General features: G+C 61.5%; 49 protein-coding genes (2 of these 49 only partly in view). 11 read left to right on the top strand and 38 right to left on the bottom strand.

Going from position 1 to position 57,671, the window contains the following annotated elements:
* From sake_RS01510 to sake_RS01445, 14 genes are all read right to left on the bottom strand, one after another.
* Positions 1 to 1,442, bottom strand: partial view of a hypothetical protein gene (locus sake_RS01510; protein ID WP_178945308.1) — the 5' portion only. 169 nt of this gene lie to the left of the window's left edge; the window shows 1,442 of its 1,611 coding nt (coding positions 1-1,442); it begins with the start codon at positions 1,440 to 1,442; its stop codon lies beyond the left edge, outside the window.
* A gap of 55 nt (positions 1,443 to 1,497) precedes the next feature.
* Complete coding sequence (locus sake_RS01505; RefSeq protein WP_178945307.1) at positions 1,498 to 2,343, bottom strand: hypothetical protein; 846 nt, start codon at positions 2,341 to 2,343, stop codon at positions 1,498 to 1,500.
* Between the two features lie 245 nt (positions 2,344 to 2,588).
* The gene (locus sake_RS01500) at positions 2,589 to 3,473 is read right to left on the bottom strand and encodes a hypothetical protein (protein WP_178945306.1); all 885 of its coding nucleotides are present in this window, start codon (positions 3,471 to 3,473) and stop codon (positions 2,589 to 2,591) included.
* Positions 3,470 to 4,876, bottom strand: coding sequence for a lipopolysaccharide biosynthesis protein (locus sake_RS01495; RefSeq protein ID WP_178945305.1), 1,407 nt, complete (start codon positions 4,874 to 4,876; stop codon positions 3,470 to 3,472). Before sake_RS01495 ends, sake_RS01500 begins: the two co-directional genes overlap by 4 nt.
* A gap of 19 nt (positions 4,877 to 4,895) precedes the next feature.
* Positions 4,896 to 6,476, bottom strand: coding sequence for a polysaccharide biosynthesis tyrosine autokinase (locus sake_RS01490; RefSeq protein WP_129358523.1), 1,581 nt, complete (start codon positions 6,474 to 6,476; stop codon positions 4,896 to 4,898).
* Positions 6,477 to 6,526: 50 nt separating this feature from the next.
* A complete protein-coding gene (locus sake_RS01485; protein ID WP_129358522.1) occupies positions 6,527 to 7,246 on the bottom strand; it encodes a hypothetical protein in 720 nt (239 codons plus the stop codon).
* 41 nt (positions 7,247 to 7,287) lie between these two features.
* Positions 7,288 to 8,646 (bottom strand): hypothetical protein, encoded by a 1,359-nt coding sequence (locus tag sake_RS01480; RefSeq protein WP_129358521.1) that lies wholly within the window; start codon positions 8,644 to 8,646, stop codon positions 7,288 to 7,290.
* Positions 8,647 to 9,747 (bottom strand): glycosyltransferase, encoded by a 1,101-nt coding sequence (locus sake_RS01475; RefSeq protein ID WP_243155748.1) that lies wholly within the window; start codon positions 9,745 to 9,747, stop codon positions 8,647 to 8,649.
* Positions 9,748 to 9,884: 137 nt separating this feature from the next.
* The gene (locus sake_RS01470) at positions 9,885 to 10,490 is read right to left on the bottom strand and encodes a DapH/DapD/GlmU-related protein (protein ID WP_178945303.1); all 606 of its coding nucleotides are present in this window, start codon (positions 10,488 to 10,490) and stop codon (positions 9,885 to 9,887) included.
* Positions 10,487 to 12,166, bottom strand: coding sequence for a GMC oxidoreductase (locus sake_RS01465; protein WP_243155719.1), 1,680 nt, complete (start codon positions 12,164 to 12,166; stop codon positions 10,487 to 10,489). Before sake_RS01465 ends, sake_RS01470 begins: the two co-directional genes overlap by 4 nt.
* On the bottom strand, positions 12,163 to 13,056 hold the full coding sequence (locus sake_RS01460) for an aldo/keto reductase (protein ID WP_165000926.1): 894 nt from the start codon (positions 13,054 to 13,056) through the stop codon (positions 12,163 to 12,165). The genes sake_RS01465 and sake_RS01460 overlap by 4 nt, the downstream gene beginning before the upstream one ends.
* Complete coding sequence (locus sake_RS01455) at positions 13,046 to 14,305, bottom strand: glycosyltransferase (RefSeq protein ID WP_165000925.1); 1,260 nt, start codon at positions 14,303 to 14,305, stop codon at positions 13,046 to 13,048. Before sake_RS01455 ends, sake_RS01460 begins: the two co-directional genes overlap by 11 nt.
* Entirely contained in the window at positions 14,295 to 15,347 is a 1,053-nt protein-coding gene (locus sake_RS01450; protein ID WP_178945302.1) for a glycosyltransferase family 4 protein, read from the bottom strand. The genes sake_RS01455 and sake_RS01450 overlap by 11 nt, the downstream gene beginning before the upstream one ends.
* 2 nt (positions 15,348 to 15,349) lie before the next feature.
* Positions 15,350 to 16,567: a glycosyltransferase family 4 protein gene (locus tag sake_RS01445; protein WP_243155718.1), complete on the bottom strand. Its 1,218-nt coding sequence runs from the start codon at positions 16,565 to 16,567 to the stop codon at positions 15,350 to 15,352.
* Between the two features lie 619 nt (positions 16,568 to 17,186).
* Between sake_RS01445 and sake_RS01440 the strand changes: the two genes are divergently transcribed.
* From sake_RS01440 to sake_RS01420, 5 genes are all read left to right on the top strand, one after another.
* Positions 17,187 to 18,395, top strand: a complete 1,209-nt coding sequence (locus tag sake_RS01440; protein WP_178945300.1) for a Gfo/Idh/MocA family protein — start codon at positions 17,187 to 17,189, stop codon at positions 18,393 to 18,395.
* 1 nt (position 18,396) lies between these two features.
* Positions 18,397 to 19,434 (top strand): Gfo/Idh/MocA family oxidoreductase, encoded by a 1,038-nt coding sequence (locus sake_RS01435; RefSeq protein ID WP_178945299.1) that lies wholly within the window; start codon positions 18,397 to 18,399, stop codon positions 19,432 to 19,434.
* A gap of 96 nt (positions 19,435 to 19,530) precedes the next feature.
* The gene (locus sake_RS01430) at positions 19,531 to 19,905 is read left to right on the top strand and encodes an ester cyclase (protein ID WP_197964446.1); all 375 of its coding nucleotides are present in this window, start codon (positions 19,531 to 19,533) and stop codon (positions 19,903 to 19,905) included.
* Positions 19,906 to 20,340: 435 nt separating this feature from the next.
* Entirely contained in the window at positions 20,341 to 20,907 is a 567-nt protein-coding gene (locus tag sake_RS01425; RefSeq protein WP_178945298.1) for an NADPH-dependent FMN reductase, read from the top strand.
* Positions 20,908 to 21,210: 303 nt separating this feature from the next.
* Complete coding sequence (locus tag sake_RS01420) at positions 21,211 to 22,560, top strand: YjiH family protein (RefSeq protein WP_243155717.1); 1,350 nt, start codon at positions 21,211 to 21,213, stop codon at positions 22,558 to 22,560.
* 129 nt (positions 22,561 to 22,689) lie between these two features.
* Here the strand turns inward: sake_RS01420 and ald are convergent, their stop codons facing one another.
* The 8 genes from ald to sake_RS01380 are packed head-to-tail and all read right to left on the bottom strand — an operon-like array spanning position 22,690 to position 32,626.
* A complete protein-coding gene (gene ald, locus sake_RS01415; protein ID WP_129358511.1) occupies positions 22,690 to 23,817 on the bottom strand; it encodes an alanine dehydrogenase in 1,128 nt (375 codons plus the stop codon).
* Between the two features lie 31 nt (positions 23,818 to 23,848).
* Positions 23,849 to 25,330, bottom strand: a complete 1,482-nt coding sequence (locus tag sake_RS01410) for an NAD-dependent succinate-semialdehyde dehydrogenase (RefSeq protein WP_197964445.1) — start codon at positions 25,328 to 25,330, stop codon at positions 23,849 to 23,851.
* Positions 25,327 to 26,631 (bottom strand): aspartate aminotransferase family protein, encoded by a 1,305-nt coding sequence (locus tag sake_RS01405; protein ID WP_178945297.1) that lies wholly within the window; start codon positions 26,629 to 26,631, stop codon positions 25,327 to 25,329. The genes sake_RS01410 and sake_RS01405 overlap by 4 nt, the downstream gene beginning before the upstream one ends.
* Before the next feature lie 30 nt (positions 26,632 to 26,661).
* On the bottom strand, positions 26,662 to 27,417 hold the full coding sequence (locus tag sake_RS01400; protein ID WP_178945296.1) for an SDR family NAD(P)-dependent oxidoreductase: 756 nt from the start codon (positions 27,415 to 27,417) through the stop codon (positions 26,662 to 26,664).
* On the bottom strand, positions 27,414 to 28,892 hold the full coding sequence (locus sake_RS01395; RefSeq protein ID WP_178945295.1) for an MFS transporter: 1,479 nt from the start codon (positions 28,890 to 28,892) through the stop codon (positions 27,414 to 27,416). Before sake_RS01395 ends, sake_RS01400 begins: the two co-directional genes overlap by 4 nt.
* A gap of 55 nt (positions 28,893 to 28,947) precedes the next feature.
* The gene (locus sake_RS01390) at positions 28,948 to 30,180 is read right to left on the bottom strand and encodes a M20 family metallopeptidase (protein WP_238147515.1); all 1,233 of its coding nucleotides are present in this window, start codon (positions 30,178 to 30,180) and stop codon (positions 28,948 to 28,950) included.
* The gene (locus tag sake_RS01385) at positions 30,177 to 31,409 is read right to left on the bottom strand and encodes a PLP-dependent aminotransferase family protein (protein ID WP_129358508.1); all 1,233 of its coding nucleotides are present in this window, start codon (positions 31,407 to 31,409) and stop codon (positions 30,177 to 30,179) included. Before sake_RS01385 ends, sake_RS01390 begins: the two co-directional genes overlap by 4 nt.
* Positions 31,406 to 32,626, bottom strand: coding sequence for a M24 family metallopeptidase (locus sake_RS01380; RefSeq protein ID WP_207718910.1), 1,221 nt, complete (start codon positions 32,624 to 32,626; stop codon positions 31,406 to 31,408). Before sake_RS01380 ends, sake_RS01385 begins: the two co-directional genes overlap by 4 nt.
* 148 nt (positions 32,627 to 32,774) lie before the next feature.
* On the opposite strand from sake_RS01380, the gene sake_RS01375 reads away from it, so the two are divergent.
* The gene (locus tag sake_RS01375) at positions 32,775 to 33,674 is read left to right on the top strand and encodes a LysR family transcriptional regulator (protein ID WP_129358506.1); all 900 of its coding nucleotides are present in this window, start codon (positions 32,775 to 32,777) and stop codon (positions 33,672 to 33,674) included.
* An 8-nt stretch (positions 33,675 to 33,682) separates the two neighbouring features.
* Here the strand turns inward: sake_RS01375 and sake_RS01370 are convergent, their stop codons facing one another.
* From sake_RS01370 to iolC, 10 genes are all read right to left on the bottom strand, one after another.
* Positions 33,683 to 34,975 carry an MFS transporter gene (locus sake_RS01370; protein WP_256394846.1) on the bottom strand — a complete coding sequence of 431 codons (1,293 nt, stop codon included), beginning with the start codon at positions 34,973 to 34,975 and terminating at the stop codon, positions 33,683 to 33,685.
* On the bottom strand, positions 34,941 to 36,071 hold the full coding sequence (locus sake_RS01365; RefSeq protein WP_197964444.1) for a zinc-binding dehydrogenase: 1,131 nt from the start codon (positions 36,069 to 36,071) through the stop codon (positions 34,941 to 34,943). The genes sake_RS01370 and sake_RS01365 overlap by 35 nt, the downstream gene beginning before the upstream one ends.
* A gap of 130 nt (positions 36,072 to 36,201) precedes the next feature.
* Positions 36,202 to 37,647 carry a sugar porter family MFS transporter gene (locus tag sake_RS01360; protein WP_129358504.1) on the bottom strand — a complete coding sequence of 482 codons (1,446 nt, stop codon included), beginning with the start codon at positions 37,645 to 37,647 and terminating at the stop codon, positions 36,202 to 36,204.
* 80 nt (positions 37,648 to 37,727) lie between these two features.
* Entirely contained in the window at positions 37,728 to 38,606 is an 879-nt protein-coding gene (locus sake_RS01355; protein WP_129358503.1) for a sugar phosphate isomerase/epimerase family protein, read from the bottom strand.
* Between the two features lie 217 nt (positions 38,607 to 38,823).
* The gene (locus tag sake_RS01350; RefSeq protein ID WP_178945293.1) at positions 38,824 to 39,801 is read right to left on the bottom strand and encodes a Gfo/Idh/MocA family protein; all 978 of its coding nucleotides are present in this window, start codon (positions 39,799 to 39,801) and stop codon (positions 38,824 to 38,826) included.
* A gap of 44 nt (positions 39,802 to 39,845) precedes the next feature.
* Positions 39,846 to 40,772, bottom strand: a complete 927-nt coding sequence (locus tag sake_RS01345; RefSeq protein WP_129358501.1) for a sugar phosphate isomerase/epimerase — start codon at positions 40,770 to 40,772, stop codon at positions 39,846 to 39,848.
* 147 nt (positions 40,773 to 40,919) lie between these two features.
* The gene (locus tag sake_RS01340; RefSeq protein WP_129358500.1) at positions 40,920 to 42,425 is read right to left on the bottom strand and encodes a CoA-acylating methylmalonate-semialdehyde dehydrogenase; all 1,506 of its coding nucleotides are present in this window, start codon (positions 42,423 to 42,425) and stop codon (positions 40,920 to 40,922) included.
* A gap of 65 nt (positions 42,426 to 42,490) precedes the next feature.
* Positions 42,491 to 44,407, bottom strand: coding sequence for a 3D-(3,5/4)-trihydroxycyclohexane-1,2-dione acylhydrolase (decyclizing) (gene iolD, locus sake_RS01335; RefSeq protein ID WP_371811965.1), 1,917 nt, complete (start codon positions 44,405 to 44,407; stop codon positions 42,491 to 42,493).
* Positions 44,408 to 44,443: 36 nt separating this feature from the next.
* Complete coding sequence (locus sake_RS01330) at positions 44,444 to 45,397, bottom strand: deoxyribose-phosphate aldolase (protein WP_243155716.1); 954 nt, start codon at positions 45,395 to 45,397, stop codon at positions 44,444 to 44,446.
* The gene (gene iolC, locus sake_RS01325) at positions 45,394 to 46,368 is read right to left on the bottom strand and encodes a 5-dehydro-2-deoxygluconokinase (RefSeq protein WP_129358499.1); all 975 of its coding nucleotides are present in this window, start codon (positions 46,366 to 46,368) and stop codon (positions 45,394 to 45,396) included. The genes sake_RS01330 and iolC overlap by 4 nt, the downstream gene beginning before the upstream one ends.
* A gap of 260 nt (positions 46,369 to 46,628) precedes the next feature.
* On the opposite strand from iolC, the gene sake_RS01320 reads away from it, so the two are divergent.
* Positions 46,629 to 47,642, top strand: coding sequence for a sugar phosphate isomerase/epimerase (locus sake_RS01320; protein ID WP_178945291.1), 1,014 nt, complete (start codon positions 46,629 to 46,631; stop codon positions 47,640 to 47,642).
* Positions 47,643 to 47,715: 73 nt separating this feature from the next.
* Here sake_RS01320 and sake_RS01315 read toward each other — a convergent pair whose 3' ends face one another.
* From sake_RS01315 to sake_RS01305, 3 genes are all read right to left on the bottom strand, one after another.
* Positions 47,716 to 48,453 carry an SDR family oxidoreductase gene (locus sake_RS01315; protein ID WP_178945290.1) on the bottom strand — a complete coding sequence of 246 codons (738 nt, stop codon included), beginning with the start codon at positions 48,451 to 48,453 and terminating at the stop codon, positions 47,716 to 47,718.
* A 122-nt stretch (positions 48,454 to 48,575) separates the two neighbouring features.
* Entirely contained in the window at positions 48,576 to 48,941 is a 366-nt protein-coding gene (locus sake_RS01310; protein ID WP_178945289.1) for a substrate-binding domain-containing protein, read from the bottom strand.
* A 39-nt stretch (positions 48,942 to 48,980) separates the two neighbouring features.
* Positions 48,981 to 49,976, bottom strand: a complete 996-nt coding sequence (locus tag sake_RS01305) for an aldo/keto reductase (RefSeq protein ID WP_178945288.1) — start codon at positions 49,974 to 49,976, stop codon at positions 48,981 to 48,983.
* A gap of 425 nt (positions 49,977 to 50,401) precedes the next feature.
* Between sake_RS01305 and sake_RS01300 the strand changes: the two genes are divergently transcribed.
* On the top strand, positions 50,402 to 51,868 hold the full coding sequence (locus sake_RS01300) for an NCS2 family permease (RefSeq protein WP_129358494.1): 1,467 nt from the start codon (positions 50,402 to 50,404) through the stop codon (positions 51,866 to 51,868).
* Between the two features lie 277 nt (positions 51,869 to 52,145).
* A complete protein-coding gene (locus sake_RS01295; RefSeq protein WP_129358493.1) occupies positions 52,146 to 52,568 on the top strand; it encodes a YchJ family protein in 423 nt (140 codons plus the stop codon).
* A 59-nt stretch (positions 52,569 to 52,627) separates the two neighbouring features.
* Here sake_RS01295 and sake_RS01290 read toward each other — a convergent pair whose 3' ends face one another.
* Positions 52,628 to 53,257 (bottom strand): TetR/AcrR family transcriptional regulator, encoded by a 630-nt coding sequence (locus tag sake_RS01290; protein WP_178945287.1) that lies wholly within the window; start codon positions 53,255 to 53,257, stop codon positions 52,628 to 52,630.
* Between the two features lie 78 nt (positions 53,258 to 53,335).
* Between sake_RS01290 and sake_RS01285 the strand changes: the two genes are divergently transcribed.
* Positions 53,336 to 54,439, top strand: a complete 1,104-nt coding sequence (locus tag sake_RS01285; protein WP_178945286.1) for an ABC transporter permease — start codon at positions 53,336 to 53,338, stop codon at positions 54,437 to 54,439.
* A gap of 15 nt (positions 54,440 to 54,454) precedes the next feature.
* Complete coding sequence (locus tag sake_RS01280) at positions 54,455 to 55,648, top strand: ABC transporter permease (protein WP_129358490.1); 1,194 nt, start codon at positions 54,455 to 54,457, stop codon at positions 55,646 to 55,648.
* A 51-nt stretch (positions 55,649 to 55,699) separates the two neighbouring features.
* Here sake_RS01280 and sake_RS01275 read toward each other — a convergent pair whose 3' ends face one another.
* Positions 55,700 to 56,578, bottom strand: a complete 879-nt coding sequence (locus sake_RS01275; RefSeq protein ID WP_129358489.1) for a spermidine synthase — start codon at positions 56,576 to 56,578, stop codon at positions 55,700 to 55,702.
* Between the two features lie 311 nt (positions 56,579 to 56,889).
* On the bottom strand, positions 56,890 to 57,671 hold the 3' end of the coding sequence (locus sake_RS01270) for an acetoacetate--CoA ligase (RefSeq protein ID WP_129358488.1). It continues 1,228 nt past the right edge of the window; 782 of the gene's 2,010 nt are visible here — the last part of the coding sequence; its start codon lies off the right edge, out of view; its stop codon occupies positions 56,890 to 56,892.

Here is a 57,671-nt window from a genome sequence, read left to right as displayed (position 1 = left end):
CATCCGTAGAACGACCCGGGGGCCTGTTGCGCGGCCGTATTCGACGAAATGTTCAGAACATTTCTCGACCCTTCGATGAAGGCTCCGACGTGCCCGGAGGCAGTTGTGGCCCTCTGCGGGTTATCGGCTCGGGTTCGGCCGTCATCACCATAAACCTGGAGGTCATTATTCTCTTCGTTGGTCAGCCACGGTTCCAGGTCATCGTCGGCCCGCATGGCCCACGGCGGCACCATGTTGTTCGCGTCCACGGACATCTGGATATTCGCGCCTTCCGTTCCCGGGGTAATCCACAGACCGTGCCCGGAATGGTTCTGGGATGAGGACGACGACACGGTGACGTCGGCCCCATTTCCACGGAATTCCCAGCCATCGGCCCACCGCCGCCGATACGCATTTCCGTCCGGCGCCGGGTGTTTGAGAACCGCGGTTCCGGACATCCACGTTTTGACATTCGAATAGTTCACGGATCCGTGCAGAGAACGGACCCCGGTGAATTCCGCTTGCCCCACGGTGCAGTCCGACCAGGAACAATCAGGCGGAGAAATGAATCCGACACCGGGCCGGATGGCCACCACATTGTGGAAGACGCTGCCTCCATTCCCCCTCCAGCCGAAGACGGCCGTACCGTAGACATCGTTGATTCTCACGTTGACGACCAGATTGTAAAGATCGAGGCCTTCGTCGTCCTGATCGGGCTTGGGTTCTGATCGTATAATCCAAATTCCATGGGGCATGGTTGCGGGGTTCTCGAGAGAGTTCCGGGCCCATTTGACACCTTTGGACCACACCGTTTGGTTGAACCTATTGCCCTCCAACGTCACATCACGAACCTCTGTGCGGTAGTTCTTGTGGCCGGAAGCGGATGGTGTCACGGCGACGATGGGTCTGTTCGCTCCGTTGGGAAGAACTAGCTTCGTGATTCTCTGACCGGATCCTGCCAGTGAGACTCCTGGAGCGAGGGTCACGCTCGCCAGCGTCGCCCCGGGCGGAAGAACCACCGTGCCTCCGCCGTTCTCGGAGACGGAGACCACCAGACGATTCAATGCCTCTGTATCGTCGGTGCCGCTCTTCGGTTCCCAGGCCATACCCATTAACGGGTTGCGCTCGAGCACGGCGTCGGACTTGACGCCACCGGCAGCAGCCGGGATGAGACCACCGTTGTACTTGGACGAATACCGGAGAAGCCGAGGTGAAAGCGATCCCGAGGAATCGAGAATGTCCACCCTCCGCACGCCATCGGTCACCGCCAGGAGGCTTTCACCCGGACCTTCGGGATCGAAACCGAACTTCTCATAGGCTTCCGCGGAGGGATGGCCATCCGGTTTCCGGGCCTCGATCCATGTGGGCTCCCCATTCTTTCCGGCTGCGGCAAAAATGAGATCTTCCCGTGGATTTCCCTTGCCCTGTTTGGGATATCCACGGAGCGACCGCTCTTCCTTCATTGTTAGCTGTCCTTCCTCTTCATCTGGAGATAATTTTCAGAGGTGGTCCCCGGCATCACACCAGGTGCAGGCGTTTGAATTCTTCGAACATGCCTGCGGCGCACGCTTTTGCGCCGGCTTCGCTGAGGTGGCCGCGGTCGTCCATGGTCAGAGAAACAGGAATGACTCCGTTGTCCCCTGTGGCTCGGTCATCGTCCGTCATTCTCAGCTCCGCCAAAGCGAATGATTTCTCCCGGTGGTCGATCAGCCACCGGAAGGGCTCAATGAAGGTGTCCCCGAATTGCCATTTGAGCCGCCCGTTCCACGCATCGAGCTCTGCGCGCTTTGGGGTGCCGATTTTCTCGTGCTGCCAGGCCGGAATCTCCGTCACCACGTACCTCAACTGCTCGGCTGGGTGCTTCTCGATCATGGTCCGAATATTCTTCACCAGGTCATCAACGGATCCGCCGGTGTCCATTTCATTGCGCCCGAGGGCGAAGACGACCGAGAAATTGCGATAGAACCCTTTGGTCCCGATGGACTGCTCGTGGCCGGGGTCCGCTGTGATGTCGACATGGCCAGAAGCATCGACTTCTTCGCCGGATCGGGACCGCGTGAACCAAGTCCTCTGCGAGCCCCGTCGACGAATCATCGTTCCCCGAACACCTTTTATTTCAACCAGGTGTTCCACTGACCCGTGCATCCGAAAAGCTGGTGGAACGAAGTCGCGCAGCTCGACGCTGCCCTTTGAAGGAATCTTGCCGCCATCAAGCCGTGCCATCAGAGGCAGGCACCCTGATCTGATCGCCGCGCTCAGCGAATTGTCCCCAATCATGCTCGCGTCCATGTGCTCGTAGCCGGTGAGTTCCGCACATGCTGGAACCATTCGGGAAAGGTTGGTGAAGGAGTCTCCAAGGTGCACCCACTCCTCACGGGAGGAGCGGCGTCGGGCACCACCACTCCGAGATGCACTGTTTGCCGGGGGACTGGGCGGCGCGATCCTTTTCAACGGTTCCTGTTCGCACCCCGCCGTGGTGAGCACGGCCGCCCCTACTCCTACCGATCGGAGCAGAGAACGTCGGGAGGTCAGGTGCCACGAGTCATTGCCCGACGCGTCTATCACTGGCTTGTTGCGCACCATTGCTGTTCTTCTCCTCGGGGTGAAAGTCAGTCGATAACGGGGGCCTCGCCCGCCAAAATCCGAATGTCCTCAGAGGTCAGCGTGGCCCGGATCTGGGCGTCGTTACCGTTCTCTGCCACGTTGGTGCTGTGAAGGGAGGACTTCTGCTGGAGGCCGGGGATGGAAATGTAGGTCAGCCCCTTGGACGAGACGAATCGAGTCCTGACTCCTGCCCGGAGCGCCTCGACGTTGATCCAAATGTCGTCCGCACGTGGGCAGGTCTTCATGAAATCCTTGCCATCCCGCAGGATGCGTTCTTGGAGCGCCCGGGGAAGCACGGCACCGCCAGCGCCCGTCATGAAATTCGAGAAACTCGCGTTAAAGCCATGAGGGGCAGACCAGGCGGAGTACGGAGCAACCGTGTTCCCGCCGTCGGCCAGCGTCCACTGGTGGCAACGGAGCGCCACCATCTCCTCGGGATATTGCTGATGGGCTCCGTACAAACGCCCAAGCCAACCGGCGGGATACATGATGTCGTCGTCGGCAATGACCGGCGGATTTTCCTTCGCTTCCGTCATACGGATATACGGGTAGAACTTTTTGTATGGTCCGAGGTCCTCACATCTGAGAATTTCGAGACCGCGATGTTGCAGGCGAAGGAGCTGAGGATAGTTCTTGACGTCGAAGGCCTCGTCGTCGACCCAGAGAATCATGCGTTGCGGTTTCACCCGGCCCTGGGCGATGGACTCAATCGCGAGCCACACCGTCGGGAGGCGGTGCCCGTACGAGGTCATATTGACGGCAACAGGAGCCTCTCCCAGGACGGCGGCGGAGGAGAATCTGTTGATCAGCCGAAGTCTCGCCATGGCCGCCGCCTTCCACGGGATACGCAGTGGCCGAGAAACCTGCGGGTCCAAAGGTGTTTCTGTCATCGTGTGACTCCCATTTTCCGAAGGATTTTTCCCGCGGCCTTCGTCAGCAAGATTGCGTCCTCGCGCGAGACCGCGTAGAACGCCCGCAGACTGAAGTCGAAGTGACGCCGCAGATAATAGATATTCAGGTTTCCTGCCACCGCATTCCCCACGAGAGTGGAGAGCGCGGCCCCCATCCCGCCCAGCGCAGGGGTCAGCCCAAAAAGCACGGCCAGGTTGAATACGGCCCCGATGGCCATGGACCGGCTTCGCAAATCCGGTCTTCCGCGGCCCGAGAGCCCCGCGCCCGCGACCGACCCGGGAGAACCCACAACGGCCGCGGCGAGGAGCACCAGGAGCATCGGGATCGACGCGGAGAACTCCGCCCCGAAGACCGGCCCCACCCAGAGGAACGACGTCACAGCGATCGGCAACGCGGTCAGGACCGTCAGAATCAAGGTAATCCGCGCCATCGTGGTCAGGCGTCGATCGGCATACTCCGAGGCGGCACCGTCCCCCGTATCCGCGGAATCTGCGGCGAAAACCACGTTGCGGAACGCGTTGGAGAGCACAGACGGGATCTCCCCGATGGTCACGGCAACGGCGTACAGCCCCTGCTGCTCCAGGGTGGTCAACTTGATCATGACCGTCTGGTCGATCCGGCTAAGAATGATGCCGGAGAGAGAACCGAGCCAGATCTTCGACCCGTAGGCCCACATCTCCCCCGCCCGCTGGGGTTCTTCCCGTTCGGGCAGCACCCCGCCGTCTCGAACCCCTCGGAGCACGGGCACGTAGGAGAGGGCACCGAGCACGGGAGACGCCAGTGTCACGAGCACGGCGTTGAGCACCGTCAGATGTCCGGTCCAGAGCAGAACCACCAACGCGACCAGTCGGAGCACCGAGAACAACCCTTGTTCCAAGGCCTGGTACTTCCATTGGCCGGTCGCGGCGGCGTATGCCCTCGGGATGAGAATCAGCATGTTCGGGACCAGCGCCAACGCCGTCAGCCAGAGGAGCATCCGGTATTCTTCCCCATGCCCACTCGCAAGGAACGGGCTCATGGCCCAGACCACCAGGGCGCAAAAGGCTCCAAGAGCCAGGAGGGTCCATAGGGCCAGACGGAGCACCGAACACCGTCGTCGGAAGTACCGCGCCGCAAAAAAGGTCAGGGCCTCCGGCATACCGAATGCTCCCGCGGAAGACGCAACAAGCACGATGGAGGTCACTCCGCCGAGTGCCCCGCGTCCGGCCTCGCCGAGCCCGTGGGACAGAATGGGGGCAATGGCCAGGCCGGCGACGGGCGCCAAGAGGTTGCTCAGCAGAGAATAGAAGAGCCCCGTCCCCATGGGGGTCCGTTTCTGTGCTGAGGTGTTCTCGGGAGCTCGCCCCTTCGAGGGCCCGCGAGCTGATTCGGATTCGGACATGATCGGTGCCTGGGCGACGTCAGAGGCCGCTCTTTGCCTTTCCAGTCTTCCGACCTGAACCCTTCTTCCGAGAACGCTTTCCGCTCCGCGAGGACTCGTTCTCGGCCTCGTAGTAGTAGTTCTTTCCGTAGTAGCTGTAGTAGCCGGCCTCGCTGCCCCGCGTGGGCACCTTGTTCAGCACCGTGCCCAACAACTGTGCGTTGATCTGTTCGAGGTTCTGCAACGACTTTCCGAGCTGATCGCGCGTGGTACCGCCGGCCTCGACGACAACCAGGGCTCCGTCGAATTTGGTGGCAATGATTGCCGAGTCGCTGACCGGGAGCAACGGCGGAGCATCCATGATGACCGTGCCCTTCTCGGCCAGCCGATCGATCATGGTTGAGAAGCGTTCCGAAGCGAGGATCTCCGAGGGATTCGGCGGAATGTGCCCCGCCGCCAGGACGAACAGGTTCGGATACGTGTGCACTTCCTGGATGACGTCGTCCATCTCGGCCCGGCCGATGATGACGTCGGTCAGCCCGACATCCGTGATCAGACCGAACCTCTTGGCAACCGTGGGACGCCGCAGATCCGCATCCACGAGGTAGACCGGGTCCCCGCCCTGGGCGAGGGCAATAGCGAGGTTGTCCGCCACGGTCGACTTCCCGTCCTCGGGAAGGCAGGAGGTCACCACGAACCGCCGGGGAGGCCGGTCCGGATTCATGAATTGCAGATTGGTCCGGATCTCTTTGAAAGACTCCACCACGCTGAAGTCACGCCGATGCGCTTGGGCGCCCAAGGACTCAGGTGGGATCAATCGCGATTCGCTCAGCGAATCGGACAACGGCACGGTGCCCAGCAAGGGGGAATTGCCCATGACCTCTCGAAGAATCTCGACCGAACGGATACTCCGGTCCCGGAAAGCCTGCAGCAGGAGCAGAAGCAGAACCACGACAAGCAGAACCAACGCACCCAGCGCAGCGTTCAACTTCACGTTCGGGGACACGGGCGAGGTCGGCGTCTCGGCCTGCACGTATTCGATGAGTTTCAGAACCGAGTCGGCCAGGTCAGACTGGGACTCCTCCGACCCCTCGGAGTCAGGGGACTTTGTGGGCGCGGCCGAGTTGCCCCCAGTCTCGACCCGTTCGACGTTCGTGGACAGGGCCTCGATCCACGCATCCGCGAGTTCCCGAGCGCTGTCAGGGTCCTGGGACCGAACCGTGACCTGGATCTGCGCCGTGTCCAGCGGGACGGCGACCGAAACCATGCCGAGCGCCTGCTGCGGCGTGAGGTCGAATCCGGTGGACCGGATGGCGTCCTCGGCCACACCGCGGGAGGTCGCGAGACTCTTGTACTGGGTCGCCTTCGACTTGGCAAGGGTGTCCGTGGTCGAGGCCAGACCAATGCTGTTGTTGTTGTCGGTAGTGACAATCCCCGTAGCGTCGGCCGCGTAGACGCGCGGCTGGAGGGCCGAAACGCCGACGCCCATCAACGCACCGACGACCACACCGATCACCAGAAAGTACCAGCGGCGGCGAACAGTGCGCACAAACGCCTGAACCAGCCCCGAACTCTTTTCCGACGCGGTTCCATCGATCAATACTGGGTTCTTCTCGCCCATACCTACTTGTCTCTCCAATACGTTTTGTGGTTCCCGCTCTTCGCAGCGCCTCAGCGGAACATCTTTCGCAGGAACTGATCGATGGCCACGAAAACCTCTTCCCCGGTTTGGCGGTAGACCGCCACGTCCTGGAGATAGGGGTCGACGATGTCCAGGTCGGCCTCCGCGTCCCGACCGACCTGGGAGCGGCGGGAGGAGGCCTCCGCAACGAACGCGGAGCACTTCTGGACGAGGTTCTCCGCGGAACCGAAGGAATCCACGGGTTCCCACTCGACGAGCTCTGCCAACCGCGCGAATTCCTTAAGCGTGAAGGTCTTTTTCAGCGCCCTTGGAGTCGCGGACAGAACCGCGGATCGCTGCTCGGTGGTCGCGGTCAGCACCAGATCTGCCTCGTTGATTCCGTGCACGGTGAAGGCCCGTGGTCGGTGTGCGGACAGATCGAATCCACGGGAGGAGGCGATGTCCAGGATCTCTTGGGGCACTTCGATCTCCGGGTTGACCCCCGTTCCCCCGGATTCTGCTCGCACGGGAATGTCTCCTGTGACGTCGTTGAAATATCCCATGGCCAGAGCAGACCGGCAGAGATTTCCGGTGCACACGAAGTAGACCCTGAATCCCAATGGAACGGCTTCCGCCTCCGCCCGCGGTTCCGGGGAGCCAGAGGCGGAAGGCGTGGGCACGGCTGCTGCAGGTTCGGTCGGTGCAGGTTCTACCTGGTTGACCTCAGGGGTCGAAAGACCGTCAGGTTTTTTGTGCCAAGGACTAAACATCGAAATTCTCCGTGATTCTGCGAAAGGACGGATGAGGGACGCTAAGCATGTCCCGGCTTCCCCACCGCCAAAGCGCGGTGCGACGGTATCCGCTCCATGACGGCGTCTCCAGGCGCTGATCTGGCTTTTCGACGCCCGGAAAAGAAGCCCGGGCGAGGGCCTGCATACCCGTAGTCGGTGTAGTGTTTACCAATCGTCGCGAAACCCAGCGCGATCCAGGTCAGGTAGGCGCCCACCTGGTTCGAGGTGAATCCGCTGTTGGTCAGGTTATTGGCGATCATGTCCAGCGCGCCGAGCACCATGACCACGCCGGCCGCATTCCGCATATTCCTCACGGCCAGGAAGATCTGGAGCACCAGCAGCACCGCCGCGGTGATGAGGCCATAGTCGGCACCCACTATCAGGTACGCGTTCTCAAGGGAGGAACCCAGGACCCCCGATCCACGGAAGTCGCGGTTGCCCGGGTATCCCGTGAACGTGAAGAGGTGCCAGTGGCTTTCGGCCCACACGTAAGCTTGCTTCCGAAGTTCGGAGGACCCACCGTCATCCTCGATCTTCGTGGTCAAGGCCTGGCCGACCTCGGTTCCCAACATCCAGACAAAGGTTCCGACCATAAGGACGAGCCCCACGAGCTTCGTCAGGATCCGGTCCTTCCCTGCAAGGATCACCGCCACGGCCGTAATCACGGCGGCGAGCATGGACGCCCGACCGTTGCCGAGCAGGGCGCCGTACAGATACAGGCCGATGAACGCCCATCGAAGGATGGGATTCCGGATGAAGTAGGTCAGGGCAACCATGAAGGCGCAGAGCGCGGTGAAGTCCAGTCCCGTCTCCACGAATCCCTGGCTGCGACCGATCTCGTCAATTCCTTGCAGTTGCCACAGAGCCGACTTGGCGGTCTCCTCGAAGACGATAATGTGTCCGGTGATGTTCTGCTGAATAGCCAGGTACATCTGCACCAGCATCGCCAGGTGCATGGCCCAGGCGACCTTGCGCAAACCCTCGAATCCCGATCTGAAGATAACCATCTTGAACATCAGGTACAGCACGAAGGGCGGAAGATAGACGACCGCGATGTTGATCAGGCTGCCCGTGAACGAGTTAAAGATCGACAGCACGTTGGCCATGATCAGGGCACAAAACAGGAGGAAGACGGCAATCTCGAGGTACGAAGACCGCAAAACCTTCTTCACCCGGGGCCAGTAGAAAATGGTCTGGACGAGTGCCGATGCCATGACCATGTATCCGGCGGGGTGCAGCCCGTTGAACCATTCGCTGGCCTGGTACGCCGGGAGGAACAGGCGTACCAGGATCGGGGCCGAGAGGAGAATCAGGGGCCGGGAGGCGAACAGCAACGCGAAGACGAGGGAGGCTCCCATAAGGAGCAGGGTGAGCATCATTCAGGCAGCCACGCCCTCGTACAGGTGAGCGAGTTGTTGGGCGATGCGCTCCATGGTCGCGTGATCGGCTACGAATGCTCTTCCCGCGGCCCCCATGCGCCGGCGATCCTCGGGGCTGTCTAGCAGACGGTCGATCACGTCGACGAGCTCGTCCGGACCGTATCCGGCGACCAGACCGCCCCCGGAAGACCGGACCTCGTGTGCCAGCCCGCAGTCCTCTATGACGACGACGGGCAGACCGGCGCTCATTGCTTCCAGAACCGTCATCCCGAAGGGCTCATTGCGGGACGGAAGTACGTAGACCGCCGATTCGGCCATGCGATCGAGGGTCTGGTGGGCGGGAAGGGATCCGACCCATCGGATGCGCCCCGCGGCGTCATCGGACCTGAGCCGGGCCCGGACCGCATCGCCTTCGCCCTCATCCGGTCCGACAAGGGTGAAGGTCGCGTCAGGATGCCGAGGCGCCAAGCGCTGGGCTGCTTCGACGAAAACAAGCGGACGCTTGCGCTCCTGGACACGGGCAAGAAACAGGACATCGGGAGACGGGCGCTCAGGCCGGGCTCTGACAGGAGCCATGGGGACGCCGTTGCGGACCACCTCAACAGAATCGGACGTGAGCCGGGAATCAACAGCACAAAGGTCTTCGGTCTCTGCGTTCGTGAGCGCCAGGATCTTTTTCGCTGCATTGAATGCCGGTCGCGTCATGAAGGCGTCCAAGGGCTTGGCCAGCTTCTGGGAACTCGGATCAATCATCCCGTGGGTCTGCAGGACAGTCGGCACCCGGAGGGTTTGGAGGAGTCTCGCGGCGGGCAACGTCACGAGGTCACGCGCCATATGGATGTGGGCGACGTCGAAGGAGCGGCCGTGCTTCGCGAGCCACAGGAACAACTGGGGAGAGGTCACGCCAGCGAAGCTCTCCCGCATCAGGCGCCGGGCCGGGAACAGCTTCACGGGGATACCGCAGTATTCGTCGGGCATGTCGCCCCGGTAGCCTTCCGCGGCGGCAAGAAGGAGAACGTCATGCCCCTGTTCTTTCAGCTCCGAGAGCTGATTGCAGGACACCCGCAGGGGTCCGCCCAGCGAACCATGAGGGTCAACCATCGTAACCACGTGAAGAATTCTCAAATCGTTCCCCCCAGAACCCGATATTCGCTGTCTCGAATGTTCCCCCAAGTCGGGTCAACGAAATATTCGCCGAAAATTTTATAACAGCTCGATATTGTCAACAAAAGATCTAGTCAGCCCAGAGAATCCTGCCCGGTGACCCTTGATCGAACCACATCCTGGGGAGAAAGCGACTCCGCGTCCTCACCCTTTCCGGCCACAATCCTGCCCAGGGGTGCCAGCACTGTGGAGCCCGCGGGCACCGACTTCGCAACCAGCGCCTGAGCCCCGACCAGTGAGTCGTCGCCGATCTCGACACCGCGCAGTACCGTGGCCCTGGCTGCAATCCAGCAACGGTCGCCAACGGTGATCGGCCCGTTGTCGAACTCGAAATTCGGGTGATCGAATTGGTGTGATCCAGTACACAAAAAGGTGTCCTGGCTGAGGCACGTGTTTTCGCCAATCGTGACCGGTTCGAGATTCAGAATCCACGTTCCGACACCGACCCATGAATTCTTCTTGATATGCAGTTTCCACGGCCAATGAATGGTCACCCCGTGACGAATGAGAACGTTCTCCTCGATCCTTGCTCCGAAGGCACGCAGTACGGCGGTGCGGATTTTCGGAGGGCACCACCACCGCTGGAGTAACGCGCCCTGCACGGTCAACCACAAGGCCTGAACTGCTTTGGGCCGACCCTTGTCGTAGCCGTACCCTTGAAAACCCGTCAGGTCCTTCATCGGTCGGCCTCCTGTTGCAGTTTTCGGGCCAGGTGGTCGGCCAGTCGGATGGACAGGGCCACATCCGTGAGCGTCGGACCCGCCATGCCGGCGGTCGGGAAGGTTCCAGTGGTCGCCAGATAGAGGTTCGGGGAAGACCACACGCGCAGATTCGAGTCCACGACCGAACGCGTGGGATCGGACCCCATGCGCACCAGGCCCATCTGATGGGTCGCGTCCACGAGAGTCATCCCGAGCATGTCTTCGAGGGTCGGCGGGGTATACGCTCCCCACCCGGACTCCTTGATCCCTTGGGCCAGGATCTCCAGGGACCGGTGGTAGTTGCGGCGGTCGGCGTCGGAAACCCGGTGGCGGACATCGAGGCGCGGCACCCCAAAGGCATCCTTTTCCGTCGTGGACAGAACCACGCGCTGTTCCGGGTCGGGCGATTGCTCGGCGTCGAACCGGATACGGTAGACGCCTTGTTTCGAGTAGCGCGAGAACATGGGCAGGGTGCGTGGATCGAGAATCCTGTCCCGAACCCACCGCATACCGAAGGCACCGATCGCAGGAAGCCCTCTGAGGACATTGAGCACGTGCCCGCGAGGATCCTCGAGGTTGGCGTACCTGCGGTGCATACCCGTGCCCTTGAACCCACCGGTCATCGTGAGCAGTTTGCGGACCAGCGCGAACGAAGACAGGAGCGGGTCGCCGTGGTCGGGAGTCCGGGGATCCTGGTACCACACGGCAAACCCCATGTTGAGAAGACCCTGTTCGCGCCGAACCTGCTCCTCGAGCTGCAGCAGGCGGCGGACCCACACACCGTCGTGGCTCTTGGTCGGGGTCACCGAGTGTCCGACGGCCTTGGGATCCCTGACCCGGAGCTCACCGACTTCGGCAATCGGGTGGATCATGTAATGACGGCCGATCTGGTCGTGATCGTCCCGAATCCCAGAGTTCAGGAGAATGCGGGCGGTCTCCAGGCCACCCGCGGCGATGACCACGTGCGTGCCCCTCGCAGTGAAATGCCGGCCCGGTTGTGTCTGGCCCTCGACACGATCAATGACGCCGGTTTCAGGATTCTGCACCACGTGGGTCACGTTCGCGTGGTGCATGACGCGAATGTTCGGGTAGGAGGCAAGATCCTTGCTGAGGGCTCCGGCGAAGCGAATGGGCGGCGACCACCGCCACACGGCCTTCGAGTTGATGGTCTTCGAAGGGCCGATCAGGTCCTCGGGGTCCCCGGGGATGGCCTGCGCCCCGGTCCATTCGAAGGATCGCAGATCAAGGGCCTGGGCCGCGCGGCGGTAGTAGGGAAGCATCTGATCCCGGGTGACCGGCCATGCCTCGGTCGAGAAATCTTCGTGGCGCCGCTCCTCGAAATCCAGCTGGTCGAACGGGTAGGTTCGACCGCCCCATTGCATCGATGCTCCACCGAGCCTCTTGGTTCGCGCCTTCTCCAACGGTTCGACGGCTTGGGACGATGCCTCGCCCTTGAGGGTGTCGTCCGCCTCGGCGGATCCGCGCACGTCACCGCCTTCGAGCATCAGAATGTCGACGCCGGTCGGTGCCAGCTCCCGAGCCACGGTCGCTCCGGCGGGACCGGTGCCGACCACCAGGACCGTGGCGGACAGACGGGCTCCCGCGGGCAGGTCCCGTGCGTCCGTCAGCTGATTCTTCGACATTGTTGTTTTCACAGCGTCTCCTCCAGGTGTCTCATGTCTTCCTCCAGCGCTCCCCGCATGATGGCGCCCACGTTGTCCCTGACGTGCCGCGGGTTGCTCATACCGAGCAGAACCGCATCCACGCCGTCCATCCCGTGAACTCCTTCGGCCAGCGCGGCGACAATTCGCGAGCCGTCCATGCCGGCCGCTGCGGCTCGGCGCATGAGCGTTCCGTCACCGAGTACCGCGATCCCGACGGTTGTGACCCGCTCCTGTTCCGGGTGGGACCGCACTGCTTCGAGGGTTGAAGTGTCGCCGAGGTTGACCGGGATCTGGAGCCAGGTAGCACCCGGTGCCTCCAGCAGTGCCCGAGCGGCATCGGCATCCCGCACGGATGCTCCCCATGCCCGGACCATCCCGGACTGCTTCATGCGATTCAGTTCACGGACGACGTCGTCGCGCCGTAGATCTGCAGCACGGGGTTCGTGCAGAAGCAGGACATCCAGTGCGTCCCTGCCCTGTCGCTTCAGACACCGATGGGCCGCCGCGCGCAGGTATTTCGGGGAGAAACAGGTGTCCGCACGACCAGCAGCTCGCAAGCCGCGGAGATCCGGACGGTGTTCCCCGCCGAAGGCCGCGGAGGCCAGACCGATGGGGGTCTTGAGGAGACCGACCTTGGTCATGACCACCGTGCTCGGCCGGGTCCTCACCACGCGTCCGACGATCCTCTCGCTGATCCCCCGTGCGTAGACATCCGCCGTGTCCACCAAACCGATACCCAGGTCGAGTGCCTGGCTCAAGGCGGCCGTGCCCTCCGAGATTCCACGCTTCTGCCAGAAAGCGCCGAGCCGTGCGGTTCCCACGCCGAGAGGCGTACTCTCGAATTCGCCCAGTCGTCCATACTCCAAAAGGTCAGTGCGCATGGCACTCCTCACCAACGGCCTGTTCGACGGCCGCTCCCCAGGCGTTGTAAATGTGTTCAGGTGCCATGCTCGTTCCAAGTACGTCATATCCGGCCCGTCCGATATCGCGTGCTCGTTCGGGATAATCCAGGAGGTCCTCGACTGCGTCGGCCAGGCCGGTCGCCGTGTCCGCGATCAACGCGCTGACGCCGTTCCGCACTGGGATGCCCGCCACGCCCATCGTGGTCGCCACTACGGGTAGGCCGATGCTCAGCGCATCGAGGACCTTGGTCTTGACCCCTGTCCCTGCCTGGATCGGCGAGATGAGCATACGGCTCACCGACATCTCGGTCGGAAGGTCCTCCACATACCCCAAGAACTCGAAGGGTGCGCCGGCGAACTCCTGAATCTGTTCCCGGCTCGCCTTTCCGATGACGCGAATCTGCACCCGCCGGCCCCGCCTCTCCAATTCGGGCACCAGCTCGTCCCTGATGTAGCGCAATGCCGCAATATTGGGTCCGTAATGCAGGACTCCCAGGAACGTCAGGGTTCCGGCAGCAGCCTGATCAGGCGAGCAGAGTCGCCCTTGCTCCACCGCCATGGGGATCCCCAGCACTTCTCGTCCCACCCTGAGCGACAGACGCTGCGCTTCGTCATGGCTGGTCAATGCCACAACGCTGGCTTCACGAGCAATCGCGTCCTCACGCCTGCGAGCCAGTTTCGCTTCAACACCGAGCAGGCACTTGGCCACGGCCTCGACCCCGGGACGCGCGAGGCGAGGAATCCGATCCCCGAAATACCCCAGGACGGAATCGTTGTTGTCGCGGAAGGTTTTGGAGGAATATCGCTCGGAGAGGAGGTCGTCCAGGTGCATGACCACGGGCAGCCCCACGGTTCGTGCCAGATCCCACGCCCTCAGACCGTCCCCGACGACGACATCGCTGTTCAGCTCTCGGGCGATCTCCCGAACCTTGTGAATCAGTGCCCGGCCACTGAACAACGCCTCATTGAGGGACCGGCCCCTGAGAAGAGCGCAAGGCACGAGCGCGGCGAGTGCGCCGAGGCGCGGGGGATGAACCCTACGGACCTCGCATCCCAGCCATGCGGCGGGTCCATCCTCGTGAGTGATGGCGAGGACGTCGACGTGGTGCCCGTGCCGTTGCAGACCGCGGACGGCGGATTCGAGAACCGCGATGCGCCCCGTCCGAACCCCGGTGACATCCCGGACGGCCAGGAGAAGGATTCTGCGTGGCTCAGCCCTATCTGCCACGGCGCGCCTTCCGAGCCGTACGCTCCACGGCGTCATAGAAATTGTCCACGAAAGCGGCGACACTGTACTTCTGCACGTGCGCCGGAACACGAGCCCTGATCGATGCGCGGTATTCATCGTCGGTCATCAACCGCTCGAGCTCATCCGTCAGGGAATCGACATCATTGGGGCGGAATCGTGCCCCCGCGTCCCCAATGGCTTCTGGCAGACCGCCGTGGTCGGCAACGAGAGTGACGCATCCGGATGCCGCATTCTCGAGCGCGACCGTCCCAAAGGGCTCGGGAAATCTCGAAGGCACAACGGCAATCTCGTGGCGGTTGAGTTCTTCGCAGATTTCCGCACCCTTCATGGCACCAAGGAGAGTGACGTCCTCGCGGAGTCCTAGCTCGCTGACCAGAGTCTCGATCTCCGCTCGGTAGTCACCGTCTCCAATAACGCTGAGCCGGGGAGAAAGTCCCTTGTCTTTGAGGTTCTTGACGGCTTGGAGCAAGAGATCGACCCCCTTGTCCCCGCTCAGCCTTCCCAAGTAGACGAGCGAAGACGGATCCCTGGGATCCGTATTGGTGACACGGAAGATGTCTTCCCGGAAACTGTTGTAGATGACCTCGACGTCGCCGCGAACGTGGCCGGCAAGCGCGTTAGAATTCGACACCAACGTGTCGGCCCTCTCCACGAGCCGATACTTGAGCCAGTACTTGATCGTGTTCAGTGGTCCGAATTTCTCACCGGGGAGTGTTATCCAGGTACGCAGAACCACGAGCCACGGCTTCCGAAGGAACAGCTGGGGCCAGTAGAACTGCATGCACGGGTTGTTGTGGAACACGACGTCCGCTCCGGCGACGGCTTTCCACAGCTGCAACGGAGTGGGCGCACGCAACACGGTGAACGGAAATTCTTTGTGCGGCTCGGTCTCGCGAGTATGCGTGACGACAACGACCTCGGCCTGGTGGCGCTCGACGAACCCCCTGGCCAGAAGCTCTGCCGTCACTTCGACCCCGCCGAAGTCTGGATGAAATCGATGGACCATGATGACCACACGCATGGCTATTCTCCCTCCTCGAGCCGCGCAGTTTCGCCGATCTCAGTAGGCAACCCAGCGCCCTGACGGACTTTCCTCCGAAAACCGGCCCAGGAGAGCCTCTCCGAATGATCGAAGACGAGGTCCCGATAGGATCTCCGAGGCTCATAGGTGTCCGCTATCCGTTGAAGTCCCTCAACCAGGGAGTCGACGGATCCGGGCTCGACCACAACCCCAAGATTCTCCGGAAGTTCCATGTCCACTAGTCCGGTATTGAAGCTGGCGAGCAAGCGGCACCCTTGGGACAAAGCCTCACTCAGCACCAGACCGAATCCTTCGGCAATCGACGGGAGCAACAAAGTGTCGGCCGTCCGCATCCGGGCAAGCACTTCCTGTTTGGAATGGCGCCCGACGAAGTTGATATTGGGAACGCCCCGCGCAAAGTCCTCGATCTCCGGATCATGGCGCGATGTGACCAGAGTCAGGGTCGCATTCTTCAGAGCTGCCCTGCGCCACGCCTCGACCAGGATATGAAGCCCTTTGCGAGCGATGCCCTGACCCACGAAAAGCATGGAACAGGTGGGGCCGGCTGCGGCATCCTCCGGGATACGCTCCGGTCGAGGCCCGCCGTAGGGGGCAACCGTAATGTTTTCGGGGTCCATCCCCTGGGCGATTAGCCCTCTCTTGGTGAAAGACGATGCGCAGACGGCGCTGTCCGCCAGATTTACCTCTGCAACGTGTTGCTCCTGCATCCCCGGGTCCAGCTCTTCTGCCTCGCGCAGCCAGGGACGCACACCTTGAAGATCATCGACCGTGGAGAGAGTGTCGACGATGAACTGAGGGGAGACCTGATACTGGAACAGAATACGGCGGCCCGTGGAGGGGCCTTGGAATGCTTGGAGTGCCGAGCCGGAGTACAACAAAAGATCCGCCTCGGGCTTCTGCGCGGCCACCCGGGCAATCGTCGCACCCAGGCGGGATTCGACCGCGACCGTCGGGAAGTCGACCGACCTCTTGATCCGCCGCTTGACCTCGTACGGCAGCTGAGCAGCGAAGGCACCCCAGGACTGCCGAACCCGGGACGCATCGATGAGCGGGGTGCGGCGATGGCTCAGCGTAGGCACGGAGAATCCGCGGCCCTCGTAGTAGTCGGTGACGAAAGTCTCCAGCGCGGACACTTCGGCAAGCGCGGCCGGAACCTGATACGAATCACGGTCCCGGTTATGCCCGACAATAAAATTCAAGGCCCCCACCTCAAAAAGTATTAACGTCACGGTCACATGGTGACAACAGATTTCCCACCTGCGGCAACACGACGGGAAATCAAATTCCAGGACAATCTTACATACAGCGAGGGCCGCACGAAGGGGCATAGTGACTATGCAGACGGTACCGCGCTTTGACTCCAGGATCCTCAAAGAGAAGCAAAATGGTGCGCTGACTATGTAAAACAAAGATGGTTTCCACAAACTTCGCAGGAACGAATCGAAGTCACACAATGTGTTTTACTTCACCCCAAAGGGGCACCCGATGGAAGGCCCCGCGCGAATCGAAAAACTCCCCCACGATCGAGGGAAGAGGGCAGACGCGACGCCCCCGTTTTTGCCCCCCCCCCCCGCTGAAAGCGGGAATTCTCGCCATGGTCCCCTCAGCGATCCCGAGGGTTGCCCCTGCCGGAGAGAGCACTCGTGCTACGAACTTCTGACCCATGTCGCGCAGAACGCGGAAGAACGAGTCGTCGCCAGCCAGAGAGGTCAACTCATCCATGACGGCCCTCAAAACTATGCGCCCGACCCCTTGACCTGTGATCTGGAACTCAGAATACTTGTCCTGACAAACTGTCATTAGGCTTAAGGGGGATCCATGAGCCATCAGAAGCTCTCAGTCGCGGTCATCGGTGCAGGAATGGCTGGTCGCGCGCACGCCTACGGATATCGGCAGGCGGGCTCCGTCTTCGACGCCCAGTTCCCGGACATCCACCTTGCGGCGGTGGCAGACATGAACGTCGAGTTGGGCCAGGACACCGCGCGTCGCTATGGATTCGACAAGACCTATTCGGACTGGACCGAGGTCGCCGAGGACCCGGAGATCGACGCCGTGAGCGTCGTCGTCGGGAACGCATTACACCTTCGCATTGCGAAAGGGCTGCTGGAGGCCGGTAAGCACGTGCTCTGCGAGAAACCTCTTGCCGGAACACTCGACGATGCCGAAGCGATGGTCGAGCTGGAGAAAGAATACGGACAGAAGACCGACCGCTTCGGTCGTCCGCTCGTCACCTCGGTCGGGTACACGGTCCGCCGAATGCCCGCACTGAACGCCGTCAAGCAGAAAGTCGACTCGGGCGAATTCGGCCCGGTCACCAACTTCATCTCCACTTACCTGTGCGATTACTCGTGTGACGAAAAGGCTCCCATGTCGTGGCGCTACAAGGGCGGCCCCGGATCGGGCGCCTTGGGCGATCTCGGATCGCACGTGATCGACACGGGCGAGTACATCAACGGTCCCGTGACGTCCGTCCGTGGCGCCTTCATGAACACGATCTACAAACAGAGGCACCTTCCGCTGGGTACAGTGGTCGGCCACGGCCACGTAGAGGTCTCGGACGAGGTCGAACCGGTCGAAAACGAAGACTTCCTGACCTTCACCTGCACCTTCGCCAACGGCGCGATAGGCACGTACACCATCTCCCGCGTCGCCTTCGGAACACCGAATTTGCAGACCTACCACGTGGTCGGCCCGCAAGCTCAGGCCTCCTTCGATATCACCAAGCCCGCAGAGTTCATGTATGACGACGCCCAGGCCAGCCCCGACACCCGTGGGCAGCGCCGCGTGATCCTGAACTCTGACACACCCTTGTACGCGAACTCTTGCGCAATGGACGCTCCCGGAGTTGGCTGGAATTACAACGACAACTTCGCGATCCAGGCCCGTGCGTTCCTCGAGCAGGTCTCCGGGACGTCGAGCCGGCTGGCGCCGTGCGGCTCCTTCGCCGAGGGCCTCCACACGTTGCAGATCATCCAGGCCATCGCGGAGTCAGCAGACAAATCCGGCGCGGAAGTGAAGGTCCACTGATATGAGAATCGCAGTGATGGGGGCCGGGACGATCGGCCAGATGCACGCGGCCAATCTGATGACCACGGAAGGTGTTACCGAAGTCGAGCTGGTGGGACGAGATGCTGCTCGCGTTTCCGAGCACGCGGAGAAGGTGACGGAGCGCGCCAGGGCCGCAGGTGCGGGGGTACGTCTGACCACGACCACCGATGCGGACTCGGCCCTCAACGCTGCTGACGGCGTCGTCATCACCACGCCCGGCTCGACTCATCCGCAATTGGTGGCACATGCCGTGCGGATGGGCCTGCCCGTCTTCGTCGAGAAACCGCTGGCGACTTCGGCACAGGAATACGCCGACCTGCTGGAAGGCATCACGGCGGCCGGTGCGGATGACAAAGTCATGGTGGGTTTCCACCGCCGGCACAGCAAGGAGTACAGAGCCCTCAAGGGCCTGTTGGACGCCGGGCAGGCCGGAAAACTGCGTGCGGTCTTCAGCGTCGATCATGACAAGTACGCAGCCGACCCCGAAGGCCTCGCGGGCTCCGGGGGAATCTTCGCGGACATGATGGCCCACGGATTCGACCTCGTGCCATGGCTCGTGGGCGAACAGGCGACCACCGTGTACGCGACAGGCTCCGCGGTCGCACACGAGTCGTACCGGGATCACGATCAATTCGACACAGCAACCGTCCAGCTTTCGTTCTCGTCCGGCCTCACGGCGACGATTTCCGTGATGCGCGGGCATGCAGTCGGACAAGACGTCAGGGCAGTCGTTCACGGAACCGAGAATTCCTACTCCGTCGGTGAGGTCGACAGGGTGGCGATGACGCGGATCGATACCGACGGGCAGATTCATCCTCCGGAGCACACTTTCGAGGGTTATCAGGACAGATTCTCGTCCGCATTCGTCATGGAGATGCAAGATTTCGTGGCCCTGGTTGCCGGGGAAGGCCTCAACGACAGCCCGCCGTCTTCCGGCGTGCCCGGCATAGAACTTCTCGACGCCGCTCAGCGTTCGCTCCACAGCGGGCGCCCGGAAAAGGTCAAGCCCTTGCGGTAGGGCACCCCTGACTTTTTCCGCCCACTTGATCGTCTTTCCTGGGGCCTGGTCCCACCCCTTGACGTGGTGTGAGTATGGAGGAACGCAAAGGAGGGCATGATGAACACCGACACCAAAGAAATCTATCGCGAGTGGATCGACCGCCTCTGGAACGGGCCCGATTCCGCAGAGCAGCTGAGCGAGGCCGCCAAGCAACTCGTGACCGATGAATTCGTTGGCCATTGGCCCGGGAGGGACGTGCACGGGCCTGAAGGGTTGGCCCAACTCATCGCGGAGACCAAGGCCATGTTCTCCGAACTCAGCTTCAAGATCGAGGTCGCTCCCCTAGCCGATGCGGATATGGTGGCCGCCCGCTGGATCGGGACCGGAACCACGACGGACTGCTCACCTTCACGCTTTTTCGGTAACGACATTCTTCGAATTCGTGATGGCCGCTTCTGCGAGTACTGGGTCGCATCGGCCGAGGGCTGAGCGGACCGCGACCAACCACCGTCATGCCGAAAACTCGTAACTCCACGCGCCTTCATCGCACTCCGCCAAGCTTTCCCTCTGGGCCCCCTCACGGCAATGTTCGCTATGCCGTAGTTATTACCACTGGCATAGCGTATATTTAAGATTCGCCTGCCTTTTACCACGAGATGCTCCACGCCTAACGCCGACGGGCACATGATCTGGTGGCTGCTGATAGGGCAGGTCGTAGCCGAGAGCAAGGAGGTCCATCGTGTCCTGGAGCAGACCGAAGCCAACCCCGAGAGCACCAACGCCCTGCCCTAGAGCTGACAGGAACCCTGGCTTTGTCTCCGGTCCCTCCCCAACGCCATCAACTGAGGCGAAGACACCCGCGGCTCCGGCCGAGACTTCTGAAGTTCTGTATTCAACCAACTTCTGACGAGCGAAAGGCACCCAGTGACCAAGAACATCTCCGTCCTCATCGGCAGCCTGCGCCGCGGCTCGTTCGCACGCAAGATTGCCCGCGAGGCCATGACGTACTTCCCCGCAGGCTACGACGCGCAGATCGTCGAGATCCGCGACCTGCCCCTCTATGACTTCGACTATGACGACCCCGAGGTCCCCGAGAAGCCCACCCCAGCTGAGTACACACGCTTTCGCGAAACCATCAAAGCTTCCGATGGCGTCTTGTTCGTCACCGCGGAGAACAATCGCACCATCCCCGCCTGCCTGAAGAACGCCATCGATATCGGCTCCAAACCCAACAGCGACGTCGCCTGGAAGGCCCTGCCCGCCGGGATCATCAGCCACTCCGTCGGCCGCATGGGCGGCTACAGTTCCCAGAAGAACCTCCGCCTGGCCCTGTCCTACTTCGATATGCCGATCCCCGGCCAACCCGAAGTCTTCCTCGGGCAGTCACCGACACTCTTCAACGACGAAGGGAAGATCGCTTCCGAGCGAACGGTTGAGTTCCTCCGGGACTACGTGGACCGCCTCGTCCAACTCGTGGAGGCGCACAAATAGGTCCGTGAAGGCCCGCACGAGCCCCCCCCGCAAGGTAACACCCCTACGCTCCCGCGGCCCAACCCTGCCCGAGGTGGCACTTCTGTGCAGATTCGACCGTGAATCACGCACAAAACCGCCACCTCGCGCCGGGGCGCGCACAAAACTGCCGCCTCGACCCTCAAGTCTGGGCCACGGAAAAAACCGGAAAACCTCCGAAGTCACTCACCGTGACGGCCAGACGAAAACCATAGCGACACCCCAGCAAACGTGACCCGTGTTACGTTGTATATACAACCACTTCGTAGCTATGAAGGGTCGCACATGACTGAAAAAACAAGGGCGGAGACGCAAACCGCCGCCATGACCCCGGTCGGCACGCCGGGGGCACGGAAAGATGCCGTCAAACTGATCGTGTTCTCACTGATCGGGATCGTGGTGTTCTTCGTGCCCATCACGATGAAGGGTAAGTCCTCGATACCGCTGGATCATCTGGTCACGCTGGTCCGTGAATACGCCGGGCCCGTCGTCCCCTGGCTGATGCTCGCCATGATCCTTGTCGGGTCCGCTCGGCCGTTCGTGACGGGGTCCTGGAAACAGACGCCCACGAAGATCGTGTTCTCGGTCCTTAACGTTGTGGGGCTGTTCGCGGCAATCCTGATGGTTACCAGGCCACCGGCATGGCTGGCAGATCCTGATATCGGCCCGTTCCTCTGGAAGACTCTGGTGCAGTCGGTAGGGCTGATCGTTCCGATCGGTGCGATCTTTCTGGGGTTCCTGATCGGGTTCGGCCTGATGGAATTCGTGGGCGTATTCGTCCGCCCCATCATGCGTCCGATCTGGCGCACACCGGGCCGCTCCGCGGTCGACGCCGTTGCGAGCTTCGTGGGCTCCTACTCGCTGGGCCTGCTCATCACCAACCGCGTATACAAGGCCGGTGGGTACACAACACGAGAAGCCGCGATCGTCGCCGTGGGTTTCTCGACGGTCTCCGTGACTTTTATGGTGGTTGTGGCCAACGCCCTGGACCTCATGGACTACTGGCTCATGTACTTCTTCGTCTCTCTCGTGGTGACGTTCTTGGTCACGGCAATTACCGTCCGCATCCCGCCGCTTTCCCGCGTTCCGGACAAGTATTATCCCGGCTCCACTCCTACCCCGGAAGAGGCGGTCACCCACAACCGTTTCGGGGTCGCCTGGAGCCAAGCCTTGGGGACCCTGCGCTCGACCCCAGGCGTGTTCCGGGTGATCTGGGCTAACTTCAAAGACGGAGTCATGATGGCCTCATCCATCCTGCCTTCGATCATGTCGGTAGGACTGATTGGGTTGCTTCTGGCAAAGCACACCCCGATTTTCGACTGGCTCGCCTGGATCTTCTACCCCGTGGCCTGGCTTGTGCGGTTGCCCGAACCGTTGATGGCAGGCAAGGCAGTAGGCCTGGGTCTGGTGGAGATGTTCCTACCCTCCGCAGAGATCAGCCCCGACGAGAGCTTGATCCTGCGATTTGTGATCGCCGTGGTCTCGGTTTCCGGCATTATTTTCCTGTCCGCGATGGTCCCCTCCATCCTGGCCACGGAGATTCCCCTGAAATTCTGGACATTGATCGTGATCTGGTTCGAACGCGTGGTGCTTTCACTGCTCATCACGACCCCGATCGCGTACCTGCTCCTCTGACGCCCTGAAGCATGAGCGGCGAGCCTTCGCTCCCGCGAAGGTTGGCCGAAATGGGTTAAAGTCAGGGCCCCTTCGACTCCGCTGCGGAGTCGAAGGGGCCATGGACTTCCCGTGAACTACCCACCTGTCCTAAGCGGTGGGTTGGGCGAGACTCGAATCGTCCGCATTGTCCGTTGCCAGGTCGGGGAATGCGGCCATGACGCCAGGCTGGACCAGCCGTCCGCTCGCGGTATTGACCCCCTTGGCGATCGCCGCATCGGAAACGATCGCGTACTCAGCGCCGTTACTGGCGATCTTTTTGATGAATGGCATCGTCGCGTTGGTCAACGCCTTGGTCGCGGTCTCGGGGACCGTTCCCGGCATATTCGCGACGCAGTAATGCCGGATCCCGTCCACTTCGAAGATCGGGTCCTGGTACGTCGTCGGGTGCGAAGTCTCGAATGCGCCGCCCTGGTCGATGGCGACGTCAATGAGGAGCGCATCTTCCTTGAGAAGTTTCAAATCGTTTCTCCTGACGACCTTGGGTGCGGCGCGACCGGGAACCAGCACGGCCCCAATCACGACGTCGGCATGGGCCAATTCCTCCTCAACGGTCACCGGATTCGACATCAGCACGCGAGCCCGCCTGTCCAGGATGTTCTCCAATTCCCGAATTCGTTGGGGAGACATATCGAGCACCGTGACTTCCGCCTGCATGCCGAGTGCGAGCAGTGCCGCGTTGGCGCCGACCGCACCTCCACCAATAATGACGACCCTGCCCGGGGCCACGCCTGGGGCGCCGCCGAGCAGCTTCCCGGGGCCGTTGCCGTCACGGGTGAGGTGTTTGGCCGCGGCATGGACAGCCAGGCGTCCGGCGATCTCGCTCATGGGAGTCAGCAGAGGCAGCCCCGTCTCGTCCTGGACCGTCTCGTACGCGATAGCGAGGGTACCGGCGTCGAGAAGAGCCTCGGTCAAGGCGCGGTCCGCGGCCAAGTGCAGATAGGTGAAGAGGGTAAGGTCCGCACGCAGGAAGCGGTACTCGGACTCGATGGGCTCTTTAACCTTGATCAGCAGTTCCGCCTGCGCCCAGGCCTCCTCCTGATCCACCAGCTGGGCACCGGCCTCGTCATAGGCCGTGTCCTGGAATCCTGCGGAGACCCCAGCGTTGGACTCCACGTAGACCGTATGGCCGTTCCGGACCAGTTCGGCAACGTTGGCCGGGGTCAGGCCGACCCGTTCTTCCTGTGGCTTGATCTCCTTGACGACCGAAATGCGCATGGTTTCTCCTCCTGAAAGTTCTGAGCGCGTCCTAGCGGGACGCGATGTTGTAGAAACGAATGTTTTGGTATTCCTCGAGTCCCGCGGCCCCGCCCTCACGGCCGAGACCGGATTGCTTGACACCGCCGAATGGCGCGGCCGCATTGGAAGGGACCCCCTGGTTGATGCCGACCAAACCGGTTTCCAGACGGTCCGAGACCCTGAACGCTCGGTCGAGGTTCTCCGTGAAGACGTACCCGGACAGCCCGAATTCGGTGTCGTTGGCCCTCTCGATTGCGTCGTCCTCGGTGTCAAAACGCTGGATTGCCGCGATGGGTCCGAAGATTTCCGTGGTGGCGACCTCAGCTGTCGGCGGGACCCGGTCCAGGACCGTGGGCTCGAAGTAGTGCCCAGGTCCTTCCGGGGCTTTGCCCCCGCACAGCAGGTCGGCTCCCTTTTCGACTGCGCCATCGACCAGTCGCCTCATCTCGGTCACCGCATCGCCATTGATAAGGGGACCGAGGCCGACGCCGTCGGCCAGCCCATGACCCATCGAGACGGCCTCCATCTTTTCCCGGAAAGCCGCCACGAATTCCTCGGCAATACCGTTCTGGACGTAGAACCGGTTCGCCGCGATGCACGACTGACCGCCGTTGCGCAGTTTGGCCGCCGCGGCTCCCTCGGCGGCACGTTCGACGTCGGCGTCGTCGAAAACGATCAACGGAGCGTTCCCTCCGAGCTCCATGGACGTGCGCAGGACCCGTTCCGAAGCCAGGCCCAAGAGGGTCCGGCCGACCTCAGTGGACCCGGTGAAAGACACCTTTCGGGTGTGCTGGTCTCGAAGTGATGTTTCGCTGAAAGTTCGCGAACTGGATGTCGTCACAACCTGGACGAGGTCTTCCGGGACACCTGCTTCACGCGCCAGCTGAACCGCGAAATATGCCGTCAATGGCGTCGCTGTGGCCGGTTTGATGACTGCAGGGCACCCGGCGGCCAGGGCCGGTGCGATCTTCCGGGTCGCCATCGCGAGCGGGAAGTTCCACGGTGTGATCAGAACGGCAAGTCCGACCGGGCTCCGACGCGTGATAATACGGGATCCCCCATCCGGCGCGTCCTGGTAGTTCCCTCCCGAACGCACCGCTTGCTCCGCATACCACCGGACGAAGTCGTTGCCGTACTTCACCTCGCCCCTGGCCTCAGGGAGAGTCTTCCCCATCTCTCTGGTGATCAGCAAAGCTAGCTGTTCCGCATTATCGGTCAACAGCTCCCACCAACGGTGCAGAATATTCGACCGCTCACGCGGTGTGGTCTGCGCCCAGTCCAAGCCGGCTCGGTGGGCACTGCGCAGGGTCTCCGTAATACGGGACTGGTCTGCATCCGGGACATGGGCAATCGTCTTTTCGGTCCCCGGGTCCTTCACCTCTATTCCGGTCTCGGGCAGACCGAGCCCGCGGACGACGTCGTCCGCACGCTGGAGGCCGCCCTGGCAGGGGGAAGCGATGGTCGCCGTACCCGTTGTGGTTGATGTGTTCACGATGCTGCCTCTTCTCCGATAGCCTCATCCATTGCGGCGAGGAAGGCGTTCAGTTCCTGTTCGGTCACGATGAACGGCGGGCTGACCTGGAGAGTATTGCCTCGAAGCGGCCGGGAGATGAAGCCCTTGTCGATCATTCGATCGCAGACCTTGTCCACGGCGACCGACTCCCGCAGAGTGACGCCGCCGAGCAAACCCGCATAGCGAACCTCCACGACGTCATCGTTGCGCGCCGCAAGATCTTCCAGGGCGGCATCGAACGCGGGCTCAAATTCCCTGACCCGCTCAACCAGGTTCTCGTCTTGAAGGATCTCGAGGTGTTTGATCGCAACGGCCGCGGCGGTCGCGTGACCCGCGTACGTGGAACCGTGGCGGAAGATTGGAGTGTCAGGCGAGTCCTCGTAGAACGGCTCCCAAATACGGGGGCTCACGAAGATCCCACCGAGCGGGGCGTATCCCGAGGTGACGCCTTTGGCAAAGGTCACCAAGTCCGGTTGCAGCCCGTATCGCTCAGAAGCGAACATCGTGCCGACTCGGCCGAAACCGGTGATGACCTCGTCCAGAATCAGAAGAATGTCATTGTCCCGGCACAGCTCCTGGATGGTCTCCAGGTAGCCTTCCGTGGGAGGGTTGACGCCGCCCGTGCCCTGGACGGGCTCGGTCACGATGGCCGCGATGTTCTCCGGCCCGATCTCCTCGACCGTCCGGCGGACCTGCTCAGGGTCGTTGAACGAGATGCGTGCCGTTTCCGGTACCAAGGACTCGGTACCGTAACCCTCACGGTTGAATTCGAGCCCGGCGATACTGGTGCCGTAGGCGTGGAGGCCGTGATAGGCGAACTCGCGACTGAGGATGACCTGCTTCGTCGGCCGACCCTCGCGCTGCCAATGCCTACGGGCCAGTTTGCAGGCAACGTCGATCGCGTCCGAACCGCCGCTGTTCAAAATGATCTTCGGATCGAGAATGGGCGAGACTTCCGCGAGCTTCTCGGACAGGGCCTCGGCCTTGTCATTCGTGAAGCGGGCAAACGTGTGGTAGGTCTCCAACTGCATCATCTGGTCGTACGCGGCTTGGGCGAGCTCGGGCCGTGAATGGCCGATGTTGGCGTGCCACAGGCCCGCCGTCCCGTCGAAGAGCCGCTGACCGTCTCGGGTGACAACATAGGAGCCTTCGCCGCGCTCGATCACGAGTTGGCGTCCCACGACCTGCGGGGCCTGTGCCTGAGCCGGCCAGAGGGCGGGCCCATCGACGGGAGTCCTGCCCGAGTTGGCGGATGCGTTGTTTTCAACAGTGGTAGTCATGATGGTGATCCTTTCTGAATCAACAAGGAGTTATTGCGAGATGTAACCGCCCTCGACCGGGATCGTGGTCCCGGTGATGTATGCGGCGCCCGGACTCGCCAGGTAGGAGACCGCGGCTGCGACGTCCGACGGATCGGCGATCCTTCCGAGCGGGATTTTTCCTGCGACGTCCCGCTCGGTAGCTTCCGGATCTTCCTGGTTCGACAGCCACGTCTCGTACAAAGGCGTTTTGGCCATTCCAGGCGCAACGGCATTGACCCGAATATTCAATGGGGCGAGTTCGACGGCCGCTGCCGTCGTCAAAGACTGAATCGCGCCTTTCCCGGCTCCGTAGAGGCTCATCGTCGGCACACCGATCAGGGCAAGACGCGAAGTGATGTTGATGATCGCACCTCCCTCCCCCTGGTCCCGCATGACGCGTCCGGCGGCCTGAAGCGCTGCGATGGTTCCGAAGACGTTGGTCTCGAAATTTGCCCGAAACTCTTCCTCAGGAACGTCCAGGATCGGACCGACCAGGTCCAGCCCCGCATTGTTGACTAGGACGTCCAGACGGCCGCCACTGTCCACGGTCTCAGTAACCAGACGTTGAATATCCGCAGAATCGGTAAGATCCGCACGAATCCAATGCGCCTCGGGTCCCAATTCAGATGCCACCGCCTGGCCGCGTTCCTCGTTGCGGCCGGAGAGAATCACACGGAAACCGTCCCCGACGAGCCGGCGAGCGATCTCCACGCCGATCCCCGAATTGGCGCCGGTGACCAGAGCCACTGGTTGCTGTGAAGTCAACGTTTACCTTCTTTCGAATCAGAGTTTGATGTAGCGGATTCCCCGACTGCCGGGATCGACCCCGTCTTGGCGCCGATCAGTTCCTCGCCGCGGGCGACGCGCAATTCGTCGTCGGTGCCTGGAACAACGTTTCCACGCAGTGAACGTCCTGCGGTTTCCCTGAAGGTGAGCACTGAGATGAAACCGATGACGCCCGCTATCGCCAGATACCAGCCGGGGATCAGCGCGTTTCCCGTTTTGTTGATGAGCAATTCGTTGAACATGCCCGCTGTGCCCCCGAAGATCGCGGTCGAGATGTTGTATCCGACTGCGAATCCGGAATAGCGGACCTTGGTTGGGAACAGCGCCGGGAGAGTCGCGGAAATCGTGGAGATCAGCATGACCAGGAACAGGCCCAGGATCCCGATTCCGAGGAGTTGAGTGAAGAACGAATCCACCTGGATCAGCATCACGGCGGGAACGGAGAAGAGGACGAATCCGAGGGATGCTGTGATCAGGATAGGTCTCCGCCCGATCTTGTCGCTCAACGCACCGAACGGGACGATCACCGCGATCATGACCAACTGGATGATGACCAAGGAGAAGTTGGCTTCGGCGGTTCCGTGACCGAGCGTCGCCGACAGGTAACTGGGCATGTAGGTCAGCACCAGATAGAACGCGACGTTCAGCAGCGTGACGAAACCGATGAGCTTGAGCACCTGAAGCGGATAGGTCTTCAGCAGATTGCCCAAGGCCTTGATGGCCGAGGGGTGGTCAATTTCTTCCTCGACGTCCTCGGTGAATGTTTCAGGGTCATGCAAGTGACGCCGCATCCAGAGGGCGAGTATGCCCATCAGGATGGTCAGAACGAAGGGAAGTCTCCACCAGCCTGCCAGCATTCCGTCTTCACCGACAATGAGGGTGAGGACCGTACACAGAATCGCCGCGCCGCTGTAGCCGACGAGTGTCCCGAATTCGAGAAAGCACCCGTAAATGCCGCGGCGATTGTCCGGCGCGTGTTCGGCCATGAAGACCGCGGCACCCGCGTACTCTCCGCCAGCGGAAAAGCCTTGGATCGCGCGGAGAAGGATCAGTAGCACGGGGGCCAGGAAACCGATGTGGTCATAGGTCGGCAACAAACCGATGCACGCCGTCGAAGTGCTGATCAACGCGATCGTCAGAACCAAAACCTTCTGGCGCCCGAACCGGTCCCCCAAGGGCCCGAAGATGAAACCGCCCAATGGTCTAACGAGGAACGACACGGCGAATGTGCCCAAGGCCATGACACGGGCCAGGGCGCTTCCGTCCTCGTCGAAGGTGAAGAATAGCTCCGAAATGTAGACGAGAAGGTAGCCGTAGATGCCGTAGTCGAACCACTCGATGGCGTTACCGATGGCCGATCCTGCGACGGACTTGCGAGCGGTCTTCTTCTCGTCGACCGTCATATCTATCTCGGAGGTGATCGGTGGTGGTTCGTAGACGGGTGTCTGGGACATGGCATCCTCCCGAAGGTGCGCGAGTGGTGGGTCCACCCGGTTCGATGGTTTTCGGTCAAGGGGTCGTGGAATTCGAGTGCTGAAGAGCGATCAACGCATAGGTTCTCGAAGCGGTCAAAAGTTCAGAGATCTCGACGCTTTCGTCGGGTTGATGGGCCTGGCAGTTGACGTCGCCCGGGCCCAGAACAACCGTAGGCACGCTATGGGCCTGAGAGATGAATCCCCCTTCGCAAGCGGCGGTCCAGACGCCGGTGTCACCGGTCCCCCCAGCCCGTTGGACCGCGTCCTGGCACGCGGTAACGAAGCCGTCGGTGGGCTCAGTCTTGAATCCGGGCATGATCATCTCCACGGATCCGGTCACCGAAAGTCTGTCCGTCCCGGCGCGGTTCCGGCTGCGAATCGCTCTGCTCGCCCCGGCCAGCAATTCGGAGAGAATCCTCGTGGCTTCTTCTCCTGGCAGAGTTCGGCGATCCAGGGCAAGCTCGCAGTGGTCAGCGACGATCGAGGTTCCGTGTCCGCCGCGAACAGCTCCGATGTTCCAGCAGGCCCGGCCCAGATCAGGATCCGGTTGCGCACGAAGCTTCGCATCATCTTCCTCGACGGTCCGAATCACGTCACCCGCCGCAAGAATTGCACTGGCGCCGTCATCGGGATTTCCTGCGTGGGCACTGGCCCCGGTGATTTCGAGGCGCAAGTTGGTCGCCCCACGGCAGGCCGTGATGATGTGCATCCCGGTCGGCTCGGCGACGACGCACCCCGCATACTCCCCGGCAGGTTCCGTCGCGACATAGTGCTGAGCTCCGGAGGCATCACATTCTTCGTCCACGGTCACGAGCAGCGTCATCGGTATTTCAGGGGCTTCCGCGTGAACCGCGGCCATGGCCACGACCACGGCGGCCAGGCCACCTTTCATGTCTGCGGCGCCCCGCCCCACCAGGCGACCGCCCCAGCGGCGCGGCTCGAAAGGTTCCCCCGTCCAGCCGGATCCGGCCGGGACCACATCGCTGTGGCCGAGGAAGAGCAGCCCGCCCGCGTCGGTGCCGTCTCCGCCGATTCGGGCGATGAGGTTTGAACGGCCAGGAGCGACTTCGTCGACTTCGATCCTCGCGCCTATCGCCACCAGGGCTCCGGAAAGAGCGACGACGGTCGCCTCTTCCGTTCCCCCAGGGTTCTCGCCTCCGGCTCGGATCAGCTCTTCCGCGAGCGCAACGATGCTCTCCTCATCGATCCTCCCGGTCACCCGCTCGAACTGCTGCATGGCAGTGGTAAAGACGTCGGTTTGAATCATGAGAGCGTTCCTCGCCGCTCCGCCGCGAATTCGTCCAGGGCTGCCCCGAGCCGTTCGACGCCCTCCTGAATCCTTTCGGGAGAAGAGGTCGCGAAGCACAGGCGCAGTGAGTGGCGTTGGCTGCCGGAGTCCGTGAATGCCGGTCCCGGTATGTATGCGACTCCGTGGCGCAAGGCCGAGGGGAACAGCTCCTCAGTATCTATACCGGAGTACTTTCCCTGCAGATCGATCCACAAGAAGAACCCGCCGTCGGGATCCGTGGATCGGATGTCGTCCCCGAATCTGTCTCCCAGGGCCCGGGTCATAGCCTGTTTGCGTTCCCGGTACACGGATCGCAGCCAGGAGATGTGCTCGTCCAGCTTCCCTTCGGCCAGGTAGTCCGAGACCACTTTCTGCATCGGAACGCTGGTGCACGTATCCATGGCCGGTTTCGCGTTGACGGCGATATCTCGCAGTGAAGGGTCCAGATCCATCCACCCGACACGCAGCCCCGGCGCGAGGATCTTGGAAAAAGTCCGGACCTGGATGACCCGTGGGTTGCCGGGACTCAGGTCGAGGAATCCCGGAACTTCTTCGCCTTCGAACCGGAGCGCACCGTACGGATCGTCGTCGACGATGTATGCGTCCCATTCTTCGGCCAGTTCCAGGAGCAGTTCTCGGCGCTGGCGGGTCATCGTGGTCCCGCTGGGGTTCTGGAAGTTCGGGATCGTGTAGATGGCTTTGGGGCGTCGTCCTGACGCTTCGACCAGATCGGGCAACGCCTCAACCACGAGTCCGTTCTCGTCCATGGGGGCTTCGATGATAGAGGCCTGATAACTCAGGGCAGTTCCGATTCCATTGGTGTACGTGGGGCATTCGACGATGACGTCGTCGCCCGGGTCCACGATCATTTTGAATGCAATATCGAGCCCTTGCATTCCGCCCGTGGTCACGAGAATCCGGTCCGGGCTCGTCTCGATGCCGTGCTCGGCTTGGTATCGAACGATCTGATCGACCAAATCGGCTTCGCCCTCGCTCGCGCCGTAACCGAATCGGCCTTCTGCCTCGGAACCAAGAATCCGTCCGAAGTCCTCGGTCGGGATCAGTTCGTCGTTGGGAGCCCCCATCGCGAAGCGAACGATGTCGTGGGTCTGGCTCGCCAGCAAGGCCGTTGACGCGTCGATCACGGAGCCTTTCAACTGGCTGGCTCTGCCGGCGAGGCGGGTTGTGGGGATTGTTGGGGTGGTCATAAGTACCTCCGTGAATCGAGAGAAATGAGACCGCGCGGTATGTTGCTGAAGGTCTCGCAACCGTTTTCCGTGACTCTGATGGACTCGGAGACTTCGTAGCCCATGCCGGTCAGCCACATCCCGGCAATGAGGTGAAAGGTCATGTTCGTGTGCAGAACCGTGCTGTCTCCTTCTCGGATACTGACGGTTCTCTCTCCCCAGTCCGGCGGGTACCCGACACCTATCGAGTAGCCCAATCGGGAATTCTTTGAGTAGCCGTTGCGCCGCAGGACTGCGGTAAAGGCTTCGGCCACATCGTTGCTGGTGGTGCCTTCGCGGACGACGTCGAGCGCGGCCTGGAGAGCCTCGACCGTGACGTCGCCCAAGCGGGCGAGCTCAGGCTCGGGATCGCCGATGATCGCCGTCCGCGCCAGGGGTGCGTGGTATCGCCGGTGGGCTCCGGCCAATTCGATCGAGATGGGCACTCCCGCCGGGGTGGGTGTATCGGCCCATGTCAGGTGCGGTGTATCCGCGCCCGCACCGGTAGGGAACATCGGGACGATCGAGGCGTAGTCGCCGTCCACGGTTCCGTCCCCCCGGGCCTGAGCCGCCATCACGTCCGCGGCCACCTGGTTCTGCGGTCGGTCGAGTCTCAACCCGTCGAATGCCGCGTTCATAGAGATCTCGCAGATCCGACCCGCTTTGCGCATGTAGTCGATTTCGGTTTCGGACTTGGTGACGCGGACCCAGTTCACAAGGTTGTGGTCTTCCTGGAGATCCCATTCCGGCAGGCCTGCGGCCAAGGCGCGGTAAGTCCGAACGGTGAAGAAGGCGGCGTCGCCCTCGTATCCCACGCGGAGCGGCCGCCCGTACCCCAGATCCCGGATAGATAGGGCAATCCAGTCCCCGGGGTGGATCTCTGCCTGATGGATATACGTTTCCGGGTAACCTAGAATCCGGTCGCGAGGCACTTGAGAGATCGTTCGGTGCGCCCCGTTCGCATCCATTTCTCGGGCGATGAAATAGAGATCCCCATCGACGGGAAAGAACAGGAGCTGCGGCGTGTAGAAGGACCAGGCGTCGTACCCGGTCAGATAGTAGATATTGGCCGGATCGGCGATCAGAAGGGCATCGAAGCCCTTTTCGACGGCCAGATCGCGGACCCGTTGACGGCGGGATTCAAATTCTTGAACGGAAAACGGGGCTTCCCTGGTGCCGTCGATGTTCTGCCGGGACAATTCCCCTCCTCTCGGACTCTGTGAGCCACATCTCGGTTCTTGTAGTTATCGATGCTATGTGGGGCTCAGGGACGGAAGAAGAGGGAACAACTTGCTCATATAGTTAAGTTGTAGTTAAAGATCGCACCTTTCAAGATAAGGAACGGCCATGTTGAACGTCCACCGCTTGATTTTGCTGCGTGAGTTGGATTCGCGAGGAAGCTTGGCTTCGGTGGCTCGAGCGCACGAGATCAGCCCCGCCGCGGTATCCCAGCAGCTCGCCCTGTTGGAAAAAGAGGTCGGCATGGACCTCACTGAGCGAGTCGGTCGTCGAATGCTCCTGACGCCAATGGGCAAGAAGCTGGCACGACGAGCGGATCAGGTTGTAGGAGTCCTCGAGAGCGCAGAAGCCGAGGTGGACGCCGCCCGGAGCGAGGTCCACGGCACGGTACGCCTTGCCTCCTTCGGCTCTTTCGCGGTCTCGTACTTCGCGGAGATCCTCCATCGCATGAAGAGCTCGTATCCGGAGGTCACTGTGGAATTCGCACTCCTCGAACCCGCTGCGGCAATATCCAGTTTGATCGGTCGGCGTATTGACGTGGCCATTACGGACGAATTCTCGGGTCGCCCGCAACCAGTGGACACCGAGATGAAATCGGTCCACTTATTTCGGGATTACATCGTCGCCTACGCCCCGTGGCCCGTATCCACTGTGCAGGAGCTGGCGGAGGTGCCGTGGGTATTCGAGACCGGCGGATCAACGGCCGCCGAGTGGGCGCTCAGCACATGCCGACGGGCAGGATTCGAACCGCGCGTCAGCTACGAGTCCTCCGATCTGCGCTTTCACCACGATCTGGTCCAGGCAGGTATGGCCGCAGCATTTTTACCGGATATGGTCTTCGACAATGGCATCAATCCCATAGCGCGGCCGAGCCACGCGATCGAGTGGCCTGCCGCGGCATCGCCCCAGCTGTATCGCGACGTGCATGCTCTGACCCGGCGGGGTGCCCAACTCAGGCCCGCGACAAAGGCCCTTCTCGACTACACGATCCAAGTGACCGCTCCCTAGAGTCATCCTTATTTGCCCTGGAACTTCGGGAGATTGAGCAGCCCCAGCAACGTGACCGCGCCGATCACGGCAAAGAACAGAAAACCCGTGGGCGCGAGCCCGAAGCCGGGGATCAAGAGGCCTGCCGCCACGGAGGGCACCGAGATGGACAGATACGCGACCACGAAATAACTGGTTGTCACCTCGGTTCGGCGTTCGGCACGGGTTGCTTTGGTCACGGCGCGCATTCCGGTCATGAAGAGTAGCCCTTGGCCCGAGCCGCTCAGCAGAGCGGCAATCACCAGAAGAAACAAAGATCCGAGCCACAAGGCCAGGATGCTGAAGGCCATGCCTACGGCCAGGAACAACGACCCGACGAGGATGAGGGACCGATCTTCGAGCCCTTTCAGACAGATCTGGGCCACCGCCGATGTCAGGAACACCAACCCTATGATGATTCCGACCGCCGCCGGCGCCTTCACATGCAGGACGCCGGTCAATACGTTGGGCACCACGGAAGAGTAGATTCCCATCGTGGCGAACCCGACGACGGCCGCCACGGAAGCGGCGCCGAATTGCCGCCGCGCTTCCGACGGTATGCCCGGTGTCTGGAGCCGGAATCCTTTGTGACTGCGGTCCACGGGGTCCCTCACCTTTACCAGGGCCAAACCGGCGATGACCAGCATGATTGCGTGGACCATGTACGGCGATCGCAGAGACCAACCCTCCGGCAGGATGGCCAGGGCCACCTGGGAAACAACCCCGGCCATGAGGACTCCGAGGCCCAACCCTCCCATATTCGCGGCAGTCGCCACGGCTCCCCCGAGCCGTGCGCGGCCCTTGGGCGCATTCTCCATCACACTCACGGTGCCGGTCGAAGTCAGAAGCCCTGCGGCGAAACCCGAGAAGACTCGTCCGGTGAAGAGCATCCACTCGGCGATGCCGGTCCAGAACAAGACCGCAGAAATGACGGAGAGGACCAATCCGGCCATGAGAACCGGTCTTCGTCCCGTCGCTTCGGACAACCGGCCGAAGAGGATCAGGCCCAGGATCACGCCGGCGGCGTATATGGCGAACAACTCGGTGGTGATCATTCCTCCGAAGCCGAATACCTCCTGATACTGCGGGTACAGAGGCGTGGGCATCGTGGTGCCGATCATGACCGTTGTGAAAATGTAGGCCGCGGCGGCGAGCGACCAGCCGGAAGCGGATGAATTTTTCACATTTTCGCTCATGCTTACATCCTGCTCCGGTACGTCATTGGGGTGAAATTCTCGTTCGCCGCCGTCACATGACGACGATGGCCCGTCCGGTGATTTCACCCCGATCGAGCGCCTGGTAGGCCTCGTCGACGTCCGCCAGATCGTATCGGCGAGTCACGGCCTCTTTGAGCCGGTAACCTCCTTCCGCCGCGAGATTCGCGACAGCGGGCAGGTCGACTCGGGTGACTGCGCCGAAAGATCCCGTCACTGTCTGGCCCCGGCGAACCAAGGGGCTGATCTCGACCTCGCCGTAGACACCTCCTGGCGCAATTCCGATCGCAACCATACGCCCGCCTTCTCGGAGGAGGGACGCGGCTTGGGTAAAGGTTTCTGGGCGGCCAAGGGCCTCGAACGCAATGTGTACCCCTTTGCCGTCAGTCATGGCCAGGACCGCTCCCTTGGGATCCCGCTTGGTCGAGTTGATGACCTCATCCGCCCCGAGACGACGAGCGGATTCGAGTTTTTCGTCCGTCACATCGACGGCAATGACCTTGGACGCACCCTCGTGCTTTGCAACCTGAATGAGGCTGGACCCGACTCCGCCTACCGCAACAACGGCAACCGTTTCCCCTTCGACCAGACCAGACTTGCGCACGGCCCCGTACGCCGTGAACGCGGCACAGCCTAGGATGGCACTTTCTTCGGGCGAAACGTTCGCGGGACGCAGCGTGAGCGCGGAGATCGGGACCACCGAGTACTCGGCCATGCCTGCCATCGAATACATCGACAATCGGCGGCCATCGGCGGTGGCCAGCCGTGAGGTGCCGTCGAACAGATTCCCTTTAAGCCGGTTCTCGCCGAAGAACTTCTCGCACAGGTCGTCGCGGCCCCGGAGGCATTGTTCGCATTCGGTGCACGGCATGATGAAGGCGCCGATCACCGGTGCGCCCACCTCGATCTGGCCGGAGTCCTCGGTGCCTTCACCGATGCTGACCACTTCGCCACTGATTTCGTGCCCGACCACGCCCGGACCCGGAAAGGCAACCTCGCCCTTGAGCACGTGCAGGTCCGTATGGCACACGCCGCATGAGGTGATTCTGACGAGAGCTTCGTCTTTCTTGGGCACCGGGACGGGTATGTCCTCGATGTGAAGCCGAGGGCTATCTCCTTCCCATATCGCGGCACGCATGATTTCAGGAATGGTGATTTGGGTCATGTTCCGATACTGCGTCCCTGGTGGTCCGATTGCAAAATGTGCGAGGTCATAGAAGACATCGGCCCCTTTCGTCCCGGAAATCCGGGACGGAAGGGGCCGATCGTCTCAGGCGGTCGTCGCCACGACCAACCTACTTCTTGCGTCCAACGGTGAAAATGGCGCCGGTGGTCACGTCCTCCTCCACGGACTCGAGGCTACGGCCTCGGGTTTCCGGAAGGAACTTGACCATCACGACGATCGCAATCGCGTTGATGACCGCGAATCCGAAGAACGAACCCGTCAGGCCGACCGCTTCCAAAGCAACCGGGAAGAAGTAGCTCACCAGGGCGTTGGCGATCCACATGCAGAAGACCGAGAATCCCATGCCCACCGCACGCATGTGCAACGGGAAGATTTCCGAGAGCAGAACCCACGTCGCAACATTCAGGAACGTCTGCATCGATCCGACGAAGCAGACGACCAAAATCAGAATGATGAACGGGCGTGCCGCGGAGTCTTCGGGAACAGCAAACGAAGCGATACCGATCAACAGGTGGAAAAGGGTCACGAGCGTGTACCCGGTGATGATGGTGGTGCGTCGATTGATCTTCTCCATCATCCACAGCGCAATGAAAGCGCCGATGACCGCAATGATGCCGGGGGCAATATTCGCTATGAGGGCGGCGTTGACGGCGAAGCCTGACTGCTCAAGAACGATCGACCCGTAGTACATGATCGAGTTGATACCGGTTAGCTGCTGGAATACCGCGATCGCGATTCCCACGAGCAGGATACGGAGCAACCACTTGTTCTTGAAGACGGATTTGAGACCGGTCTCGTGCTCACGCGACTCGAGTTCGTTGACCTGCTTGACGTCGTCGATCTCGGCGACGGCACGCTCTTCCGAGCGAATCGTCTTCAGAACCGTCAGGGCCTCGTCATAACGACCCTTGGAAATCAGCCAACGGGGCGACTCGGGCATGCGGAGCATGCCGAAGAACAGACAGATGGCAGGGACGGCACAGACTGCGAGCATAATGCGCCAGACGTGGTCCATGTGGCCGAGCGTATTGCCCAGAATCGCGTTCACGACGAAAGCGGCGAGCTGACCGACAACGATCATCATTTCGTTGCGGCCGGAGAGGGACCCGCGAATTTCGTAGGGCGCAAGCTCTGCCAGGAACACCGGGACGACGGTCGAGGCACCGCCCACGGCCATACCGAGAAGGAAGCGCCCGATCAGAAGGACAATGAATTCGGGGGCGAAAACGCACACCATGGTGCCGATGAAGAACAATACGGCAAGCATGATGATGGTCTTCCGGCGCCCCCAGGCGTCAGAGAGTTTGCCGATGCTCACTGCGCCGACGGCGGCGCCGACGAGCAAGGAACTCGTGACGAGCCCCTGCGTATCAGCTTTGAGCCCGAGTTCGGCCGACATTGGCTCGAGGGCTCCGTTGATGACACCGGTGTCATAACCGAACAGCAGGCCGCCGAAAGTCGCGACCAGGGCAACCATGCCCAGGCGTCGCTTGTGCGCCCCTTCGGTCAGTGGAGGAAGGGGTTTGGAGGGTCTCTCCGTTGTCGGGCCGCTCATGATGACTCCTTTGATAACAGCCGAGAAGCTACGTTGCCTCTCAGAGCGAATGAATGGTTGGTAATGAGAGTGAAGGGCTTTCAGCCCTGGCGCGCCGCTTCAACCATTTCCTTGATGGTATCCAGTTGATAGCGGGAGACTTTGGTGGCGTCCTCGTTTTCGGCGAAGACGCTTGACACCAGGACGGTGTCCTCGGAGTCGAGAAATCCGATTTCATTGAGTCCACCGAAGAATTCGCCCCAGTTCACGTCGCCGTCCCCGATTTTGAGGTGCTGGTGGACTCGTGCGGGACTCCCGGGCGGGTTGGTGATGTAACGCAGACCGTTGGAACGATGGTGGTCCATGGAGTCGGCGACGTGGGCGACGCGAATACGGTCGCCCGCGGCGCGCATGATGTCCATCGGCTCGTCTTCCATGTGGAAGGTATGGCAAGCAACGTAGACCATGCCCAGGTTCTTGGAGTTAGCGCCACGAATAACGCGCCACGCGTCAAGACCGCGCTCAACGAAGTCGTCCGGATGCGGGTCGATGGCCACATGGAGATCTTCTCGCTCGATGATCGGCAGCAGTTCCTCCATAGAGCGGTAGAACGCGCGCTCGGACTCCTCCGCGAGTTCCGGTCGGCCCTGGAACTCCGTATTGAGCTGTTGAACACCCAAGTCGACGGCGATTTGGATGATGCGCTTCCAGTTCCGGACAGCGGCCTCACGAGCATCGGGATCCGGGGAGGACCAGCGCATGACGGGCAGGACCGAAGCGATCTCAACGCCGGCGTCCTTGCAGGCCTGGCGCAATTTGCCGACCAGGTCGTCGTCGGCCTTCGGGTGACCGAAGAACGGGATGAAATCAGGATGAGGGGTCATCTGCAGGTAGTCGTACCCGAGATCCTTGACCAGACGGGGGAACTCGAGCAGTGAGTGGGTCTGATGGAACGGTGTGGGATCGAGGGCAAGCTTCACTGTTTCTCCTCATTGAGCCTTGTCGTGTGCGACGCATCGACACTGTGATTCGCGTCGCAATGAAAAATTGGTCCGAAAATGGGGCTTGCCTCGGTTGCCCGTACAAGCCCCCATTTCTCGGGATCGACCCTGATTTGTCCTATCATATGCACAATCAGAGACTATTCAATACCTCAATCACCAAAATTTGAGGTTATTCGTATCTTTAGGGGTGAAATTACCGGTAGAGGTCCGGCTTCTCGTTAAGCTCCACGTTCACCGAGGTTCCCGGGGCCGCGATCGCAGTGAGGCCGGCCTCGCAACACGCGGCAGCCGCATATCCGTCCCATGCACCGGGTCCCGCAATGACGCCCGTCAGACAACCATCGATCCATTCCTGGATTTCGGTGTCGTAGGCATCCACGAAACGCTCCTCGAAGCCCGGAGTCACCTGATCTATACCCTCGTGGAGATGGTTCTTCTCGAAAGAAGCCCTCGTGGTCACGGCATACCCGTACGTGGCGGTGACATGGGTGTTCACCGAGACGCGAATTCCGGCCTCGGTCTCCATGAGAATTTGGGCCGGATCCACGAGCCCCTCCTTGGCAAGGGAAGAGTTCTTGCAGGTTCGGACCTCGACTGACGAAATCTCCTCGCCGGTCAGGTAACGAACGATATCGAATTCGTGGACCACGGTGTCGTCAATCAGATTGCGCCCGGTGTAGTCCTCGGGAACCTCGGGGTTGATATGTTCGCAGTCCAGGGCGAGCAGTTCACCATGCTCTCCTGACTTCACGGCCGACCGGATGTTCCGGTAGCCCTGATCGAACCGGCGCATGAAACCCACTTGAATGAGTCGCTTGCCGACGGCTTGCTCTGCCTCGACCACACGCCACGCCGAATCGGAGTCCGGGGTGAGGGGCTTCTCGCAGAAGACGGGGAACCCTTTGGTCAGAGCGGGAAGCAAAACCTGTTCGTGCAGGAAACCCGGGGTTGCGACCATGACGGCGTCCACCAGGCCCGAGTCAAGAGCCTCGGTGAAATCCGTGAACACCTTGGCTTCTTGGATTCCCTCGATAGCTGCCTGAGCCCTGGATTCGTCGATATCGACGACGGCGGCGACGCGCACATTCTTCATTCGGTCCCGGAGGCGGGTGATGTGGTCGGAGCCCATTCGGCCTGCGCCGACGACGGCGACGCGCAGTTGTTCAGTCATGATGACAATTCCTTTCGGAGAATTCCAGAGTTCGTGGGCCTGGTTCAGGCGACGACGGTGCGTGCACCGCAGCTCAGTAGGTACTTACAGGTACGCGACGCAATCGGAAGGGGAACCTCGAAGTTCGCAACGGGGTACATGTCCTGTTCGACGATTCCGTACAGCGGACGATCCAGCTTCTCGGCCGCTTCGATGACCTCGCGGAGATCGGGAAGCCCGTATGGAGGTTCGCACATGACACCCGCGGCGGTCGCGTCTTTGAAAGTCATGTCCTCGGCGCGCACCTTCGCCAGAGTGTCCGGGTGGACCTGCTTGAGGTGCAGATAGCCGATCCGTTCAGGGTACTTCTCGATGAGCTCGACGGACGACGCACCGCCGTATTCGGCATGGCCGGTATCCAGGCACAGGGTCACGAGCTTGGGATCGGTCATGGCCAGGAACTTCTCGATCTGGTCCATGGTCTCCACATGAGAATCTGCATGTGAATGGAATTGCTGGTAGAGGCCGAATTCCCTCTGGAGCCGCTGGCCCAGTTTGTCGTGCCCCGCAGCCAGGTCCTCCCATTGCTGGTCGGTCAGCGTGCGGTCTTCGAGAGCCTTCCCGGTTTTGTCATCCCTCCACAGTGCGGGGATCACGACGACGTGGTGGGCACCCATTGCGGCCGTGAGCTCGGCAACCTGACGTGCAGGCTCCCAGGCGGCGTCCCACTGGTCTGCGCCCCGGTGGAATGCCGTGAACACGGTCCCGGCGCTGATGCTGAGATCCCGTTCCTTGAGCTCCTTGGCGAGCGTCTCCGGGTCCGCAGGAAGGTAACCGTACGGGCCCAGCTCAATCCATTTGTATCCCGCCTCCGCCACCTCATCGAGGAAACGTTGCCACGGCGTCTGTTGCTCGTCTTCTGGGAACCAGACACCCCAAGAATCTGGGGCAGTTCCAATGATGAGGTTGTTCTCAGGGGTAGGGACGGTCATCGCGGAATCTCGCTTTCGTCATTGAAAGATAAAAAGTCTGGGAAGCCCGGGCGCCGCGCCGTCCTTGAGATTGACTACGGCGCCCGAGCGGTACGGTGCGCTCGAGGAACTGCACCGGTTTAACCGGGACGTTCCCGGTTCGGATGGTCAGCTGTCGGAGGTCGACGGCATCGCGAACGACGCTCCAGAAACCGACTTGGGCTCAGGCCAACGCTGGGTCACGACCTTGCCGCGGGTGTAGAACTTGATGCCATCCGGTCCATAAATGTGCAGGTCGCCGAACAGTGAATTCTTCCAGCCTCCGAAGGAATGCCAAGCAACCGGTACGGGCAACGGCACATTGATACCGATCATGCCTACACGGACCTTGCGCTGGAACGTACGCGCCACGGCACCGTTGGAGGTGAACACCGCAGTTCCGTTGCCGTAGGGGTTCGAGTTGATGATCTCGATGGCCTCTTCCAAGGATTCGGCACGGATGACCACGAGGACGGGTCCGAAGATCTCCTCCTCGTAAGCGCTCATTTCCTTGTTGACCTTGTCCAAGATGGTCGGGCCGACGAAGAAGCCCTCTTCGTGGTCCTTGACGACCAGGTCGCGACCGTCCAGCACCACGGCTGCGCCGGATTCCTGCGCTTCCCCGACGATGCGGGTGATGCGGTCCTTGGAAGCCGGGGTGATCACGGGACCCATATCGGCCTCCGGATCAGTGCCTTCGGTGACTTTGATCCCGGACGCCAGATCCTTGACGCGGGAGACGACCTCATCTGCGGCATCGCCCACGGCAACGGCCACTGAAATGGCCATGCAGCGCTCACCGGCAGAGCCGAAAGCGGCCGCGTTGAGGTGCTCCGCCGCCATGGTCATGTCGGCATCCGGCATAATCACGGCGTGGTTCTTCGCCCCGCCCAACGCTTGGACGCGCTTGCCGTGTTGAGTGCCCGTCTCGTAGACGTACTTGGCGATCGGGGTCGATCCCACGAACGAGATGCCGTCGACGTCGGGATGGGTCAGCAGTCCGTCGACCATTTCCTTGTCACCGTGTAGCACGTTGAACACACCGTCCGGAAGCCCTGCGTCCTTCCAGAGCTTGGCCAGCAGCAATGAAGCGGAAGGGTCCCGTTCCGAGGGCTTGAGGATGAATGCATTGCCGGTAGCAATGGCCACGGGAGCCATCCACAACGGCACCATGACCGGGAAATTGAAGGGAGTAATACCGGCGACAACGCCCAGCGGCTGGCGGAAAGAGAACACGTCGATTCCGGTGGATACCTGTTCGGAGTACTCGCCCTTGAGATGCTCGGAGATGCCGCATGCGAATTCGACGACCTCGAGGCCGCGAGCCACTTCGCCCTTGGCATCCGAGAGAACCTTGCCGTGTTCGGCGGTGATGATCTGGGCCAACTCGTCCACATGTGCGTGAATGAGTTCGCGGAATTTGAAGAGGATCGCGGACTTCTTGGCAATGGACATGTCTGCCCAGGTTTCGCTGGCCTTCTTCGCGGCGGCGACCGCCGCCTCCAGGTCTTCTTTCGCACCGAGGTGGAGGTTTCCGGTCACGGCGCCGGTGGCCGGGTTGTAGACGTCCTGGCGTCGCTCGCCCGAACCGTCTGTTTCACTTCCATTGATGAAGTGCTTGATCTCTGTAGTCAACTTCTTCTCCTCACGAGAGTTAGAGCCAAATTCTTGCACTCGGCGGGGGTTAGGAAATCCTCTGATCAGCCCAGGAGAGGCTTTTGCGTGGATTTCTTGTTTTCGTACACCTTGTAAGCGTCCTGTGTGGATGACAGCTCGGAAACTGAAGCAACCGGAACATCCCACCAAGACTCGGAATCCGGAGCATCGATCATCGGGTCCGAATCCACGTGAATCAGGATCGGGCCGGAACCTTCAGGGGCCGCCTTCGCCTGCTGGACGGCTGCGCCCAGATCTTGTCCGACGTTCTCGCCAGATTCGACCCGAATGACCTTCACGCCCAACGACTCGGCGTTGGTTGCCAAGTCGATAGGCAAGGTCTCGCCCGAGTCGAAGGACTGACTTTCGTCGTCGTGGTACCGGTATTTAGTGCCGAATCGCTGCGATCCGAGAGACTCCGAGAGCGCTCCGATTGAGGCGTATCCGTGGTTCTGGATCAGGACCACGATCAACTTGATGCCTTCGGCAACTGCGGTCACGAGCTCGGTATGCATCATGAGGTAAGAACCGTCGCCTACCATCACGACGACGTCGCGGCCGTCCCCTTCGTGCAGGCTCGCGCGTTTGACGCCCAACCCGCCGGCGATTTCGTAGCCCATGCAGGAGAACGCGTATTCGACGTGATAGCCGTACGGGTCCTTGACGCGCCACAATTTGTGCAAGTCGCCCGGCAAGGATCCCGCCGCACAGATCACGACGTCGCGGTCGTCCATCGCATCGTTGACGGTACCGATGATTTCGTTCTGCGAAGGCAGCGGCCGGTATCTCTCGGCGAACGCCGAATCCGCGATCTCGTCCCATCGCTTCTTCTCTTCGGTGACCCGCTCAGACAATTCGTCCGAGACGTGGATGCCGGAGACGGCTTGGTTCATCTTCAGAAGGGCTTTGCGGGCATCCGCGACGACTGGAACCTGAGTTCCGTGCTTATAGGCATCGAAGGATGCGACATTGATGTTGACGAAGGAAACGTCGGCGTTCTGGAAAGCGGTGCGGGAAGCCGTTGTGAAGTCCTCATACCGCGTGCCAATACCGATTATCAGGTCAGCCTCGGCGACCAGAGAATTGGACGCGGTCGACCCGGTCGAGCCCACCGCACCCAGGCACAGGGGATGATCCCAGTCCATCACGCCGACCGCGGCCTGCGTGTAGGCAACCGGGATTCCCGTGGCTTCCGCGAACGTGCGGAGCTCATCTACAGCGAATGCGTAATGAACGCCGCCGCCTGCGATGATGACCGGGTTCTTGGCCGAGCGGATCTTGTCCATCGCTGCACGAATGTCCTCGTCCTCAGCGTCCGGACGGCGAATACGCCATTCGCGCTGGGCCAGGAACTCTTCGGGCACGTCGATGCGCTCGGCCTGGACGTCTTGCGGCAGTGCGATGGTCACGGCACCGGTTTCGACGGGGTCCGTCAGCACTCGCATCCCGTTGAGGAGCGCGGAGAACAGCTGCTCCGGACGCCACACACGATCGAAGTACCGGGAGACCGGACGAAGGGTGTCGTTGACGGTGATGTCGTACGCATCCGGGCGTTCGAGCTGCTGAAGGACCGGATCGTTTGCCCGTGTAGCGAAGACGTCCGAGGGAAACAGAAGCACCGGCAACCGGTTCGTCGTCGCGAGAGCCGCACCCGTCACGAGGTTCGTGGAGCCCGGGCCGATCGATGTTGTCGAACCGTAGGTCGCACGACGACGAGTGTGGCGTGCGTACCCGGTGGCCTGATGAACCATCGCTTGTTCATTGCGACCCTGGTAATAGGGCATGATGCTGGGATCCTGGCCCTGGAACTGACGCAGCGCCTGCCCAACCCCGGCGACGTTTCCGTGCCCGAAGATGCCGAACATACCGGGAATCGTTCGCTCGCGGTATTCCTCGTTGCCGACGCGGTCTACGGTGTACTGCTGTCCCAGGAAGCGAACGAGCGCCTGCCCGACGGTCATTGTCTGAGTAGTCATGATGTCCTCTCTTGCTCCGCGCTATTTCCGCTTGTCCTGCAGGAGTGAGGCCGCGGTTGCGACGGCACCGGCGACGTCGCCGTCCTCCGGATACAAAAGCGTGCGTCCTACGGTCAGTCCCTGGACCCCCGGCAGCGCCAGCGCGTCCTGCCAGGTCGCGAATATTTCATCGGGGGCGGATGTGGGGTCGCCGCCGAGAAGCACGGTGGGCAACGTAGTCGAAGCCATGACCCGTTCCATGTCCTTGACGACCGGCAGCTTCATCCACGTATAGGCGCTCGATGCACCCAATGCGGAGGCGATGCCGACGGATTTGACCACGGCTTCCGTCCTGAGATCGTTGACGATCCCACCGTTACTTGTGGTCGAGATGAACGGTTCGACCATGGCGTAAAGACCGTTCTCGGCCAGTTCGTTCACTGCCTCGGCGCAGGCCTGGAGCGTTGCCGTGGTGTTCCGGTCCTCGTAATGAATGCGCGTGAGCATCTTGCCGCCGTCCGCGCCGAGCTTCTTGAGGGCCTCGGCGTTATGGCCAGTGAAGCGATCGTCGATCTCGTTAGTCAGCCCGGAGAGGCCGCCTCGGTTCATCGAGCCGAAGACGAGCTTTCCGTCTAATGCCCCTAGAAGGAGCAGATCGTCCAAGACGTCAGGAGAAGCCAGGACGCCGTCGACCGCGGGGTTCTGCAGAGCAACCCGCAAACGATCCAGGAGATCGCGACGGTCGGCCATGGCTTGGGGGTTTTCCCTCACCTTGAGCGCCCCGCGGGCTGGGTGGTCTGCAGCCACGATGAAATTCTGCTTGCCGTAGACGATGCCGGCGTGACGGGTGCGAGCATCGGCGGCGCGCTGTACGGCATCGGGATCTTCGAGGCGGATCCGAGTCAGCCTCTCGTACCGCGTGGGGTCGGTCGAACCGATCTCCGGTTCCGGGAAGAGAAGCGAGGAACTTTCCGCGTGCTTTTGCGCGTTGCTCATGCTGCGAAGCCCCTTCCGCGCTCGTTCAGCAGTCCCAGGACCTCGGCTGTGGTCGGCATGTCTTCCGAGCAGGCGATACGCGATGCGACGATGGCGCCGGCGGCGTTCGCGAAGTCCAGCACGTGCTGAAGCTCCCACCCGGAAAGGATTCCATGGCAGAAGGCTCCGCCGAAGGAGTCACCGGCCCCGAGACCGTTCTTGGTTTCAACGGCAACGGGTTCGGAGACCACCGTCTGATCTGCGGTCTTCGCCATGACCCCCTTGGATCCCATTTTGACGACGGCGATCTTGACGCCGGCGTCGAGCAGACGGTCGGCCTGCACTTCAGGCGATCCGTCGCCCACGGCCACGGCGCACTCTTCACGGTTTCCGATCGCGATGGTCACGTACTTCAAGTTCTCTTGAACTTGTCGGGTCGCGTCGTCGATCGAGTCCCAAAACATCGGGCGGTAGTCCAGGTCCAGGATCGTGTGCTGGTCTTCCCCAAGCTCCTCACGGGGACGAGCCTGATGTGCATGGAGCTGAGCCGATCGGCTCGGTTCCTGGCAGAGACCGGTCACAGTGGACCAGAAGATTCGCGCGTCCTTGACGGCCTGGGTATCGATGTCCTCGGACTTGATCTGCAGGTCCGGGGCGGTCGGGAAACGACCGTAGAAATACAGGGGGAAGTCCTCGGGCGGCATGATCGCGCAGAAAGTTGCTGGCGTCTGGAGACCTTCCACGGGTGCCACGTGGGCGTCGTCGACGCCGTAACGCTTCAGTTCACGGTGAAGGTACTCGCCGAAGGGGTCGTCGCCGGTCCGGGTGATCACGGCAGGTTTGCGTCCGTGCTTGGCCGCCGCGACCGCAACGTTCGAGGGTGAGCCTCCCAAGTACTTGCCGAATGAGGTCACGTCCCCCAGGCCCACTCCGATGTCATTGGGGTAGATATCCACACTGATTCTTCCCATGGTGAGCAGGTCATAGCTCATGAGCTGGCCGGTCCTTCCCGTGGTTCGTCTTCTGCGAGAGCGCCCTGCCCGCAGCCGGACTGGCTGCCTCGCCTGGCGATGCGCCTCGGACCACCGGAGTGATCCGCCTTACTCCCTATAGAGTGCCCCATCGGACTTTGTCCTGTCAATGTTTTGTACAGACAAACTACGTCATGATGTGTACTCTGGCGTGACGGGAGTTACTTCCACACCCTTTGGTGTCCATCACCCGCTCCCGTCCGACCGCAAAGGAGCTTGCCATGAAGCTGGGCGTGTACAACGCAATCCTCCACGATCTCGCCCTCGACGAAGCACTCGACGAAGTGGCCAATCTCGGTCTGGACGGAATGGAAGTAAACTCGGGAGGCTTCCTCCCACCCGCTCATCTGCCGATCGACACAATTATCGACAGCGATACTGCCGCCCGTGACTACTTGAAACAGTTCGAGGATCGCGGCCTGGAGATTTTGGGTCTGAACTGTAACGGGAATCCGCTCAATCCTGATCCCGCTATCGGTCCGGACGACGCCGATGACATCCGACGCTCAGTCCGGGCGGCGGCAGCCCTAGGCCAGAAGCGGGTCGTCACGATGTCCGGCCTGCCAGGATCGGACCCGGGCGGCCGCTACCCTGCTTGGAACGTCAACACCTGGGGTTCCCACGCGCTGGATTCCCTTGAATGGCAGTGGGACCGAGCGAGCGAGTTCTGGACCGAAATCGACCAGCTCGCCAGGGAGAATGACGTCAAGGTCGCCCTGGAGCTCCACCCTCAGAACCTCGTATTCAATCCACCAACAGCACGGCGTCTGGTGGATCGGATCGGGGCCACCAACATCGGCGTCGAGCTCGACGCATCGCACCTGTTCTGGCAGCAGATGGATCCGGTCGCATGCGTTCGCTGGCTGGGCCCCTTGGTTTTCCATGCCGCGGCCAAGGACATCCGCGTCAATCGTGAGAACGCCGAGATTTACGGGGTACTGGACGAGCGCTTCCGCCGCCTGGGGCCGGACGAGAAGCGCACGCATATGGGTGGCGACGAATACGCGAATGAATGGCCGCAGGATTCGGCATGGGATTTCGTGGCGGTCGGCATCGGACACGACGCCGACTACTGGGCCGAGTTCCTTCGCGCACTGGCAGAAGTCGAGAAAATCACGGGTGAGGAGATGTGCGTGAATATTGAGCACGAGGACACGTCGATGGGCGCGATCGAAGGACTTCGGCTAGCCACCAAGACCCTTTTCGACGCCGCGGACCAAGCGGGAGTCCGCTAGCGCCCCTGGTCAGGAGATGGACACAGCCCCGCCCGCCCAGGCTGAGGCCTGGAGCGGGGACCGTGTCTTGCAGTCACCAGGCAACCGGACCATTGATGTCGGTGAAGGTACCGGTCGGCCCGTCGGCTGCGATCGTGGCCATGGCTACGGCCTGGCGCGCACCGTCCTGTGGGGTTCCTGTGCCGTGGTGATTGTTCAAATCCGTGGCAATGAACCCTGGGCACACGGCGTTGACCAGAATCCCGTCGTCCTGCAGATCACGCGCGTACATGATCGTTACCGCGGTCAGAGCCGTCTTGGACGGCACATACCCCAGTGCAATCGGGTCGGGATTCGAGAAGTCGGAGATGGCCGTCAACGATCCAGCACTGCTGGATACGTTGACGATCCGCGGCGTTTTCGAGTCCTGAAGGAGGGGCAGGAAGGCACTGGTGACGGTGATGACGCCGAACACGTTCGTTTCGAAGACGTAGCGGATGTGATCGACGTCCGCGGTTCTAGGTACCTGACCGGAAAAGTCGGCCCCGGGTTGGTTGCTGATCCCAGCGTTGTTGATCAGCGCATCGAGGTGACCGTGCTGTTCTTTCACCGTCTTCGCCGCCGCTGCCACCGAGGCTGGGTCGGTCACGTCGAGGGCGACGGCGGTGACATCGCCTCCGCGTTCCCGGAGTTCGGCCGCAGCTTCACGACCGCGCTCACGGTCGCGTGCTCCAATGATCACGGTGTGCCCCAGATCTGCGAGCTGGCTCGCGATTTCACGGCCGATTCCTTTGTTTCCGCCCGTCACCAGAGCGATCATGGGGGTACTCATCAGGTTTCCTGCTTTCCGCGGGGGATCTCGTCACTATGAGGGTGCCAACACTAGTCCGGCTATCCGACGACCGTCTATAGACAGAGCCGTCAGCCCGCAGTATCCGTCTTGCGTCGAGGCGTTCAGTCGTCCGCGCGCGGTGCCGCCGTGCTTCCGGGTTCGATGAGGTACGGCGCTTCACGACGAGATTTCCTCGTACTCGCGGGATTGTCCAAGAGCTCGACCATCGCGTCCACGGCGCGCTCCGAGAGCTTGGACGGGACGTACCCCACGGTGATCAGGTCGATGAACGCGAGGCGCGCGACGCTACTGTCATCGAGTCCCGCTACGGATACCTCCGAGGGAACACCCACACCCGCCCGTGCAAGCGTTGCGAGAATACCGGCGGCACAGCGATCATTTCCGCCCAGGATCGCCGTCGGCAAAACGGTGCGCGACAGGATCGAGCGCGCCGCCTGCACCCCACCGGATTCGGTGAAATCCGCCAAGGGTCGGCAGGCAGTCGTCGAGGCCGCGAAGGCGTCTCTCTAGAAAAGCGCGATCTTGTCCGGTGCCGGGAAGATCTCGTCAAGCTTGGCCAAGTCCTGGTCGCTCGGAACCCATGAGGCGGAAGCAGCGTTGGTGCGGACCTGTTCCGGCGATGTCGCTCCGGCAATCACCGAGGAAACCTGCGGACGCGAAGCCAACCAGGAGAAAGCAACCTCCAGCGGGCTGAGGTCCCGCTCGTCGGCGAAGGCTATAAAACGCTCGATCTGTTCCCAATTGGTCGATTCCAGCAGGCCCGGTTTGGAATGGGACAGTCGTGACCCGTCCGGCGCCTTGCCGTTCCGGTATTTGCCCGTCAGGAGCCCATTGGCCAAGGGGAAATACGGCAGTACACCGATTCCGAACCTCTCGGCAGCGGGGAGGACTTCAAGTTCGGCGCGGCGGTCGAGCAAGTTGTAGTGGTTCTCAGCCGCAACATACCGGGTCCCGTTGACTCCGCGCGCCAAATGGTCGGCGTCGGCGATCTGCCACCCGGTGTGATTGGAGGTGCCGATATAACGTACTTTGCCTGCTCGAACGACGTCATCCAGGGCCGCAAGGGTTTCTTCCGGCGGGGTGATGCCGTCCGGTGTGTGGTAGAAGTACAGGTCGATGTGATCGCGGCCCAAGCGTTCCAGGGAAGCGTCCAGAGCCCGGTTGATGTAACGGCGAGCACCACGAGCGCCGTGATCCGCGCCGTTTGTCCCTTGCATGTCCATACCGAATTTCGACACCACCACGACATCATCCGCGGCGCTGCCCAGCCCGCTCAGTGCTCGGCCGAACATCCGCTCAGAGGTTCCGGGCTCCTTGCCGTAGACGTCCGCGACGTCGAACAGAGTGATGCCCGAGTCCACCGCGGTCTTGATGACCGCGTCCGTGCCTTCTTGGGTTTCAGTCGGTGTGCCAACACGACCGAGATTGTTACACCCCAATCCGACGCTGGAGACGACAAGTCCCGAATTGCCCAATGAACGATATTCCGGCGTAGAAGTCATGGTTCAACCCTAGCCGTGAGCGCCCAAGGCCATAACCCTGACGGCAGGAAGAAACGGTCGGTTCTGGAAAATTCCTTCCGAATGAGGCTCGTGAAGCAACTGGGGAAGCACCAAATCAGGACGGTTCCAGGACCGGGACGGTGCGTCTGCGGAACCTCGGCGCCTCTGCGGATGACCGGGAGAGCGCCCCCGCTGGCCCATACCTGGCCTCCCCAACCGGAATTTCACCCTCAGCTCAATGCATTAGACTCACCAGTAGCGGCGTCGCTTCTCCCTCCACTTGGGATAGAAGAGACGCCTCTACCTTTTGAGGCGGCTGAATCGGACCACGTCGTGGCCGACCCCTGTTTTCGAGAACGCGGTCGGCGTCGAGCCCCAGGCACCCCAACCCCATCCATCGAGAGAGTATCTACGGATTTTCACGAATGACTTCTGAGAACACCGCGGCTCCCAGCCGCCCCAACCATCCCCGAAACGGTTTCGACCGCTTCTTCAAGATCACGCAACGCGGTTCGACCGTTGGCACCGAAATTCGGGGCGGTCTGGCCACATTCTTCGCGATGAGCTACATCGTGGTCCTGAATCCACTGGTCCTCGGCATCATTGCCGATGCCAATGGTTCGGAACTCGGCCTGGCCCGCGTGGCAGCGGCAACCGCTCTGATCTCGGGCGTCATGACCATCCTGATGGGGGTGATCGCCAACCACCCATTCGCCATGTCGGCAGGCCTCGGCATCAACGCATTTTTGGCCGCCACCATCGCGACGACGCCCGATCTCACGTGGCCCGACCTCATGGGTCTTGTGGTGTGGGCCGGCATCATCATGTTTCTACTGGTCCTCACCGGTTTCCGAACAGCGGTTTTCAACGCTGTTCCGCAGTCCCTCAAGACCGCCATCGTCGTGGGTATCGGTCTGTTCATTTCGCTCATCGGCTTCGTCAATGCGGGTTTCATTCGACGCATGCCCGACTCCGCCGGCACCACGGTTCCGGTTTCATTCGGCGTCAACGGCGATCTCATCGGTTGGCCGATTCTCGTGTTCATCGTGGGCCTCTTCCTCACGATTGCCCTGATGATCCGCAATGTGCGCGGTGCAATACTGATCGGCGTCATCATCTCGACCATCCTGTCCGTCATCCTTGAGGCCGTGGCACCAGCAGGGTCTTCCACAGATCGACCGACGGGATGGTCGCTCGTGTCCCCCGAGATTCCCCACCAATGGGTGGGACTGCCCGACCTGTCCCTGATCGGCAACTTCGACATGTTCGGCGCGTTCCAGACCCTCGGTGGGATGGCAGCATCCCTGATGGTCTTCGCGATCTTGCTTTCTGTCTTCTTCGACGCGATGGGCACGTCCGTCGGTCTCGCGACCGAGGCCCACAACATCAGCGAAGACGGAAAGATCCCTGACATCAACCGGGTTCTCGCCGTGGACGCAGTCGGTTCCATCGCAGGTGGGGCCGGGTCGGCGTCCTCGTCCCAAATCTTCGTGGAGTCCGCGACCGGCATCGGCGAGGGCGCCCGCACCGGCTTTTCTGTGGTCATTACCGGAATCATGTTCTTGCTGGCGATGTTCGTGTCACCATTGGTCAACATCGTGCCGTTCGAGGCCGTCGCCCCGGCTCTCGTCGTGGTCGGATTCCTGATGGTCCGCCAAGCGGTCCATGTGAAGTGGGACGACTGGGGCCTCGGCATCCCGGCGTTCTTGACCATTGCCATGATGCCGTTCACCTACTCCATTGCGGACGGTATCGGCGCCGGCTTCGTCTCCTACACTTTTATCCGCGTGGTTCAAGGCCGGGCCAAGGATGTTCACCCGCTCATGTACCTGGTTTCCGTGGCTTTCATCGCCTACTTCGGGATGGGCGTGATCCAGGGCTGGACGAGCTGACCTGCCTCACGTCGGTCCTCAGGCGGCCCGCCTCGACGCCGGACCGGTAACCAAACCCTCGTGAAAGCACCGCCCCATCGAAGACGGTGCGTTGAAGCTCGACGATACTTCGGCGAACTGCGCAATCTCTGCCTCGGGACCGGGACCCTTGTTGCTCAACGTGTAATGCAGCTACTTCTCGACACCCAACGCAAGCCAGGACAGATTCACCCATGAGTTGAATTGGCCCGTAATGATCAATCAGCCCACTTCATAGCGTGCCGGTACCCTGGTTCGTATGGCATTGATTTCCGACGATCAGCGATGCCCCTGCGGAACAGGGGAGGTTTTCGGCGCATGTTGCGGCCTGCTCATCACGGGCCGCAACACCGCCCCCACCGCCGAGGCCCTGATGAGGTCCCGATTTACGGCTTTCGCAATTTCCGAGGACGCCTACCTCCTGTCCACATGGCACCCGAGCACCCGGCCGGCGTCCCTGGAGATGGACGAATCGATCCGATGGCAGCGCCTGGACATTCTCCAAACCGCCGGCGGCCCGTTCGATGACACCGCCCGCGTCGCATTCGCGGCCCACTATCGCTCCCAACCCGGGACTCCCGCAGACAAGCGCGTCAAAGGCACCCAGAGGGAAGACAGCCGCTTTGTCCGCGAGAGCGGCCGGTGGTTCTACGTGGACGGAGACCCGCTCCCCGCCGAATAGCGGCCCCCGTCCCGCCAGAGCCCAGAACACAATCTCGGATTCGGTTCCAGCCAAGCCCCTCAGGCCACTCCCTCCGGGCCGGCACCACCCGTCGCAGGCTCGAACCGCACCGACAGCGCCGCGATGTACGAGTTGACTTGCCGAGAAATCTCAACGGCACTCACCCTGGTGCACGGGTCCGTCGAGTAAATCCAGTGACCCATCGTGACCACGATGCCGCCTGCAATGAAGAGCGCTCGCTGACGGGCCTCGGCATCCAGGTCCTCGTATGCCGTGTCGAATACTGACTCGGCTATTCGTTGGGCCACCCAGTGGACGAAGGCCCTCCGTGCTTTGCCGAAGACTTCGTCCCCGCCGAGTATCGGTTCGTAGAACCCCGGCACCTCCCGGAGATCCTCGAAGAACGAAACAAGCTCGCTGTCCCGGGGCACCCCGGCACCTTTGTGCCACATCTCGAGGTGGGCGATGTCTACGAGTCGATCGTGCAGAAGCTCCGCATAGACGTCGTCCACCGTCGTGAAATGCTGATAGAACGTCGGCCGGGAAACCCCTGCCTTCTTGCACAGCTCGGAGACCGAGACTTTCCAATCCCATTGCGGTGAGGCCGCGTCGAGAAGTGCTTGCTTGAAGGCTCGACGCGTATGGAGGATACGGGGATCGGCAACTTCTGCGTTGCTCTCGCTCGTCATGGTGCTGCCCTCATATTTTTCGAAGTGTTGACCTATCTTACACCTGATGCCCAGGTTTACGGGTGTAAAGTGTCCCCCATGTCAGTTCAGCCTCAGCGGTTAACCGCCCAGAAGATCCCGACGAAATTCGTCCTTCTGGCCATGCTCTTCCCCTTGTTCATGGCCTTTGCATACCCCGGCTCATACGTTTCTGCTTTCCACAATCCGCATCCCAGGGACATGAAGATCGAAGTCATTGGGACCTCGCAACAGGCTTCGCAGATCAGCCAAGAAATTACGAGCCAGGCGGATGACGCCACTGACGTCAAAACAGTTCCTGATGTGCAGACCGCCAAGGACGATGTCACGAATTTGAACACTCGTGCCGCCTACGATCCGAGCAACGGCAATGTATACGTCGCCTCCGCGGGCGGCCGCCAAGCGACCCAAGCCGCTGAAGGGATCTTCTCCCAAGTCGCCCAGCAGTCCCAGACCAACCTCAAGGTCCAGGATCTGAGGGCCCCCACCGAGAACGACTCCACCGGAACCTCGTTCCTCTACCTGATCATCGGTGCCGCGATCGCCGGTTACATGACCGCCTCCATGATCAGCGCCTTCGGCGCCCGCCTTCGACTCCGAACCAAGCTCTCGGTTCACGCGGTCATGGCGATCATGGCCGGTGTCATCGAAACCGCGATTTCCTTCGAGATCTTCGGGTCGTTCGACGGCCACATCATGCCCGTGGCCCTCATCGTCGCGGGAACGTTCTTCACGGCGTCGATTGTCCAGCTGGGCTTCGTCGAATTACTCGGGACCGCCGCTGCTTTGATCGGATTGGTGATATTCGTGATCCTGGGAATTCCGGCGACCGGCGTCGCCGTCTCCTTCGACATGATGCCTGGGTTCTTCCGCGTCATGCATCAGCTGTTGCCCACCGGTGCGAGCTCGGAGCTGATGAGACGCTGCCTGTATTTCGACGGTCACGGCATCGGGCCTCAGATCCTGGTACTCGCGGTATGGCTGGTCGTGGGCGCCGGTCTGCTCTGGATGGCCTCCCTCCGCTCTCAGCCCGCTTCCGCCATTGGCTCCGAGGAGCCGCGCCGGCCGCGTCGTGCCCCGGATGAACCGCTCCTGACCGCTTATGAGGACGACGCCGTCCCGCCCGAAGGCGACGCCAAGTACGCCTCCCAGCCCACTCGATAGGAATAGAGACTTCTCATGACTGAAAACCGTTCCTCATCGGAGACGCCGCAGCCGGAAGAATCCGGTTCCACATCTGCTCGTCACCGGTCCAGCGCTCACCGGAAAGCGACCCGCAAAGAGACTCTCATGTCGGCACCGCCGGCCTCCGGGATCGGCGTGCACACCGATCCCACCAAGCCACCGCGCAAGGTCAATCAGGCGTTGACCACCAAGCGCATGGTAACCATCGGTATGCTGTTTCCGCTTTTCATCATGGTCATGATGCCTTTGGTCATGACCGGCATGACTCACCACCTCACGCCTCATCATATGAAAGTGGCTGTCATCGGTTCGGAAGAGCAGATGAAGCAAACCGCAGAAGATCTGGACAAGCAGACCGCGAGCTCATTCGACGTTTCCCGAGTGGGCTCCGTGGACCAGGCCGAGAACGACATTAGGGACCACACGCTACGGGCCGCCTACAACCCCGCGAGCGGGGATATGTACTTCGCCGGAGCCAACGGGCCACAGGTCAAGTCGGCAGTAACCAACCTGTTCTCATCAACGGCTCAACAGTCCAAGACGAACCTCACGTCGCACGATATTCAGCCCGCGTCATCGGACGACAATCTGGCGAACATCGCCGTCTACTTGGCGCTAGGAGCGGTGCTGGGCGGATTCATGGCAGGAATGATCCTGGGCATGGTCCCGGTCTCCACCACCCTCCGAGTAATTCTGGGACTGGTCATGCCCGCAATCGTGGCTTTTGGCGAGATCTTCTACGGCTGGGGAATGTTCGGCATCTTCGATTCGTCCGCCGTCGCCCCGTGGTTCATGTTCTACCTGTTGGGGCTCTCGTGTCTGGCGGTGACCACCGGCGGAATGCTTGTCATCGGGCCCGCGATGATGCCGCTGTCGATGTTGCTCATGCCGTTCCTCGGTATGGCCGCGTCCGGCATCAACGGTCCACTGGATATGATCAACGGCTTCTACGGCGGCGTGCACCCGTGGCTGTTCTCGGCTCAGGGGATCGCGGCTGTCCGCGACGCGGTGTACTTCCCCGACGTCTCGCTCGCACAGCCCGTCTGGGTCATGATCGCCTGGACCGTTGGCGGGATCTTGCTTGCAGTTCTGGGCACCTTGCGGCAAAAGCGTCGGCACCTGTTTGCACAGATGAACGAGGTGCAGGAAGCGACCTCACTGATCCCGGCCGTCGCGGTCGCGCCTTAGAACAAAAGAGGGTGGCACCGCCCGGTTCACTTCGGCGACCGGGCGGCGGGCTCACTCCCGGTCGCGCTTCGCGGCAAAACCGGAGGCGAACCGTCTGGTCCACGCCTCGTCTTTGAAGTGCGCAGGAACCGCGCCGCCCAGGAGCTCTCGGGCGAGTCCCGCGGCATCGGGATCCAAGGCATCGGGAAATGGCGTATCCGAAGCCAGGAGAATGATGTTACCGTAACGGCGCCCCTTGAGCATGGGCGGGTCGGCGATGCATGCGACGTGGGCAAATACCTCGGACAGTCCCGCAATTTCCGATCGTGCCCCCGCAAGCTCCCGCGTATCCCCGCAATTGGCCAGGTACAGTCCACCCGGCGAGAGCGAACGGTGCACGTGCTCGAAGAACTCTACAGTCGTGAGTGGAGAAGGCGTCTTCGCGCCGGCAAATACATCCCGAAGGACGACGTCACGCGAACCCTCCACAAACGACTCGGTGACTTCCCGGGCTTCGCCGACTCGTATCTTGACCGTAGGGGCCCGCGGGATATCGAACCACTCGCGCACGGAAGCGGCCAGCTTTCCATCCAATTCGACGACGGTGTGACGGCTCTGCGGGTATACCGATGCGAAATAGCGGGCCATGGAACAGGCACCGCCACCCAGGTGGGTCATGCGGAGCTTGGACGGCTCGAGATGCCGGTCGATGAAATGGTTCGCCGCAGAAGCGATCCAACGCATGTACTCGAAAGCGAGCTCTTGAGGCTCCCCCACGACCACGTGACTCGACTGCACACCGTTGATCTTGAGCATCCAGGCGTTGGGGTGAAAAGTGTCCCGTTCGAGTTCCGCCGTACCCGTGTCTATGGGGTGCTCCCCCTCAACGGGGCCGCTCACGCTCCCCTGAAGGGAGGCCACAGTCTTCTGCGTCTTGTTCTTTCTGCCCACGTCACCAGCCTACCCGCGCCCGAAAACGGTGCCCTGCGGCATCCTCAAGTTAGCTTGCGTGGCCCGCTTCCATGGAGGAAGCGGACCACAAACGTCAACTAGACCGCCTGATACTTACATCGGACCTGTCGTCAAAGTTACCGAATTTGGTGGCCGATAAGCAGTGTCCAGTGGACCGTCTCCACTCCTTCTGGTGGCAAGCCAGAATTACCGTCGATGGTTTGTGCGAACCCGCCGCATTCCTCCCCTGCTCTGAGGTGACGGCGGGCACCCGTTGAACTCAGCGCGTACACAGAATCACGCCAGGCTGGTTATTTCCCACGACCTTCGTGGAATGCGCGTGCATTGTCCGCATACCAGTCCAAAACGGTCTCGTCCTCGGCGCTGGCCCGGTTCAGATTGGTTGTCTCTGCCCCCTGATACAGCTTCTTGACTGGTATTTCCAGAAGTTTGCCGGTGCGAGTTCTCGGCACAGCGGGAGCTTCGATGATCGCATCCGGGACGTACCGGGGAGACAGCTGGCTGCGGATCGCCTGGATGACCCGCTGCTTGAGATCATCGGTGATCCTCTTGCCCGGCCGCGGAACGACGAACAGCGGCATGTAGTAGTCTCCTCCGGCCAGCTCAGCACCGATGACCATGGAAGCCTCCACACCATCCACCTGATCCACCACATCGGTGATGTCGGCAGAGCCCATCCGAATGCCGCCGCGGTTGATGGTTGAGTCCGAACGCCCATGGATGATCATGCGTCCGTCCTCGAACTGGGTGGTCCAGTCACCCTGACGCCAGGTTCCTGGGAACAGGTGGAAGTACGCGTCTTTGTAGCGCGTCCCGTCCTCATCGTTCCAGAAGTAGAGTGGCATGCTCGGCATGGGAGTGGTCAGGACCAGCTCGCCGACCTGGTTCCAAATACGCTTGCCTTCGGGACTCCAGGATTGAGCGTCCACGCCCAGGTATGAGCCCATGATCTCGCCTCGATACACATCCATGAATGGATTGCTTCCGACGAAAGCGCTGGTCACATCCGTACCGCCAGAATCCGACCCCAACCGGACATCAGCGCTGATGGCCTCATAGACCCACTCCCACG

It is taken from the genome of Kocuria sp. TGY1127_2, assembly GCF_013394385.1.
Classification (GTDB): domain Bacteria; phylum Actinomycetota; class Actinomycetes; order Actinomycetales; family Micrococcaceae; genus Rothia.
The sequence above is the reverse complement of the archived record's forward strand: the minus strand, read 5'-3'. Positions and strand labels throughout refer to the sequence as shown.

Bases quoted from the DNA above. Each gene is read 5' to 3' on its own strand.
- sake_RS01450 (WP_178945302.1), bottom strand. From the start codon at position 15,347: ATGCGTGTGGTCATCATGGTCCATCGATTTCATCCAGACTTCGGCGGG.
- sake_RS01315 (WP_178945290.1), bottom strand. From the start codon at position 48,453: ATGAGTACCCCCATGATCGCTCTGGTGACGGGCGGAAACAAAGGAATC.
- sake_RS01345 (WP_129358501.1), bottom strand. From the start codon at position 40,772: ATGACCGTCCCTACCCCTGAGAACAACCTCATCATTGGAACTGCCCCA.
- sake_RS01300 (WP_129358494.1), top strand. From the start codon at position 50,402: ATGACTTCTGAGAACACCGCGGCTCCCAGCCGCCCCAACCATCCCCGA.
- sake_RS01460 (WP_165000926.1), bottom strand. From the start codon at position 13,056: ATGCGCACTGACCTTTTGGAGTATGGACGACTGGGCGAATTCGAGAGT.
- sake_RS01480 (WP_129358521.1), bottom strand. From the start codon at position 8,646: ATGATGCTCACCCTGCTCCTTATGGGAGCCTCCCTCGTCTTCGCGTTG.
- sake_RS01475 (WP_243155748.1), bottom strand. From the start codon at position 9,747: ATGGTTGACCCTCATGGTTCGCTGGGCGGACCCCTGCGGGTGTCCTGC.
- iolC (WP_129358499.1), bottom strand. From the start codon at position 46,368: ATGAGCTATGACCTGCTCACCATGGGAAGAATCAGTGTGGATATCTAC.
- sake_RS01420 (WP_243155717.1), top strand. From the start codon at position 21,211: ATGACTGAAAAAACAAGGGCGGAGACGCAAACCGCCGCCATGACCCCG.
- sake_RS01430 (WP_197964446.1), top strand. From the start codon at position 19,531: ATGATGAACACCGACACCAAAGAAATCTATCGCGAGTGGATCGACCGC.
- sake_RS01305 (WP_178945288.1), bottom strand. From the start codon at position 49,976: ATGACTTCTACGCCGGAATATCGTTCATTGGGCAATTCGGGACTTGTC.
- sake_RS01320 (WP_178945291.1), top strand. From the start codon at position 46,629: ATGAAGCTGGGCGTGTACAACGCAATCCTCCACGATCTCGCCCTCGAC.
- sake_RS01395 (WP_178945295.1), bottom strand. From the start codon at position 28,892: ATGTCCCAGACACCCGTCTACGAACCACCACCGATCACCTCCGAGATA.
- sake_RS01365 (WP_197964444.1), bottom strand. From the start codon at position 36,071: ATGACCCAAATCACCATTCCTGAAATCATGCGTGCCGCGATATGGGAA.
- sake_RS01385 (WP_129358508.1), bottom strand. From the start codon at position 31,409: ATGACCACCCCAACAATCCCCACAACCCGCCTCGCCGGCAGAGCCAGC.
- iolD (WP_371811965.1), bottom strand. From the start codon at position 44,407: ATGACCGTCGGGCAGGCGCTCGTTCGCTTCCTGGGACAGCAGTACACC.
- sake_RS01295 (WP_129358493.1), top strand. From the start codon at position 52,146: ATGGCATTGATTTCCGACGATCAGCGATGCCCCTGCGGAACAGGGGAG.
- sake_RS01285 (WP_178945286.1), top strand. From the start codon at position 53,336: ATGTCAGTTCAGCCTCAGCGGTTAACCGCCCAGAAGATCCCGACGAAA.
- sake_RS01390 (WP_238147515.1), bottom strand. From the start codon at position 30,180: ATGATTCAAACCGACGTCTTTACCACTGCCATGCAGCAGTTCGAGCGG.
- sake_RS01495 (WP_178945305.1), bottom strand. From the start codon at position 4,876: ATGTCCGAATCCGAATCAGCTCGCGGGCCCTCGAAGGGGCGAGCTCCC.
- ald (WP_129358511.1), bottom strand. From the start codon at position 23,817: ATGCGCATTTCGGTCGTCAAGGAGATCAAGCCACAGGAAGAACGGGTC.
- sake_RS01280 (WP_129358490.1), top strand. From the start codon at position 54,455: ATGACTGAAAACCGTTCCTCATCGGAGACGCCGCAGCCGGAAGAATCC.
- sake_RS01500 (WP_178945306.1), bottom strand. From the start codon at position 3,473: ATGACAGAAACACCTTTGGACCCGCAGGTTTCTCGGCCACTGCGTATC.
- sake_RS01470 (WP_178945303.1), bottom strand. From the start codon at position 10,490: ATGAAGGACCTGACGGGTTTTCAAGGGTACGGCTACGACAAGGGTCGG.
- sake_RS01350 (WP_178945293.1), bottom strand. From the start codon at position 39,801: ATGACTGAACAACTGCGCGTCGCCGTCGTCGGCGCAGGCCGAATGGGC.
- sake_RS01435 (WP_178945299.1), top strand. From the start codon at position 18,397: ATGAGAATCGCAGTGATGGGGGCCGGGACGATCGGCCAGATGCACGCG.
- sake_RS01405 (WP_178945297.1), bottom strand. From the start codon at position 26,631: ATGACTACCACTGTTGAAAACAACGCATCCGCCAACTCGGGCAGGACT.
- sake_RS01290 (WP_178945287.1), bottom strand. From the start codon at position 53,257: ATGACGAGCGAGAGCAACGCAGAAGTTGCCGATCCCCGTATCCTCCAT.
- sake_RS01440 (WP_178945300.1), top strand. From the start codon at position 17,187: ATGAGCCATCAGAAGCTCTCAGTCGCGGTCATCGGTGCAGGAATGGCT.
- sake_RS01485 (WP_129358522.1), bottom strand. From the start codon at position 7,246: ATGTTTAGTCCTTGGCACAAAAAACCTGACGGTCTTTCGACCCCTGAG.
- sake_RS01360 (WP_129358504.1), bottom strand. From the start codon at position 37,647: ATGAGCGGCCCGACAACGGAGAGACCCTCCAAACCCCTTCCTCCACTG.
- sake_RS01490 (WP_129358523.1), bottom strand. From the start codon at position 6,476: ATGGGCGAGAAGAACCCAGTATTGATCGATGGAACCGCGTCGGAAAAG.
- sake_RS01330 (WP_243155716.1), bottom strand. From the start codon at position 45,397: ATGAGCAACGCGCAAAAGCACGCGGAAAGTTCCTCGCTTCTCTTCCCG.
- sake_RS01375 (WP_129358506.1), top strand. From the start codon at position 32,775: ATGTTGAACGTCCACCGCTTGATTTTGCTGCGTGAGTTGGATTCGCGA.